This is a genomic window from Pseudarthrobacter sp. W1I19 (assembly GCF_030817835.1).
Taxonomy (GTDB): domain Bacteria; phylum Actinomycetota; class Actinomycetes; order Actinomycetales; family Micrococcaceae; genus Arthrobacter.
Window position 1 is genome coordinate 1255905 of sequence record NZ_JAUSZR010000001.1, and the last position, 57671, is coordinate 1313575.

A 57671-nucleotide genomic window follows, 5' to 3' on the forward strand; every position below is an offset into this window, starting at 1 on the left:
CGGTGCGCTCGAAGACGAGGTCAACAGTCCCGCCGTGACCGGCCGGATGCAGGAGCTGTACAAGGCACCCATCCAGCCCGACCTGATTACGTCGCGCCTGGCTGAGATGCGGGCCGCCGGCGTGACCGTGGCCGGCTCCCTCACCCCGCAGCGCACCCAGGAGCACTACAAGACCGTCCTGGCCGCCGGCGTCGACATCTTTGTGATCCGCGGCACCACGGTGTCCGCCGAGCACGTGTCCAAGGACCACGCGCCGCTGAACCTCAAACAGTTCATCTACGAACTGGACGTCCCCGTGATCGTGGGCGGCGCGGCCGGGTACACCCCTGCCCTGCACCTCATGCGCACCGGCGCAGCCGGCGTCCTGGTGGGCTTCGGCGGCGGCGCCACCACCACCACCCGCCGCGCCCTTGGCATCCACTCGCCCATGGCATCGGCCATTTCCGACGTCGCAGCGGCCCGCCGCGATTACATGGACGAATCAGGCGGGCGGTACGTGCACGTGATCGCCGACGGCGGCATGGGCACCTCCGGCGACATCGTCAAGGCGATTGCCATGGGAGCCGATGCCGTGATGCTGGGCAGCGCGCTGGCCCGCGCGGAAGAAGCTCCCGGCAAGGGCTGGCACTGGGGCCAGGAGGCACACCACCTGGAACTGCCCCGCGGCGACCGCGTCAACGTCGGAACGGTCGGACGCCTTGAAGAGGTCCTCTTCGGACCCGGCCACCACACCAACGGAACAGCTAACCTCATCGGTGCCCTTCGCCGCTCCATGGCAACCACCGGTTATTCGGACCTGAAGGAATTCCAGCGCGTCGACGTCGTCGTTTCCCCCTACTCCGGGAACTGACGGAGGGGGCAGCAGGCCGATCCGTGCCTGCCCTGCCCAAGCGTGCCGCGACAAAGTAGTGTGGTTCCACGACCGGGACAAGCGGCACTGGAGGCGTTCAATGAGGAGTTTTCCGGACAACGGCGGAGCCTTGGGACCTGCGGCCAGGGAAGCTGCGATCGACCGGCTGAGGGCGACGGCGGACCCCGGCCGGGAGCTGGACATCCTCATTGTTGGCGGCGGCATCGTGGGCACGGGAGCTGCCCTGGATGCCGTCACCCGTGGGCTGGACGTGGGCATCGTCGAGGCGAGCGACTGGGCGGCGGGAACCTCCTCCCGGTCCTCCAAGCTCATCCACGGTGGACTGCGTTACCTGGAAATGCTTGACTTCGCGCTCGTCAAGGAGGCGCTGCAGGAGCGCGGACTGCTGCTCTCCGAGCTCGCGCCACACCTGGCCCGGCCCGTGCCCTTCCTGTATCCGCTGACTAAACCCTTCCTCGAACGGCCCTACGTTGGCGCCGGAATTGCCCTGTACGACGCCATGTCGGTCTCCAGTGGCCACAGCAGGGGAGTACCGTTCCACAAGCACCTCACCAGACGGGGAACGCTGCGCGCGGCCCCAAGCCTGAAGGACGACGCCTTTGTGGGATCCATCCGGTACTACGACGGCCAGGTGGATGACGCGAAATACGTCGCCAACCTGGTGCGGACGGCCGCCTACTACGGCGCCCACGCCGTAAACCAGATGGCAGTGGTGGACTTCCTGCGCGAAGGCGAACGGGTGGTAGGCGCCAAGGTGGTCAACCATGAGGACGGGACGCAGTTCAAGATCCGGGCCAAGCAGGTCATCAATGCCACCGGCGTCTGGACCGACGAAACCCAGGCCATGGTCACCGAGCGCGGCCAGCTGAAGGTCCGTGCCTCCAAAGGAATCCACCTGGTGGTTCCCCGCGACCGTTTCCAGTCCACCGTGGGCCTGATCCTGCGCACCGAGAAGTCCGTGCTGTTCGTCATCCCCTGGGGCCGGCACTGGATTATTGGCACCACGGACACGGACTGGCACCTGGACAAAGCCCATCCCGCCGCTTCCAGCAAGGACATCGACTACATCCTGGAGCACGTCAACAAGGTCCTCAAGCGGCCGCTGACCCGCGAAGACGTGGAAGGGGTCTACGCCGGCCTGCGCCCGCTGCTGGCCGGGGAAAACGACTCCACCGCCAAGCTGTCCCGCGAGCATGTTGTGGCACACCCTGTTCCCGGCCTGGTGGTGGTAGCCGGCGGCAAATGGACCACCTACCGGGTGATGGCCAAGGATGCAGTGGACGAGGCCACCCGGACCATGGACGAACGGGTCCCGCCAAGCTGCACGGAAACCATCCCGCTGCTGGGCGCGAGCGGCTTCAAAGCGGCCTGGAACCGGCGGAACCGCACAGCGGAGGAATCCGGCGTGCACGTTGCCCGGATAGAACACCTGCTCAACCGCTACGGGTCCATGACCCCCGAGGTGCTGGCCATCATCAAGGAAAACCCGGCCCTCGCCGAACCGATCCCCGGCGCGGACGACTACCTGCAGGCCGAAGCGGTCTACGCCGCCACGCACGAAGGCGCCCGCCACGTCCACGACGTCCTCACACGGCGGACCCGGATTTCGATCGAGGCGTGGGACCGCGGTGTGGCAGCCGTTCCCGTAGTGGCTAAACTGATGGGTGACGTCCTTGGCTGGAGCGAGGCCCAACGCGAAAACGAGATCAGGCACTACATCGCACGGGTGGAGGCGGAACGCCTGAGCCAGCAACAGCCGGACGACGAATCCGCAGACGCCGCCCGGCTGGGCGTGGAAGATATCGTGCCCTTGCGCTGAAGGGCCCGCGGCACCAGCTCCTGACTGAAGGGATACGCCTTGGCGGAACCACTTGACCGGTACGATGCCGATCTCACCACCCCCGACATGGTCATCCTGGAGCTTGAGGCAAAAGACAAGGCGGACGCCGCCACCCAGCTTGCGGAACGGCTCTTCGCCGCCGGCCGGGTGTCGGACCTGCCCGGGTTCCTTGAGCATGTCAACGCCCGGGAGCACCAGCTGGCCACCGGGCTTCCCGGCGGCATCGGCTTGCCCCATGCCCGCAGCGAATACGTCTCCCGCACCTCGATCGCCGTGGGCATTGCCAGGTACGGCCATGCCCTGGACTTCGGCGCCGCGGACGGCCCGGCCACGGTGATCCTGTTGATCGCCACCCCGGCCAGTTCTTTCTCGGACCACCTCGAAGTCCTGGCCACCCTGGCCCGTTCGCTGTCCAAGGAGTCCTTCCGCGAATCGCTCCGGCGTGCCTATGACGCCGAAGTCATTTCGGAGCTCATCAATTCCAGCCTGGTGTTTTTCGACCACTGACTCCCCGGCCGGGCCACCAGGCGTTTAGTTGTTCTACAGCGGGACGAAGTACGGTTAAGACGTGTGGAAAACTGCCCTCAAGCCCCGATGGATCGCAGGCTTTGTCTTTGCGATCGTGATATCCGGGGTCTTCGTGCTGCTCAGCCAATGGCAGTTCGGACGCTCCACCCAGCCGGAAGCGCCCGTCAACCCGGCCACCGAGCAGGTGCAGCCCCTCACCCAGACGCTGGAGCCCGGCGACTTTTTCCACGGGACCGACGCCGACCAGATGGTCAGTGCGCAGGGCACCTACGATCCCGCCAAACAGGTCCTGGTGCCGGGCCGGCTGCACGACGGCAAGACCGGCTACTGGGTAGTCTCCGCCTTCGCCGTCTCCGGCGCTCCCACCCTGAGCGGCGTGGGCGCCTCACCGCAGACGTGGATCCCGGTGGCCCGGGGATGGGTGGCCGATCCCGCTGATGCCGGCGACCCGCCGTCGGGCACTATTGAACTCACAGGGCGGCTCCTGCCGTCCGAGGCGCCCTTGGCCGGCACGGCAGCAGCACCCGGGCAGGCCACCGCGGTGTCCGTGGCTGAACTGATCAATTACTGGGAAGTGAGCAGCTATCCCGGCTTCGTAGCGGCCACCGCCGAGGTGGCCAACGGCGTGGATGCCAGTGCCGCAGCCGTGCGGGGAGACCTCCTTCCCCTTGAGATCGGGCCCCAGCCGCCCGCCCAGAAAATCAACTGGCTCAACCTTTTCTACTCCCTTGAGTGGGTTGTGTTCGCCGGCTTCGCACTCTTCATCTGGTGGCGGCTGGTCAAAGACGACTACCACCGGGACCTCGAAGAAGCCCTCGACGAAGCCGAGGACCATCCACCGGCCGGGCAAAACCAGCACCAGCAACCTGATAAGAACCAGCAAAAGGTACAGCCATGATCGATCCGAAGCCGGCCAACCCCGCCTCTGCCAGCGGCATCAACACAGGCACCAACACCAGTGGCAAGGCGGGCGGCAAGAAGCGCCGTTTCGGCGGCACTGAGGCGCAGATCCGGTCCGCCCTGAAGTTCTACAAGGTGCTGGCCTACCTGACGGGCACCATGCTCCTGCTGCTGTGCGCCGAGCTCATTGCGAGGTACGGGTTCGGGCAGTACCTGTTCGCCGGCGGCACGAACGCCGTCACGGGCCAGCCGTTCGGCTTCGGGTTCGCGGACGCGGAACCCCAAGGCGTGCTGGGCGGCGTTAATCTGTCCGTGACGGTCCTGATCGTGCATGGCTGGATGTACGTGGTGTACCTGATCTCCAACTTCCGGCTGTGGTCCTTGATGCGCTGGCCGTTCCTGAAGCTGGTCCTGCTGGCACTGGGCGGCGTTATCCCGTTCCTGTCCTTCATCGTGGAGAAGAAGTTCCATGCCGAGGTGGAAGCCGAACTCGCGGCCCACCCGCAGGCACCCCAGCGGTACTGATGGCCGCCGGCCGCCGCCATGGCCGCGGCGGTCGGTTGAGGGGAGTGGTGCGTCACAGCGCGGCTTCTCAAGGTGCGCGGGCGCAACGGCGCCAAGTAGGCTAGTACGGTGACTACTCCCACTGCATCCCAGACTTCCCAGAAGCCGGTGCTGGTTGTTGACTACGGTGCCCAGTACGCGCAGCTGATTGCCCGCCGCGTCCGGGAAGCAAATGTGTATTCGGAAGTGGTTCCGCATACCTATACAACCGAGCAGCTCCTCGCCAAGAACCCCGCCGCCATCATCCTTTCCGGCGGCCCCTCCAGCGTCTACGCTGATGGCGCCCCGAGCGTCGGAGCAGACCTGTTCGAAGCCGGTGTTCCCGTTTTTGGCATCTGCTACGGCTTCCAGGCCATGGCCAACGCCCTGGGCGGCAAGGTGGACAAGACCGGGCTGCGTGAGTACGGCTCCACGGAAACCACCATCCTTGGCGAGGGACGTTCCGTCCTTGAGGGCATGCCACAGCACCAGAAGACCTGGATGAGCCACGGCGACTCCGTCCACGAGGCGCCGGAGGGGTTTGAAGTACTGGCGACGACGGCGGGAGCCGAAGTGGCTGCCTTCGCGAATGAGGAGAAGGGCCTCTTCGGTGTCCAGTGGCACCCCGAGGTCAAGCACTCCGCCTACGGCCAGCAGGTCCTGGAAAACTTCCTCTTCAAGGGCGCCGGGATCGAACCCAACTGGACCACGGGCAACATCCTCGAGGAGCAGGTGGAGCGGATCCGCAAGCAGATCGGCGATGCCCGGGTCATCTGCGGCCTCTCCGGCGGCGTGGACTCCGCGGTTGCTGCAGCCCTTGTCCAGCGCGCCGTTGGTGACCAGCTCACCTGCGTATTCGTGGACCACGGCCTGCTTCGCGAAGGTGAAGCCGAGCAGGTGGAACGCGACTTTGTTGCCGCCACCGGCGTGAAGCTCTACGTTGCAAACGAGCAGGAACGCTTCCTGTCCGCACTGGCCGGTGTCAGCGATCCGGAAACCAAACGCAAGATCATCGGCCGCGAGTTCATCCGCGCCTTTGAGGAAGCGGAACTGGCCATCATCGCCGAGGCGGCCGCACACGGCGAGAAAATCAAATTCCTGGTCCAGGGCACCCTGTACCCGGACGTCGTCGAATCCGGCGGCGGCGAAGGTGCAGCGAACATCAAGAGCCACCACAACGTGGGCGGGCTCCCCGAGGACCTGCAGTTCGAGCTCGTGGAACCGTTGCGCGCCCTCTTCAAGGACGAGGTCCGCGCAGTCGGTGCCCAGTTGGGCCTGCCCCAGGAAATCGTTGGCCGCCAGCCCTTCCCGGGTCCCGGACTCGGTATCCGCATCGTTGGCGAAGTCAACAAAGAGCGGCTTGACCTGCTGCGCAAGGCCGATGCGATCGCCCGTGCCGAGCTCACCGCAGCCGGACTGGACAACGAAGTCTGGCAGATGCCGGTTGTCCTCCTGGCCGACGTCCGCAGCGTCGGTGTCATGGGTGATGGACGTACGTACGGACACCCCATCGTCCTCCGTCCGGTCTCCTCCGAGGACGCCATGACGGCGGACTGGTCACGGCTGCCGTACGAACTCCTCGCAAGGATCTCCAACCGCATCACCAATGAGGTGGAAGGCGTCAACCGCGTGGTGCTCGATGTCACCAGCAAGCCGCCGGGAACCATCGAGTGGGAGTAGCAGCATGAGTGGCCGGCCTCTGGTGAAGAGGCCGGCCACTGCTGTTTCTTCCCCGAAATCCTCGCCCAATTTAGCCCGCCCCAGTGTTGCGGTCGCTCAGTCCGGCGCCGGAGCGGCTACTCTCGAATCTATGCCGGTATGGTCCAGGGCGTCACGCGCAAGCGCAGAAAAGAAGGCAGTAGTGTCAGTTGGTCAAGGCCACCCGGAGGGCTCGGAGGAGCTCCGTAAATGGCTGTCCGGGCTTAAACCCGTCACCGGGGCGGACACCATGCTGCGCTTCACCAAGACGCCCGAAGGGTCAATCGACCTGACCCATGCACACCCGTCCGGCCTGGCCCAGCTCATGGCAGGGCGCCGGACCCGGCTCTCCACCCTCATCCGGGACCGCCAGCAGTACGTGGTGGCAGCCCGGGCGTCCCGTAATATCCGGTCCAAGATCTTTGAGCTTGCCAACGACCGCGGCATCGACGCCGGATACCTCTCGGCGGGCACGGTGGTGTGGACCTCCGCAGTAGGCGGCAAGCCGCAGCGCATCTCGGCGCCGGTGATGCTCACGGCGATTTCGCTTACCGTCCGTCCGGGCGAGGACGACTACGAGCTGCAGCTCACCGAGCAGGCCCACATCAATCCCGCCCTGGTGCGGCATCTGAAGAACATCCACGGCATCGTCTTTGACGTCAACGCCGTCACCCGGCTCGCCTACAGCACGGCCCGGTTCGATCCGCAGCCCGTCCTGGACCGCCTGGCGGCGCTGATCAGGCCCATCCATGGGGCCGAGGCCCAGCACAACCTGCTGGTGTCCACGTTCGCGGACCTTTCCGGAAACCTGGACGATCCGTGGATCAACGACTCCAACCCCCTCGTATCCGCCCTCGCCACTGCGGCCGGCGGCGAAGTAGTGGACGTCGAGGAGCCGGATCCATCACGGTTCCCGCCACTGGACAGCAGGCACCCGCAGGACGAGATGCTCCTGCTCGATGCCGACGTCGACCAGCAGTACGTCATCGACGCTGCCCGTGCCGGCGATTCGATGGTGGTCAGCAGCCCTCCCGGAACAGGCCAGACACAAACTGCCATCAACACCATCGGTGCCCTCGTGGATGCCGGGAAGACCGTGCTGGTGGTGGGCGACCGGCGGGCCAGCCTCAACGAGGTGTCCGGCCAGCTGGAGGCCCTGGGGCTTGAATCCATCCTGTTCCAGCTGTCCGGGAACGTTACTCCGCAGCAGCTGAAGGGACAGCTGGTCCGGGCCATTGTCCGGAACGAGAAATCCCTCGAACCCCAGCTGGGGAACCTGCACAACACCCTGACCGAGCACCGCCATGCCCTGATGGACCATGTGGCGTCGCTGCACAACGTGCGCCAGCGCTGGGGCTGCTCGCCGTACCAGGCCATGCAGTCACTGGCTGAGCTCACATCTATCCACCCGTCACCGGCCACTACTGTCCGCCTGAAGCGAAGCGTCCTGGACAGCATCCGGGACCGGGACGAGCTGGCCGGGCGGCTCCGCCGGGCGGCGGAGCTGGGAAGCTTCAGCAAGGCGTCCACCACCAGCCCCTGGTATGGTGCGCGGCTGCTCACCCGCAAGGAGACAGAAGAGGCGCAGGACCTGGTCCGGTCCGTTGAAAAGAGCCTTCCCGCGCTGCGTGAGCGGATGAACGCAGTGGCCGAGCACGCCGAGATCCGGCTGGGTGAGTCCTTTGCTGAATGGGGAGAGCAGCTCGAGCTCCTGATGGCTGTGCGTGGAAGCCTGGACAAGTTCACCCCGGACATTTTCGACCGGCCCGTCACGGACCTGATCTCCGCCACCGCGCCCTCAGCCTGGCGCCGCGAGCGGGGCATCGAAATGACCGCCATGCAGCGTTCGCGCCTGCGCAGGGTTGCCAAGGAATACGTCAGGCCGGGCGTGCATATCGCCGACCTGCACAGCTCGCTTGTGCTGGTTCAGGAACAGCGCTCGCTCTGGGCAGGCTACGCCACCACCCAGCGGCACCCCGCGGTTCCTTCCGGGCTCGCGGAAATCAGTACCATGTATCGTGCCCTGGACCGCGAGCTGGCCCAGTTGGGCGAAGCGCTGCGGCACACCAGTGCCGGGGGCGACCTGTCCGCCGTCCGGTACGCGGAGCTCATGGAGCGGCTCGAGCGGCTGGTCGCGGATACCGATACGCTCAAGACCCTGCCCGAACGCACCCTCCTGATAGAGAACATGCGCGAGCACGGGCTCGGGGAGCTCCTGGCTGACCTCGCGGAGCGCGAGGTGCCGGCCCATTCAGTGGCGGCAGAACTTGAACTGGCCTGGTGGCAATCGGCGCTTGAGGCCATGATCAGCGGCGACGACTACCTGGCGATGTCCGACGGTGACGCCCTGCGGCAGCTTGAGGCCGAATACAGGTTGGCGGACAACGCCCATATCGCCAGCGGCGCTGCACGGCTTCGCTGGGACCTTGCCGAGCGGTGGCGGGCCGCTATTGCCGCCCACCCCCGCCAGGCCGATCTCCTCAAGAGCCTGCTCAAGGACGGCAGGGTATCCCTGCCGGCACTGACTGCGCAGGCCCCGGACCTCATCGGCACCCTGGTACCGGTCTGGTCCGTCAGCCCCTACCTGATGACGGGCCTTCTGCCAGCGGAACAGCACTTCGACGCTGTGGTGATCCTCGATTCCGAGGCGACCTCGCTCCAGGCCGTCCTTCCGTCCATCGCCCGCGCCCGCCAGGTCATAGCCTTCGGCGACGCCATGATCGCCAGCCCGCGGACCTTCACCGTGGGCGTGGAGCGGCTGGCGGCGGGGGAGACGGCCCACCAGCGGGTGGAGAGTGCTTTCAAGGCATTGTCCGCGGTGCTTCCTGTGTGGCGGCTTAACTTTGTGTACCGCGCGGTGGACGAGGACCTGGTCCTTCAGCTGAGCAAGAACTTTTACGACGGCGGCCTTCGCCGGCTGCCCGAGGGCCAGTCCGCAACGGGCCTGGACCGGGCGCTGCTGGTGGAGTACCTGCCGGACGGGACCGGACTGCCCAGCGCCGACCATGAGGGTGTGGAGTCGGTGGTGGCCGAGGTTAACCGCGTGGTGCAACTGGTTTTCGAACACGCACGCACCCGTCCCCGCACGTCACTGGCTGTGGTCACCGCCAGCCTCCGCCACGCGGCGAGGATCGGCGAGTCCATCCGGCTGCAGCTGCCCAACCATCCGGGCCTGGCAGGATTCTTCGGCGCCGGACCTGAATCGTTCCGGGTGGTTGACCTGGAACGCGCCCAGGGCCTGGTGCGCGACCACGTCATTTTCTCGCCGGGCTTCGGCCGCACCCCGCACGGGCGCGCGCTGCACAATTTCGGTCCACTCTCCGCCGAAGGGGGCCGGGAGAAGTTTGCCCTGGCCATGACCCGTGCCCGCCGGTCCCTGCACGTGCTGACGTGCTTCCGGCCTGAGGACCTGGACCACACCCGGCTGACGCACGGCGCGGTGGACCTGTACTCGCTGCTGGACCGTGAGATTTCGGGCAACACTGACCTCGGAACTCCCGCGTCGCGCGCTGCTGCCAGCGAGCAGGCACTGGGCGCAGATCCTTTGGTGGCTGACCTCGGCGACAGGCTGCGGGCACGCGGAGCCCGGGTTTGGCACCAGTACGACGGTGCCATTGACGTGGTGGCTGCCGCCGATCCGCTGGGCACCATGGGCCAGGAGGACAAGGATCTGCCGTGGCCGGTGGCCATTGAGTCCGACGGCACGGAACAGTACCGGACCATGAGCGTGCGGGAACGGAGCCGGTTGCGGCCGCAGCTGCTGGAGCGGCTGGGGTGGCGGTACATGCCGCTGTGGACCATCGAGGTGTTCACCGATCCGTCCGCTTGTGCAGACCGTATTGCCGGCTATCTGGGCCTGGAGCGGGTTGTGCTGCCGGGCCGGGCAGATACGTCAATTGGGTTCCTTGACGACGACGTGGACCAGGCGCTCAACGGCATCCAGGCCGGGGAGCAGCGGTCCCGGCGCAGTGCCGGCCTGGGCCAGAACGTGCCCGGCGGGGACCAGGGCCGCCAGCAGGCCAAACATCAGGACAACAAGGAGGCGGTCGCCGTGGCCACCGAAGACAAGAACAATAACCCTTCGCAGGAGCCGTCCGTCGCGGCCGGCACTGCGCCGGAGGACGGCGAAGTCCAGGGGCAGGATCAAGGCCAGAACCAGGAGCAAGACCAGAACAGGGAGCAAGACCAGGACCAGATGCGGAGCCGGGGGAAGGGCAAAGACCAGGCCGGTGGCGGTGTCCTGCCCACGAAGGCCGCCGAAGATGACCCCCGCCGCTGGGGCGACGCAGACGAGGACCACGATGCCTGGCTGAAGGAACAGAAGCCCCCGCACTGGGGCTGAGAGCCGGGCCCGGCATCCGCCGCAGCCCGCTTTCCTTCGCACCACCGCTGTACTTCGGGGCACCGCTGTCCTTTGCCGCACCGGTTGAAACATCCCTGGCCGGCGCTTCTTTCGTTACGGTCCCACCAGGACAAAGAAGAGTTTGCCCTGTGTTGAGGCGCCGGCCAGCCGCGCCGCCTGCTCGGCACTTGCCGCAACAACAATCAGGCCGTCCGTTTCGGCCGTGCCCAGCCACTGCCCGCTCTGGCCGCCCTTGCCGGACGTCCAGAGAACGGGAACAGCCGTTGCCAGGACTTCTGACGCCGCCTGCTGGTCAAAGCCGTTGGCAGCCGTCAGGACCACATTGACCAGCTGCCCGGGAGAGACGAGCTGGATGGAGGACGGGTCCGCCATTCGAAGGGGCACGGCGGCTGAACCCGGAGGTGTTCCGGCCAGCAGCCCCGGCCCCAGCAGCTGGGCGTCTGTCAGCAGCTGGCCCTTGCGGAGCGGAGCTGCCAACTGCTTGCCGGCCAGTTCATTTTCCTGGTCCAGGAAACCCGCAGCCATCATGTCCGGCGGGACCCGTACGTGCGCCAGGTCGGCCGGCGCCAGCGCCGAGCCGGCGGGGAGGTCCCTCGCGGCAGCAAGTCCTGTGACGGTGTGAACGGGTGCGGGGGTTAGTTGATGGACGCTGATCGCGGCAGCTGCGCACAACAGCAGGGCGATGGCCAGCCGGCGGTTCCGGCTCAGCCAGCCGCCAAGACGGAGAGTCGACGGCCGCCGGCCGGAGCCGCGGGGATTGCGGGTGCCACGTGGATAGCGGGAACCGCTCGCGTCGGGACAGAAAAGTTTTGCAGGCATGCGCCAACGCTAAAGCCGGCCGGACTGCCCGTGACAGGCGCAAGGCGCCTTATGTGGACAAACCGGCCGGCCGGCGTCGAACGGTGCTGTTCAGATGGCCTTAACTGGCCGCTGCAGCCGGAGCGGAAGCGGCGGGTGCCGCAGCCGGAGCCGGCGCTGAAGAGGCCGGAGCGGCGGCAGAGACCGTGCTGCCCTTGGAGTCGCGGGAGTCTGTGCGGTAAAAACCGGATCCCTTGAAAACGACACCTACGCTGTTGAACTTTTTGCGCAGCGTCCCCTGGCACTCGGGGCACGAGGTCAGAGTGCTGTCCGAAAACGACTGGACGATGTCGAAGGCATGGCCGCAATCCTTGCAGGCGTACGCATACGTTGGCACTGGTGCTCCTCCTCTTGGGCAAAACGAGAGGTCCCGTGCTGCCCGGCCGGATGGTCCGTCCGTTAGCAGTCGCAGGGCCTGAGTGCCAATTCTATCATCCCCGCAGAACCAGGGGAGTTGGATTCAGCCGTGACCGTTGAGCACCCGGATTCCTGATGGCGACAGGATGGCCGGGACCGGACGGTCGAACTCCTCCTCCGGAATCTGCCCCGCGGGAAGCAGTTCCTCGTCGTACACAACGGCCGCCAACGGGATATTCTTCCCGGCGGTGGCCAAATGGCCCAGGAACTTGTCGTAGTAGCCGCCGCCTTGTCCGATCCTGTTGCCCGCTGCGTCCACGGCCGTCGCCGGGATAAAGAGCGCGGCAGCCGTTCCCGCCACGTCCGGCCCGTGCCGCTCACCCCTGGGCTCAAGGATGGGAGCGAACCGGCTCTGCTCGAAACCCGCGGCAGGGTCCCAGAAGACCCAGGCCAGTTCCCGTCCCGGCTCGCAGACCGGGAGCAGGACGCTGTGGCCGTTGTTGTACAGCGCGTTGATCAGCGGAAGCGTTGGGGGCTCCACGCCAACCCCAAAGTACACGCAGAGCGTGGCCGGGGCTCCACCGGTCAGGGCATCGGCCCAGGCTGCGCCATGGCGTGCCAGGGCAGCACCTGCCGCCTCAAGCTGCTGCGGGGTCAGCGTGGCCCGCCGCTGGCGGTGTGCCGTGCGGATTCTGTTCTTGACGGCCCTGGCGTCCTCCAACATGTGCATTCCTCCATCACTCGCCGCTAGGGCGGATTTCGCCGCGGCCGCGCACCCGGCGGCCCTTCAACAATTATTGATTGCTTGACGCTGACGTTAGATTAGTCGGGTGACTACCAGTAACCCCAGAGTTCGCAAAGCCGTCATACCCGCAGCCGGACTCGGCACAAGGTTCCTGCCTGCCACCAAGGCCATGCCCAAGGAAATGCTTCCCGTCGTGGACAAGCCGGCCATCCAGTATGTGGTTGAAGAAGCCGTGCACGTGGGCCTCAACGACGTCCTGATGATTACCGGACGGAACAAGCGTGCCCTGGAAGACCACTTCGACCGCGTTCCATCGCTGGAGTCCACGCTCGAGGGCAAAGGCGACGCCGAAAAACTGGCCTCCGTACAGGCCGCCAGCAACCTCGGCGATATCCACTATGTCCGCCAGGGCGACCCCCATGGCCTGGGACATGCTGTCCTCCGCGCCAGGCAGCATGTGGGCAATGAAGCCTTCGCTGTCCTCCTGGGCGATGACCTCATCGATGCCCGCGACGAACTGCTCAGCACCATGATCGACGTGCAGGCCAAAACGGGCGGCTCCGTCGTGGCCCTCATTGAGGTGGAACCCTCACAGATCAGCGCCTATGGCTGCGCCGACATCGAGGAGATCGATGGCGAGGGCTATGTCCGCATCAACAGGCTGGTGGAAAAGCCTGCCGCCGGGGAAGCGCCGTCCAACCTGGCCATCATTGGCCGCTACGTGCTCCACCCTGCCGTTTTTGACGTGCTGGAACGTACCGGTCCTGGCCGCGGCGGCGAAATCCAGCTCACCGATGCCCTGCAGGAACTCGCGTCCGGAGAGGGCGACGGGCAGGGCGTCTACGGTGTGGTGTTCCGGGGACGCCGCTACGACACCGGTGACAAACTGAGCTACCTGAAGGCCTGTGTCCAACTGGCCATTGACAGCGACGACCTTGGCCCCGGCCTGCGGGAATGGCTGCCGGGCTTCACCGCCGGACTCTCCAAGTAGCACAATGCGCGCCGGCCCCATCTGGCCCGTCACCCTGGAGTGCGGCGACCTGGTCCTGAGGCCCATCAGGTACCGGGACAAAAAAGAGTGGACAGAAGTCCGTGCCCGCAACAGCGAATGGCTGGCGCCGTGGGAGGCCTCGAACCCGGATCCGGCCGGAGGGCTGCCGGACTACCGGCAGATGGTGCGTTCCCTCAACGCCCAGGCCGCCCAGGCCACCGCGCTTCCCTTTGTGATTACCGAACGCGTCCCGGCAGTCCGGAATCCCGTGATCGTGGGCCAGTTAACTGTCTCTTCGATCGTCTGGGGTTCAGCCATGATGGCCACGCTCGGTTACTGGGTGGACCGGGCCCGGGCGGGGCGCGGGATAGCGCCCACCGCCGTGGCGCTGGTGACAGACCACTGCTTCAGGAACCTGGGCCTGCACCGGATGGAGATCAACATCCGCCCGGAGAACGGGCCCAGCCTTCGGGTGGTGGAGAAGCTCGGATTCCGGGATGAGGGATACCGGCCCCGCTATCTGCACATCAACGGCGAGTGGGCCGACCACCGGTCATTTGCCCTGACCTCAGAAGAGGTCCCGGAAGGGCTGCTGAACCGGTGGCTGGGTTCCCGGGCTTCATAAATCCAATGATTTGCCAGCCGCGCCACGACACACCGTGGCCAATGCGGCTGCAGCCCCCGTATTGCTCATACGGTTTTGAGTGTGGACTTCCCCCTTAGCAGCTCCGTGATCCTTGTGGTTGCCGTTGTGCTCTGGATTGTATGGGTTGCCCCCTACGTCCTCCGGAACCGCCGGCACCAGTTCCAGCCCGCCGGCGACTTCCTGGCAGACACTCCTGCCGAGGACGTGCCGGACCCGCGAGCGGGTCTGGTTTTGAAGGTTGCCGCCCAGCAGGAGAAAGCCATGGACACCAGGAAGAGCACCGGATCCGCAACGGCAGCAGGCAGCACCGCCACAACAGGCCATTTCAAGATCCGGTACGGCCGCACGGCAATTGCCCTGGCAGGGCTGCTTTCCCTGCTGACCGCCTTCGTCTCCGCCGTCCTGCTGGCATTCGGGCTGGGAAGTCCCGTGCTTCCCTTGAGCTGCGCCGCCCTGGCCGTGGCGTCCGTGGTCCTGCTCCGCAGGCTCGCGGTCCGTGACCGGAAGGCCAAGGTCAACGCTGCCTTTCGCTCCGCCATGGCGGCACCGGCCGTGAGGCCCGCGGCCGTCCAGGTCCCGCCGAAGCCCGAAGCCGCGCCGGTGCGCAGTGAAAGCCCCCTTTTTGACGCCGAGGCCGACCGGCCGGTGATCAAGCCGCTGACTGCCATGGAACTTCGCGAGGCAGCACTCGCCGTCGCCGTGGCAGCTGGTGACACGAGTGCCGTGCAGGCGGCACCGAGCACCACCTGGGACCCGGTGGAGGTGCCCAAGCCGGTTTATGTCGAGGCGGCCAAGGCCGAACGCCCGGCTCCGGAACCCCTTGAGCTGCCTGAGGCGCCCAAGGCCACCGGCAAGCCGTCCCTCAAGCAGGGTGCGGCCGGCGTCCCCGCTACACCGGCCCCCGAGGCCCAGCAGCTCACCAAGGCACAGAGCGCCCTCAGCAATCTCGACGACGTCCTGCAGCGCCGCCGCGCCTGACTCTTTGGAAAGGCGGCCGGGCATCCGGCCGCCTTTTGCATGCCAGTTGGCATTGGCGGCGGAAAATTTGTAGCCTAGGGTCACCGGTGCCGCACAGCAGCTGCAAGGCGGCTCGTCCCGGGGTTATAGCTCAGTTGGTAGAGCGCTTCGTTCGCATCGAAGAGGTCAGGGGTTCGAATCCCCTTAGCTCCACATAATCTCCCACGGTCAATCTTTGTTGGCCTGCGCCGTCAGCCGGCCACTGTGTCTCCGTGACGATGGGCGACCTTCCAGCCATCGTCTTCCCGGCGGTAAACCTGGGTAGCCCGCAGGACATAGCTGCGCGGCTCGCCATCCACTGAGGCGGAGGTGTGTTCCAGGCCCGCCGTGTACGCCATGTCGCCCGCGACGTCGTATGAGACCAGCTCGAAACGGTAGGAAGTGCAGTTCGAGAACTGCTTGGCAAGGCTTGCGAACAATTCATCCAGTTCCTGCTGGCCTGTTGCGTTGCGCCAGGCGCCCAGGACACTCACGGGTTCATTGCGGGACCAGAGGCCCCGCCGTGGGCCCGCGTCGCCGTTGTGAATAGCCAGCTCCGCCTGGTACAGGGAGGTCCTCACCCAGTCCAGGAAATCACTGCGATCGCTCATGCCTTAGTATGCTCCCGGCGCCGCGGCTGTCGCGAGGGGCCCAGGGGCTCCGGTTAGTGGCCTGCCCAGGCTTCCCTGGATAAATGAGGCGTCTCCCGGCTGGCGACCCTTCCTTGAGGCCTGTGCCGGGCGCATCTTGATGGTCCAGCGCGGCTCCTTCTTTAGTTCGACAAGAGGCCATCATGGTCGTCAGGAAATTCAGTGCCCGGGAGCGGCGAAGAGCAGTTTCGGACCGGCCGTCCCGCCTTCGCCGCCCGCGACCTGTGGCATTACTCGTGGTGGGCCTTCTGGCAGGAGTCCTCTCCGGTTGCACTTACGAGGATCCTGACGCGGCGCCATCCATTACCGCAACGTCCAGCCAACCTGAACCGACGTCGCTGACCTGTCCGGAAAGGGACAGAGGTGACTGCCTGGGCCCCCTCGATCCGGGCACTTACTCAACCACCGCCTTCGAACCGCCATTGACCTATACCGTCCCGGCAGGCTGGGCCAACGGAGAGGACCTGCCAGGAAATGTGCTGTTGAGCCGGCTGGACGATCTCCAGGGTGGCGTATGGGGTGGCAGCTACGTAGGTGCCTACCAGAATGTCCGGGCACCCGAGCTCTGCAGGGAATATCCAGAGCCAGGGATCGGCACCAGCTCCAAGGAACTTACCGAGTGGTACCGGACGGTACCGGGCCTCGAAATCATGCGGGAGGCTCCGGCGTCGGTGGGTGGCTTGTCCGGGATCGCACTCGACTTCCGGGTGAGTGACGAGTGGAGAAGCGCATGCCCTATCGGTGGAGTCATCCATGCGGTCCCGGTGATCATCGGCGGCGGTGTTTCATACCTGCATCACGTGGTCGGTGCCCCGATCGAAATGCGCCTCTTCCTGCTCGACTGGAGGGGAGGAAACGTCGCGGTGGAGGTGACCGCCGTGAGCGAGCAGCACAGCCTCACCGACTATCTTGGGGAAGCCGGGGCAGCGTCAGTGGTCGGATCCTTCAGGTTCAGGCCATAAAGGAGCGCGGCGGGCGGGCAGGCGGTCCCTAGAGCCAGCCCTTCCTCTTGAAGATGGCGTACATGACGGCTGCCGTTGCCGCCATTAGAACGATGGCCATCGGATAGCCCAGCGTCCAGTGCAGTTCGGGCATGTGGTCGAAGTTCATGCCGTAGACACCGGCAACGAATGACGGCGCGAAGAAGATGGCGGCCCAGGATGAGATCTTCTTGACCTGTTCGTTCTGTTCGGCGCTTGCCTCGTTCTGCCGGTTGGCCGTGAGCGTGCCGTCCAGGGTCAGGGCGTTCTGCAGCAGGTCCCGGAAGGAGTCTGCCCGGGAGATGACCCGCTCCACATGGTCCTCCACGTCGCGAAGGCTGTGCCGCAGGTCGCTCTCAACATCGTATTTTTCGAAGCCGCGTTTGAGCTGGTGCATCATGTCCGGCAGTGGGTGGATGGCGCGCTGGAACTGGATAACCTCCCGCGCGAGTTCATAGATGCGCCGCGACACCGCAGTGTCCCCGCTGAAAAGCTGATCCTCGATTTCGTCAATGTCGTTCTCAAGCCCGGCCACCACCGGGCCGTAGTCATCCACCACCCGGTCCAGCAGGGCATACAGTACGGCCTCGGGGCCATGCCGCAGCAAGTCCGGCCGGCCTTCCAACCGCTGCCGCACCCGCGCCACACCCCCGGTCTCCGCGTGCCGGACTGTGACCACGAAATTCTTGCCCGTGAAGATATGCAACTCGCCGAACTCCACCGTTTCGGTGGCGTCCAGGTACCGGGCGGGCCGAAGCACCGTGAACAGATTGTCCTCGTACCGCTCAAGCTTGGGACGCTGGTGCGCGGAGATGGCATCCTCAACGGCAAGCGCGTGCAACCCGAACTCCGCGGCCACCGCCGCCATTTCCTCAGCTGTGGGCCGGTACAGGCCAATCCAGGCCATGCCGCCATGCTCCGCCAGCGTCTCGAAGGTCTGTTCCAGGCTCTCAGGCTCAGCGTGGCGGACGCCGTTGACGTACACGGCGTTGTCAATGATCGTCATTGTCAAAATCCTAGCCGTCCGCCCCTTCACCGCCCGTCCGCGACGACTTGGCCTGGCCGTGTTGGCCGGCCGTGGACGCCTTGGCCAGTCCGCTGATCAATGGTTCAGTCCGGTACGGGATATGCGTGTGCAACGCCAGGACCGTTTCGGTCCGGATGACGCCTTTGATCCTGAGCACCTGCCGCAGTGCTGCTTGAAGGTTATGGGTATCGGTGGCCACCACACGGCACCACACGTCGCCCCGCCCCGAAATTTCATGCACTTCAAGGACCTGTGGAATCATCCGCAGGGCACCCACCACCCCGTCCAGCTCACGGTGGGACACTTCGATGGTCACAAAGGCAACCACGTCGTACCCCACAGCCTCGAGGTCCACTTCCCGGCCGCCGGACCGCAGCACCCCCGCCCTGAGCAGCCGCCGGACGCGCGACTGGGCCGTGTTCCGGGCAACACCAAGGGAATCGCTCAGTTCCGCGATCTGGATCCTGGGATCCCTGATGAGCTCCAGGAGGATTTTCAGGTCGGTGGAGTCCAGGTTGTTCAAATGATCACTCTCCGTCATACCAGCGCAGTTATTTTGACGATCCTGCTCAATTCTGGCAGTCATCTCCGCCCAATAGGGCAATCCTGCCCCACTCTGGAGCTACCACTATCCATCCGCGCCGGGCTCCCACAAGGACCACCTGCCGCGGCAGCAGCAAAGGCGGCACCATGACGGTCTTCAGCGAGCTCCGGATGCGTCCGGCACCGGCCACCACCGCAGGCTGGGACGCGTCCACCACGGCGCGCCTGGTGCTGGCCGGCGCCGTCATCTTTACGCTCCTGGTGGGTGCCAACCTGGCCACGCCGCTGTATCCGGTGCTGCAGGTGCAGCTGGGGCTTTCCCCGCTCGATGTTTCGGCAGCATTCACAAGCTACGTCCTGGCGCTGGTGGCCGTGCTTATGCTGGCCGGTCACTGGTCGGACCATATCGGCCGCAGGGCCGCCCTCATCCTGGCTGTTCTTGCCGGCCTTGCCGGCGGCTGGCTGTTCGCCGGAGCACACACCCTCGCTGCGCTGTGCGCTGCGCGGGCGCTCCAGGGCACCGCGGTGGCCCTGGCGACCGGCGCCAGCGCCGCAGCCCTGCGTGAGCTGCTTCCCGCCCGGCCGGAGTGGGCATCCCGCTTCACCCTGCTGGCGTCAGCCGGGGGAGTGGCCGCGGGCCCGGTCATCGGCGGGCTGCTGTCCCTTCTTCCCGGGGCCACCTCGACCCCCTATTACATTCATTCCGCTGTCCTCGCCGTGCTCCTGGTCCCGCTGTACCTGCTTCGGGCCCGCCCCGCCATCGCGCCTTCGGCAGGACCGAGGCCGCTGCAGCTGCTCGCACCGCGGCGTCCGTGCGTCACGCGGGAGGCGCGGGACGCCTTCTGGCTCGCCTCCGGCGTCGGCTTCCTCAGCTTCGCTGTCTTCGGGTTCTGCCTCTCGCTGGCTCCGGGCTACTTCGCCCGGATCCTGGCGATCGATAGCCGCCCGGTGATCGGTGTCCTGGCCTGCCTGACGCTGGCCGCATCGGCGCTGACGCAGCTGGTGAGCGTTCGGGGCCGCTTTGTAGTGCCAGGCGGGCTGGCGGTCCTGGGCGCTTCTGTCCTGCTGCTCGGCGCGGCAGGGGCCTGGAACAATGCGGCACTGCTGGTGGCGGCAAGCCTTGCCGCCGGCGTGGGACAAGGACTCGCTTTCCGCACCGTTTTCAACGATGTGGCCGGCCGTCTGGAGCCGGCCCGGCAGGCCCAGACCATCAGCTCGCTGTACGTCATCACCTACCTGGGCAGCGCCGTCCCGGTGCTGGGGCTCGGCTGGGCCTCGGGCGTCTTCGGCCTGGAACAGTCCGTTGCGGGCTTCGTGCTGGTATGCGCCGCGGCAGCCTTCATCATGGCAGCCCTCACGCTGCGCCAGGCTGTGCGCAGCCGTATGTCGAGAAGCTAGCGCGGCGCCGGGGCCGGCGCTGCACGACTATTCCGGCAGCGGCCCGTGGTTGCCCTGGATATGTTCGAACACCAGCGTGGTTTCCGTGTGCCCCACCACGGGGTCGGTGGCCAGGTTGTCCAGCACCCAGTCCCGCAGGTCCTCGGTGGTGGCCACGGCGATGTGCAGCAGATAATCCACCGAACCTGACGTGTGGAACGTGGACAGCACCGCCGGGAGCTGCGGGACACGGGCCGTGAAGCGGTCGATCTGGTCGCGGTCATGTGCCCGGAGCCGTACGGCAACCAGGGCCTGCACTGATCTGCCGATGGAGGAGAGGTTGAGCTTCGCCTCATAGCCCTGCACGATGCCCCGCTCCGAAAGGGCCCGGGTCCGCATCAGTGCAGTAGAAGGCGCTATGCCCACCAGTTCCGCCAGCTGTTTGTTGGAGATCCTTGCGTCCGCCACCAGGGCTGCCAGCAGGCGTTCGTCAATGGCATCCAGGGGCTCCAGGTGCACTCCCGGCCTGACATTCCTGGCATTTGTGCTCACGACGGCTCCTCACAGTGTTCCTGCGTTTATCCTAGACGCCCGGCGGCGGCGTTCAGGCGGCGGCGCCTTTGCGAGGTACTGCTTCCCTGGGATGGACGACGGCGACAGTCACCGCTGTGAGGCAGGCAAGGACCATCACTGCGGCTGCCAGGGCGTTCCAGCCGCAGGACTGGAAGAGCAGGCCTCCGGCCCAGCCGATGATGCTGGACCCGAGGTAGTACGCAAGGTTGTACAGCGATGCCGCCTGGGCCCGGCCGGTGCTGGCAATGGCGCCCGTCCAGCCGGCACCGATGCTGTGGGCCGCAAAAAAGCCGCCGGTGAAAACCACCAGCCCGGCGAGGATCAGTACCAGTGACGGGGCCAGGGTCAAGGCGAGGCCCGCCGTCGAAAGGGCAAGCCCGGTGAGCAGTACGGTGCGGCGCCCGAACCGCAGGGTCAGGCCTGCTGCCCAGCGGGACGTGAAGGTCCCGGAGAGGTAGGCCAGGAACATGAGGCTGACCACGGTGGCGGGCAGGCCAAAGGGCGCACCGGAAAGACGGAACCCCAGATAGTTGTACACCGCCACAAACCCGCCCATCATCAGGAAGGCCTGGATGTAGAGCGCGAGCAGGCGGATGTTTCGAACGTGCCTGCCGAGGGTGCGGGCCGCGCCGCGGAACCCTGCAGCCTTGGCGGCGGTAAACCCCCGTGCCCGAGGGACAAGCACCAGGAAAGCGACCGCGGCGAGCGTTGCGAGGACGGACACGGCCAGGGCCGCGGCGCGCCACCCCCACAGCTCACCGGCAGGGCCGGCCACCAGCCGTCCGGCGAGACCGCCCAGCGTGGTGCCGGCAACGTAGCTTCCCGCGGCGAGTGCGGCGTGCGCCTTGGTGACCTCCTCGTTGAGGTAGGCAATGGCGATGGCCGGGATTCCGCCCAGTGCCATGCCCTCGAGGAGCCGCAGGCCCAGGAGCAACGGGAAGCTGGTGGCCAGGGGAACCAGCAGGCCCAGGACGGTGGCCATCGAGATGCCCCAGGCCATCGCCTTGACCCTGCCAATCCGGTCTGCCAGGAAGGACCAGGGGATCACCGTGACCGCCAGCCCGACGGTGGCCAGCGAAATGGTCAGTGCTGCCTCGGCAGCGGTGACTTTCAGGTCCGAGGCAAGGATCGGCAGGACAGCCTGGGTGGAATAAAGCTGGGCGAACGTTGCCACCCCGGCGAAGGCGAGGCCGAGGATGATCCGGCCATACGCCCGGGAACCCTTAGCATGCCCGTTCCAGCCCGGACCGGGAGCCTGGGAGCCGGGATGGGAGACACTGCGCTGCATCCGGCAAGCGTAGTCCTGGCCGGACTGACCCTTCCAATGCATCTTTTATGCAAGACTCATAGCAATTTCGGAACGATAAGACCTGCGAGGGCAGCGGCCAGGAGGCCCAGATGGACACCGATCACACACAACTGGTGCAGCTTCTTCCGCTCCTGCCGTTGCTGGCGGAGCTGGGCCGGACGCAGCACGTCACGGAAACCGCCGAACTTCTCGGAGTACCCCAGTCCACGGTGAGCAGGGCACTGTCACGGGCCAGCGCCGTCGTCGGAACGGAACTGCTGGTCAAAGACGGCAGGGGAGTCCGCCTCACACCCGCAGCCCGCTCCCTGTTGCCCTACATCGAGCGGGCGCTGGCGGAGTTCCAGGCCGGCCTGGACCTGGTCCGCAACGAATCTGACGTTGTCCGCGGCCGGATCTCACTGTCCTTCCAGCACACCTTCGGCGAGTCCACCCTGCCGCTCCTCATCAGCACCTTCCGAAGCCGCCACCCCGGCGCTGTCTTCACGCTGACCCAGGGAGCGCGGGATACCTGCCTGGCCGAGCTCGCCGCCGGTGAATCCGACCTCGCACTGACCGCGCCCGTGGCCGCCGAAGGCCGGAACCTGTTGTCAGCCCTGCTCTACCGTGAGCCCCTGCGCCTGGTGGTCCATCACAACCACGCGCTCGCCGGGCGCACCATTGCCTCCGTCACCGACATCCGTTCCGACCCGTTCGTGGCGCTCGGCCCCGGCTATGGAATGCGCTCGCTCACTGATGCCTTGTTCCGGGAAGCCGGATTCAGGCCGCGGATAGCCTTCGAAAGCCAGGACACCCACACCGTCCGGGGCCTCGTTTCGGCCGGGCTCGGCGTCAGCATCCTGCCGCCCGGCGGGGATGCCCCCGGAAGGGACATAAGCGCAGAGACAGGCAACCTGGGTTGGGTTGAAGTGCCCCTCGACTCCGCGCTGGCTTTCCGCGACGTGGGCTTGAGCTGGCGGCAGCGCAACCGGGACATGGAACCGCTGGCAGCCCGGTTGTTCCGCGAAATGGTCATCACCGACGGGCCCGGGCTCCTGGCCGGTCTGGTCAAACGGCGCTCCCGGCTGCCTGGCGCCGGGCCACGCGGCCACGACCAGTAATCTTGTGGCGTGACCAATACCGAAAACCCCAACGCCCTGCCTTCCCAGCCGACCGCTCCTCCACTGAATGCGCCACGTGGTGTGGTGATCGGCCTGGACATCGGCGGGACCAAGACCCGGGGTGTCCGGTTCGAGGATGGGGTTCCAGTCATGGACGAGTCCGTTGGCAGTTCGAACGTGCAGAACGTCACCCGTGATGAGGCGGCGCACAACCTTGCCAGCCTGTTCGCGCGGATCGGCAGCGGCGATGTGTCCCACGTGTATGCCGGGTCCGGAGGTATTGACACCGCGGAAGATGCCGCGGCCCTCGCAGCGCTCATTGAACCCCACGTCCCCGGAGCACAGGTTACCGTGGTGCATGATTCGCGCCTGCTGCTCGCCGCCGGCCACGCCAGCACCGGAGTGGCCGTGATCGCCGGGACGGGTTCGGCGGCGTGGGGCCGTAACGCCGACGGCGGCGAGGCCAGGGCAGGCGGCTGGGGTTACCTCCTGGGGGATGAAGGCAGCGGGTACTGGCTGGGACGCGAGGCCGTGCGGCACAGCCTGCGGCGGATGAACCAGGGCCTTCCGGTGGACCAGCTCACGGCCGCCCTGCTGCAGTCCTGCGGTGTGGACCACCCCAACAAGCTGATTGCGCTGTTCCACTCCCCGGACACCGGCAGGCGGTTCTGGGCGCAGCAGGCGCGGCCCGTGGTGGAAGCCGCGGCCGCCGGCCATTCCGCAAGCCAGGACATGCTGGATCAGGCAGGTAAGGACCTGGCCGCCCTGGCGCTGCAGGTGTTGCAGCAGCTGGGCCTCCAGGGCCCGGTGATCCTGGGCAGCGGACTGGGGATGAACGTGGTGCCCCTGCAGGAGGCCTTCCGGCGGCACCTCGCCGAGGCCGGCGTGAGCGATGTCCGGGTCCTGGACCAGGACCCGGTGTTCGGCGTGCCGCAGCTGCTGGCGGAAAAGGCCTGACGGACTCTACACCGCGCGCTTGCGCGGAGTGAGCCGAACGGCGGGCAGCGGCGGAGCGGGGATCCGGCCTGCCTCGGCGCCGGCATCGGGGCCGTGTCCCGGGACGAGCCCGTAGCGGGCTGCCGCAGCTTTGCCGTTGGACATGGCGGCCTGGGCTTCCCACTCATCCCGGGCCTGCTCCACTTCCTCGTGTGTGCGGCCCACAAAGTTCCACCACATCAGCAGCTCCTCCTGTAAGGGCTCCCCGCCGATCAGGAGGAAACGGGTGTCCGGTGACGCCTCAATCCTGAGCTCCCGGCGTCCGATGCCCAGATAGCCCAGCGGTCCCGGCGGGATGTCCTGTCCGTCCACCGCCAGGCCGCCGTCGAGCACCAGGATGCCGTGCTCAAAATGCTCATTCAGCGGAAGTACGCCGCTGCCCGTGCAGGAAACCTCGGCTCCGACAATGGGCGAATACATGGTGGCAGGAGAAACCACCCCGCCCAGTTCCCCCACCATCACAGTGGCGGTAAAACCCTCACCGGCCAGGACAGGAAGGTCCCGGTGCTGCTCAAACGCCGGCTGCCGGTGCCGCTGCCCATCAGGAAGGGCCACCCACAGCTGGAGTCCGCGCTGCACCGGCAGCACGCCGTCGGACGGGAGCACGGCGAATTCCGAATGCGAGACCCCATGCCCGGCTGTCATGATGTTCAGCTCGCCCGGACGGACCACCACGTCGCTGCCCACGCTGTCCCGGTGCCGGATGGTGCCGGCGAGCGGCCATGTCACGGTCTGCAGCCCTATGTGCGGGTGCGGAAGCACGGACATGGCGGTGCGGTCGGGGCCGAAACTGTCCAGGAAACACCACGCCCCGATGGTGGGCAGGCCGCGCTGGGGAAGCGTCCGCTGCACATTCATGGCCCGTACGCCGCCGAGCGGCACTTCACGCTCCGGCCATAGCTGCAAACACGGTCCGGAACTTCCTTCCGGGCTCGCCGGCGGGCAGACTTCCTGCTGGGGGGATACTTCCAAATTGGTCACCTCCCCACTCTAAGCCGGGCGGACATCCTGTGGTACGCCCGGCCCTCAGCCGGAAGCTGCGCCGTGCGAGGAGGCCCATCCGCCGGTGCAGCAGCCCCGAATGATTACAGTAGGGATTCCTTTGCCGGAAATGGGGCGCGATGCAGGTGTTGACCAGTCCGGTTTGGGCTACCGTAACTAACAGCGTGCCGTGACAAATTTGCGTTGCTTTTTCGAAGCCGTCCAACAGAACAGGTAAGTCCGCACCATGGACCAGGCCATGATCGAGTTTAAGAGCGTCACCAAGCAGTACCAGGGCGGGCAGCCGGCCGTGGACCGGCTCACCATGTCCATCAGCCCGGGTTCCATCACCGTGTTTGTGGGGCCCTCGGGCTGCGGGAAAACCACTTCGCTGCGCATGATCAACCGTATGGTGGAGCCCACGTCAGGTGTTATCACCGTTGGCGGCAAGGACGTCACCTCCGTGCCGGCGCCCGAACTGCGCCGCTCCATGGGATACGTCATGCAGTCCTCCGGCCTCCTGCCGCACCGCTCGGTGCTGGACAACATCGCCACGGTGCCCAGGCTCAACGGGGTCTCCAGGTCCGAGGCACGCAAGCGGGCGGAAGAGCTGCTCGACGTCGTTGGCCTGGCCAGCACCCTGGGCAAGCGCTACCCCTCGCAGCTCTCCGGCGGCCAGCAGCAGCGCGTGGGCGTGGCCCGCGCACTGGCGGCTGATCCGCCGGTCCTTCTGATGGATGAACCCTTCAGCGCGGTGGACCCTGTGGTCCGGGACGAACTGCAGCAGGAACTCCTTCGGCTGCAAAAGGACCTGGCCAAAACCATCGTTTTTGTCACCCACGACATCGATGAGGCCACCGTCCTGGGCGACAAGGTGGCCGTCTTTGCCACCGGTGGAAAGCTGGCGCAATACGCCACAGCGGAGGAGATCCTGCGGGCTCCGGCGAACGATTTCGTGGCCTCCTTCGTGGGACGCGACCGGGGCTTCCGCCACTTGGGATTCACAGGGTCCGACGGCGTGGCGGTGCACCAGGTGCCTACGGTGCTCCGCTCACCCGGTGGCGCATTTGAATCCGGGCCGGGCCGCGGCTGGCAGCTGGTGGTCGATGAGGCCGGGCGTCCGCTGGGGTGGACCGGGCCGGGTTCCGGCACGGGAATCATTCCCGGCGGGTCCCTTTTCAAGCCGGGGGAGAGCCTGCGCCGCGCGCTGGATGCGGCCCTGTCCTCGCCGTCGGGCCTGGGCGTTGCCGTGGATCCCGAAGGCAGGGTGCTCGGCGTCGTCAGGGGCGGTGAAGTCCTGGCCCTCATCGAAGAGGCGCGCCAGGTCAGGCAGGCTGCCCTCTGATGGACTGGTTCCTGGCAAACAGCGGCATGGTCCTGGAACGGGCCGGCCAGCATATGGTGCTCGCCCTGGTGCCCATGGTCCTGGGACTGGCGATTTCCATTCCGCTGGCGCAACTGGCGCGCCGCCACCAGGTGCTCCGCTCGGTGGTGCTCACAGCCTCCTCGCTGCTCTACACCATTCCTTCGCTGGCCCTTTTTATCATCCTGCCCACCATCCTCGGCACACGGATCCTTGATCCCCTCAATGTGGTGGTGGCCCTGACCATTTACGCCGTGGCGCTTCTTGTCCGCGCAGCCCTGGACGCCTTCGACTCCGTGGATCAGGACGTCAGCCAGGCCGCCGTTGCCATGGGCTACAAACCCCTCGCCCGGTTCCTGCAGGTGGACCTGCCCCTGTCACTGCCAGTGATGTTCGCCGGGCTCCGGGTGGTGTCTGTCAGCAACATCTCCCTGGTCAGCGTGGCGGCACTGCTGGGCGTGGGCAACCTGGGCATGCTCTTTACCGACGGACTGCAGCGGGATTTTGTGACCGAAGTGGTGGTGGGAATCGTCGCCATCCTGGTCCTGGCGCTGCTCATGGACGCCGTCCTGGTCCTGCTCGAACGGATCCTCACCCCGTGGGAGAGGGCCGGGAAACCGGGCCACCGGCAGCCGCTGGCGCCTGACGCCACTGATGGAGCCTGGCTGTTGGCCGAGCCGAAAACCGGAGGGGGAAACGCGTGAGCAATGTCTTCACGGATACCTTCGCCTGGCTGGCGGACCCCCTGAACTGGACCGGCAGCGCCGGCATTCCTGCACGGCTGGGCGAACACCTGCAGTACACGGGACTCGTGATGCTGATCGCTTCGGCCATCGCCCTTCCGGTGGGCCTGTATGTGGGCCATACCGGCAGGGGCAGGGTGGCCGTCGTCGCCATCGCCGGCGCCCTTCGTGCCCTGCCCACGCTCGGCCTGTTGACACTGTTTGTGCTGCTGGCCGGAATCGGGTTGATGCCGCCCGTCTGGGCGCTGGTGATCCTCACCGTACCGCCGCTCCTGGCCGGCACTTACGCCGGGATTTCCAACGTGGACCGCAACGTGGTGGACGCTGCCCGTGCCATGGGGATGACCGAACTGCAGGTCCTGTTCCGGGCTGAACTGCCCAACGCGCTGACGGTGATGTTCGGCGGCTTCCGGACCGGTGTGCTGCAGGTTATTGCCACCGTTTCCGTGGTGGCGTACATCAACCTGGGCGGCCTGGGGCGCTACCTGTTCGACGGACTGGTCCTCAGCGACTTTCCGCGGATGCTGGGAGGCTCACTGCTCATCGCCGTCCTGGCCATCGCCGTCGATCTTGTCCTGTCCCTGTTCCAGAGAGTGTTCCTGACACCAGGGCCCTCACAGAAGTCCCACCGCGGCCATGAGGCCGCGGTCGATCGCACAGACCCCGTCCTGGCGGAGGCTGTGGCACAAGGAGGTAAATCATGAAAGAAAGCCGACTACAGGGCCTTGGCAGGCGCACATTCGGCGGGCTGGCCGCCGGAGTTGGCCTGGCCGTGGTGCTCTCCGCCTGCGGGGGATCGTCCGATCCGCTCAGCAAGGCCCCGGCCAGCAGTGGGACTGCGTCCGGTGGCGCCACCTCGCTGGTGATTGGTTCCGCCGACTTCCCCGAAAGCCAGATCATTGCCGAACTGTACGCCGGGGCACTGAACGCGGGCGGTGTCAAGGCCACCACGAAACCGAACATCGGGTCCCGGGAGGTCTACTTCAAGGCTGTCCAGGACGGTTCGGTGGACGTGGTTCCGGATTACACCGGCAACCTGCTGCTGCACGTGGACAAGGAAGCGACCGAAGTATCCGCGGACGAGATCGCCAAGGCCCTGACGGACAAGCTGCCCGACGGCCTGGCCGTCCTTGACGCAGCCAAGGCCGAAAACAAGGACGCGATGGTGGTCACCAAGGCGACCGCCGAGAAGTACCAGCTGAAGTCCATCGAGGACCTGGCGAAGGTGTGCAGCGAGATCGTGGTGGGCGCCCCTGCCACGTTCGCCGAGCGCGCCTACGGCCTGCCCGGACTGAAAAAGAACTACAACTGCGAGCCCAAGAAGCTCGAGCCTTTCAGCGACGGCGGCGGTCCGGTGACGCTCAAGGCCCTGTTGGAGGACCAGGTACAGGTGGCCGACATCTACACCACCACGCCGTCCATCGCCGACAACGACCTTGTGGTCCTGGAGGACCCGGAGAACAACTTCATCGCCCAGCAGGTCGTCCCGCTGTACAACAAAGCCAAGATGACGGACAAGGCGAAGGACGCGATCAACTCGGTGTCCAGGATCCTCACCACCGATGACCTGATCAACCTCAACCGGGCCGTCAGTGGCAGCCAGAAGCAGGGCGCCAAGGAAGCTGCTGAAGCCTGGCTCAAGGACAAGGGCATCGTCAAGTAGGAATCATCGCGTGCTTTGCCGGTACGACGGCGGCTGACGGACTTCGCGGGTCCGGCAGCCGCCGTCGTGCTTCCTTTTGGGGCTGGCTGCCAATGCGGTGCCGCCGGGTGCGGCTCTCCGGCGTGTGTGGCTGAGGTCTCACTGGAAGTACATCCCTGCTGTGGCATATTTGATGAATGGCAGAATTCAAGCAGTCCACGAAGCTTCACAACGTCCTTTACGACATCCGTGGACCGATTCTCCAGGCGGCCCAGCAGATGGAGGCGGAGGGCCACAGAATCCTGAAGCTGAACATTGGCAATCCCGCACCCTTCGGCTTCGAGGCACCGGACGCCATCCTCGTGGACATGATCCGCCACCTCCCGCACGCCCAGGGTTACAGCGACTCCCGGGGCATTTTCTCCGCGCGCACCGCCGTCTCGCAGTACTACCAGACCCGCGGGATCCAGAACATCCACGTCGATGACATCTACCTGGGCAACGGGGTGAGCGAACTCATCACCATGTCCCTGATGGCCCTGCTCGATGACGGCGACGAAGTCCTCATCCCCACGCCGGACTACCCGCTGTGGACGGCATCAGTGGCGCTCGCCAGCGGCAAGCCCGTGCATTATCTCTGCGACGAGGAATCCGGCTGGCAGCCTGACCTTGAGGACATGGAAGCCAAGATCACCCCGCGCACCAAGGGGATTGTGGTCATCAACCCGAACAACCCCACCGGTGCCGTTTATCCGGAAGAGACGCTGCGTAAGATCGTGGCTTTGGCCGAGAAACACGGCCTGGTCGTCTTCGCCGACGAGATCTACGAAAAGATCCTCTACGAGGACGCCGTGCACGTGAACCTGGCCGGTCTCACCGGGGACCACGTCCTTTGCCTCACCTTCAGCGGCCTGTCCAAGGCCTACCGGGTGTGCGGCTACCGTGCCGGCTGGATGGCCATCTCCGGTCCCAAAAAGGATGCGGCGGACTACCTGGAGGGCATCAGCCTGCTGGCAAACATGCGCCTGTGTGCCAATGTCCCCGCCCAGCATGCCATCCAGACCGCGCTCGGCGGCTACCAGAGCATCAACGATCTGATCCTGCCTGGCGGACGGTTGCTGGAGCAGCGTAATAAGGCCTACGACATGCTCAACGCCATTCCGGGTGTCAGCACCCAGCAGGCCAGGGGCGCCCTCTACCTCTTCCCCCGGCTGGACCCGGAGGTCTACCACATCAGGGACGACGAGAAGTTTGTCCTGGACCTCCTTCGGGAGCAGAAGATCCTGGTCTCACACGGCCGGGCCTTCAACTGGGTGCGTCCGGACCACTTCCGCATGGTCACGCTGCCCAACGTCAAGGACATTGAAGAGGCCGTGGGGCGGATGGGGGACTTCCTAAGCAGGTACCAGGGGAACTAGCCTGTGCTTCACGGGCGCTTCGGACCCGTGAACCTTCGCGGAAAGGATTCCCCATGGCCGGCGTCGTCCAGTTTGATCAGCACCCCTCCGAGACCCTTCGGGCGGGGGAGGGGTTTTCGCTCGACGACGTGGATCCGGATTCCACCCCCGGCTACAGGGGCGGCAAACAGGACGGCAAGGCGCTCCTGGCTGACCTGGACGATGAGCTGACGGAGCTGCAGGAAAAGCTCTTCGCAGAGTCCCGTTTCGGCGGCCGCAAGCGGATCCTGCTGATCCTGCAGGCGATGGATACCGCGGGCAAGGGCGGAATCGTCAACCACGTCATGGCGGCGATGGACCCCCAGGGCGTGCAGTTCAAGGCGTTCAAGGCGCCCACGGACCAGGAAAAGTCCTACGACTTCCTGTGGCGCATCGAGAAGGAAGTGCCGGCCGCCGGTATGGTGGGCGTTTTTGACCGTTCCCATTATGAAGACGTCCTGATTCACCGCGTTCATGACTGGGCCACGCCGGATGAGATCAAGCGCAGGTACGTGGCCATCAACGAGTTCGAGGCACGGCTGACGGACTCGGGCACCAAGGTGGTCAAGGTGATGCTGCACATCAGCGGGGACGAGCAGAAGGCAAGGCTGCTGGCCAGGCTGGACAACCCCGCGAAGCACTGGAAATACAACCGCGGCGACCTCGACGAACGGGCCCTCTGGCAGGACTACATGGATGCCTACCAGGCCGCCATCGACGCGACGAGCACCGCGGACGCACCGTGGCATGTGGTCCCGGCCAACAAGAAGTGGTACGCGCGCATCGCCGTTCAGCAGCTTCTGCTGGGAGCGCTGTCCAGCTTGAACCTTGAGTGGCCCAAGGCGGAGTTCGACGTCGACGCCGAGCGGGAGCTGATCCTCCAGTCCTGACGTTTGGACCGGCTGGCTGGCCTTCCATCCGCTGGCGCTACATTGGCTGGCGCTACATTGGCTGGCGCTACATTGGCTGGTCGCGGGCGGCGGCCAGCCGTTTCCGTGCACCTTCCAGCCATTCCTCGCAGCGCGCGGCCAACGCCTCGCCCCGCTCCCAGAGTGCGAGGGATTCCTCCAGGCTGGCACCTCCGGCTTCCAGCCTCCCCACCACAGCGATGAGCTGCTCACGGGCTTCCTCGTAGCTCAGTGCTGCGACGTCGTTTGCTGGCGTGGGCTCAGTCATTGGGTTCTCCGGTTTCGGGTTGGGGCTGATGAAGTGCTCCCGCGGACTCAAGCGTCCCCGTGGACGTCGCGCCGAAGCGGCCTTCCGCCACACGCACGGACAACTGTGTTCCCGCCGGAGCCTCCGCCGGGCGGCGCACCACAGCATGCCCTGCACTGCTGCGGCCGGCCGCCTGCGGATTGGCGAGTTCGACGACGGCGTACCCCCGGTCGAGCGTTTTCTGCGGCGAGAGGGCGCGCACCTGGGCTTTCAGGTGTTCCAGCTGGTCCGCGGCACGGACCACGGTGGAACTCACCGCGGCGGAGGACCTGCGGAGCAGCCTTTCAATCTCTTCGGAACGATCCGTTACCAGGCGTTCGGGCGCTGCCAGCACTGGCCGTGAGTGCAGCGACGCCAGGCGGTCCGCTTCCCGGTCCACCAGGCGCTCCATGCAACGGCGCAGCTGTTCCCTGGCCTGGCGCACCCCGGCCAGCTCTTCGGAAACTTCCGGCACGATCCGCTTGGCCGCGTCCGTGGGGGTGGAGGCGCGGAGGTCGGCGACGTCGTCGAGCAGCGGCCGGTCCGCTTCATGGCCAATCGCGCTCACCACCGGGGTGGCGGCAGCAGCCACGGCCCGGACCAGTTCCTCGCTGTTGAATGGCAGGAGGTCTTCAAGTGCGCCTCCGCCACGGGCGATGACAATAACGTCCACCTCCGGGCGGCCGTCCAGGTCGCGGAGTGCACGGATCACCTGGGCCACCGCGGTGTTGCCTTGGACGGCCACCTCCCGGATCTCGAATTCGACGGCGGGCCAGCGCAGGGCGGCGTTCCGGAGGATGTCCTTCTTCGCATCCGAGTCCCTGCCGGTGATCAAACCGATACGGTGCGGCAGCAGGGGGAGCGGCTTCTTGCGGGAGTCGGCGAAAAGACCTTCGGCGGAGAGCGCCTGGCGGAGCCGCTCAATCCGGGCCAGGAGATCACCCAGGCCCACCGGCCGGATGTCCCGGACCAGCATGTTAAGCCGGCCGGTCTTCAGCCAGAACTCAGGCTTCAGCAGGGCCACCACCCGGGACCCGCGTTCCAGGGGCAGGTTCTGGCGCTCCAGCACCTTGGTCCAAACGGAAGCGGGGAGGGAAACTTCGGCATCGACATCGCGCAGGGTGAGGTAGGCGTTAGTGCCGCGCCGGTTCAGTTCAATGACCTGCCCTTCCACCCAGGCTGACGGCGTCCGGTCGATGTGGGCTTTCAGTTTCTGCGACAGCAACTGGAGGGGCCAAGGGTTGTCCGGGCTGGTTTCCGCTGCCGTCGCAGGAAGGGTGGTGGGCCCGGACACTTGCGGACCGGGCACGGGAAGCGAGGCCTGTTCAGACATGCGGGCTCCCTTGCGGGGCTGGAGCTGAGGGCATGGGGTCCTTCGTCTGTTGTGCGGCGGTCATTCAACCATATCCATAAGCTCTACCATCCGGGACGGACAGTATCCGGCCACCAGGCCCGCCTAGGATGGGTTGACCGCCATCGACCCGAAGGATCTGCTGTGCGCACTTTCGTTTCCGCCCTCGCCACCCTGCTGGCCATACTGCTTGCCGCGGTGGCGGTTCCTGCCATCTGGCTGGACCGCAACATCGTCCAGGAGCAGGGCTTTGTGGAACTGGCTGCCCCGCTGGGGAGGGACTCGGAGTTCCAGCAGGGCCTCGCCGCGGCGGCGGTCGGAACCATCGATACCAGCTCTGTCCCCGGCTTTCTCTCCGACCTGGTCCGACCGGCGCTTGAGGATGCCGCCGCGTCAATGACAGGTCTCCCCGGATACCCGGCGGCCTGGGAAGAAACGCTGCGCAGGAGCCACCGGCTCAGTTTTGCCGAACCGCAGGCTGGAACCGCGGAATCGGCGTCGGCCTCATCCCTCACACTGGATGTGGCGCCGCTGGTTGCGCTGGGGGCTGAAGAAATCTCGCGCACCACCCGGCTCCCTCTCGACCCTCCGGACCAGACCCTGGTTAATGTGGGACAGCCCCAGCAGAAGGAATGGACAGAGCGGTTGCGCACCTATGCACCTGCCGGCTACCTGCTGGCCGGGGGAGCGGTGGTGGCCTTGCTTCTGGCACTGGTAGCAGCGCGCCGCCGATGGACTGTACTGGTCTGTGCCGGAGTGGCTGCACTGGTTTTGTCCGCGGCCTGGACAGTGGGCTCGCAGCTGGGCTCGGCCGCCGTGCTGGCCACGGACAGCGGCAGCGAGGTGGCCAACATGTTTAGGGACGGCTTTGTTCCTGCTGCCGCCGAGGACTTCGGGGGCTGGACGTTGGCCACGGCAATCACGGGCGGCGTGCTGCTGGTGGTGGGCATTGTGGCCGGGTTCATACCGCGGAAGCGGGCACGGGCAACCCGGTAGCATGGAGTAATGACCCCCTCAGCTGTTTCCCTTTCGATGCCCACCATTCCGCGTCGGCGCCGCTCTCCTGAGGAAGTAGCTGCTGCAGCCCCCGTATCCGGAACCAAGAAGGTGCTGCTCGCTGCTCCTCGTGGATACTGCGCCGGCGTTGACCGTGCCGTTATTGCCGTTGAGAAGGCCTTGGAACACTACGGCCCTCCGGTGTACGTTCGCAAGCAGATTGTGCACAACGTCCATGTGGTGAGCTCGCTGGAGGAAAAGGGCGCCATCTTCGTCGACGAAACGGATGAGGTGCCCGAAGGCGCCCTGGTGATTTTTTCAGCGCACGGTGTCTCGCCCGCTGTGGTCCAGTCCGCCGAAGACCGCGGCCTGCGCACCATCGATGCCACCTGCCCGCTGGTCACCAAGGTCCACAAGGAAGCCGTCCGGTTCGCCAAGGACGATTTCGACATCCTGCTGATCGGCCACGACGGCCACGAGGAAGTCGAAGGAACGGCCGGCGAGGCTCCGGAACATATCCAGATCATCAACGGCCCGCACGAAGTGGACAAGGTGCAGGTCCGGGACCCGGAGAAGGTTATCTGGCTTTCCCAGACCACCCTCAGCGTTGACGAGACCATGGAAACCGTCCGCCTGTTGAAGGACCGGTTTCCCACGCTGCAGGATCCCCCCAGCGACGACATTTGCTACGCCACCACCAACCGGCAGGTGGCCATCAAGAAGATCTCGCCGCAGGCGGACCTGGTGATCGTGGTGGGCTCGGCTAACTCGTCCAACTCCGTGCGGCTGGTGGAGGTGGCCCTCGAATACGGGGCGAAAGCCTCCTACCGGGTTGACTTTGCCAATGAAGTTGATGAGGCCTGGTTTGAAGGCGTGGCCACCGTTGGCGTCACGTCCGGCGCGTCCGTACCGGAAGTACTGGTGCAGGACGTCCTGCGGCTGCTGGCAGATTACGGCTATGGCACTGTGGAGGAAGTGGTCACGGCCGAAGAAGACCTCCTCTTCTCATTACCCAAGGAGCTCCGGGCAACGCTGAAGCAGGCTGGCGACGTCAGCCGCGCCCTGGGTGGCCGCAAGTCCCGCAGCTGACATCGGCAGCTGACCCTCGGCTATAAGATATGGGAGTTCGGGCCTGGCAGCTGTTGCTGCCAGGCCCGATCCTATTTCTGAGCGCTTCTCAGGCGGCCTCGTCCTCGCTTTGGAGTTCCGGGGCAGCCACTGCCCGCGGCGTCACCTCCACAACAGGCGGCGTGACCAGGCCGGATTCCTCCAGGGTGTTGAGCTTGCGTGCGGTGGGAAGGACGCGGGCTTCCAGCGTGCCCACCATCGAGTTGTAACGGTCCACGGAGGTCTTCAGCGAAGACCCGAGCTTGGTGACGTTCTCGCCCAGGGTACCCATCCGGTCGTACAACTGCCGGGCCAAATCGAACAGTTCGCGCGCACTGTCCGTGAGGACGTCCTGCCGCCAGGTGAAGGCAACAGATTTCAGCACAGCCAGCAGGGTGCTGGGGGAGGCAAGGACCACGTTCCGGGACAATGCATGATCCAGGAGTTCCGCGTCGGCGGTCAGTGCGGCCGCGAGGATGGATTCGGCCGGGATAAAGCAGATCACCAGCTCCGGCGAGTTGCCGGGTATGTCCCAGTACTTCTTATTGCCCAATGCGTCCACGTGGGCCCGCAACGCCTTGGAATGCGCGGCCAGGAGCATCTGCTGTGAGCGGTGGCCGGTGGCGGAAACGGTCCCGGACGGGCCTGGCCTGGAATCATGTGCTCCGAGTTCCTGGGCCTCAAGGTATGCGGACAACGGGACCTTGGCGTCAACCACCAACTGCTTTTCGCCGGGGAGCTGGACCACCAGGTCGGGGCGTACGGATGACTCATTGCCGGTGCTGTGGACCTGTTCGATGAAGTCCACATGGCGCAGCATTCCGGCGGCTTCCACCACGCGGCGCAGCTGGACTTCGCCCCACTGGCCACGGGCACTGTTGGACCGCAGTGCAGATTCCAGGGCGTGCGTGGACCGGATCAGTTGCTCGTCCGAGAGGCGCGCTTCCTGGAGTTGCTGGGCGAGCTGGCCGTACTGTTCCAGCCGGTCCCGTTCCAGCAGGGCCACCTGCTGCTGCACTGCCGTCAGTTTCTCCGCCACGGGCGCAAGGGCACGCAGCACATTGCCGTCCTGGGACCGCGATTCGCCCAGCTCCCGGTTCTGTGCCGCCAAAAGGCGACGTTCGGCGTCGGCCGCCGCGAACTGCGCGCTGACTTCCGAAAGCCGGGACGAGACGGCGTCGAAGTCCTCCTCCACTGCGCGGCTGTTTTTCCGCAGCGCAAACCAGGTGGCCGCGGCGCCCGCCAGGGCGCCCAGTAACAGCATGAACAAAGCCAGAATCAACGCGAAAGCATCCATGTGCCCACTGTCGCACGGGGCTGTGACATTTTGCCGAAGCGACATTTCCGGCTGCCCCAGGCGAACCGGCAGGATGTCCGCTGCGGGTAGAATCAATGCTCGTGGCTCTTACTATTGGCATCGTCGGACTGCCCAACGTCGGCAAATCAACCCTCTTCAACGCACTGACCCGCAATCAGGTGCTGGCAGCGAACTACCCGTTCGCCACCATCGAGCCCAACGTAGGCGTCGTCAGCCTGCCGGATCCGCGGCTCCAGCAGCTCGGCGAACTCTTCGGCTCCCAACGCGTCCTGCCCGCAGCCGTGTCCTTTGTGGACATCGCAGGCATCGTCAAGGGCGCCAGCGAGGGCGAAGGCCTCGGAAACCAGTTCCTGGCGAACATCCGCGAAGCGGAAGCCATCGCCCAGGTGGTGCGTGTTTTCGACGACCCCGACGTCATCCACGTTGACGGCAAGGTGGATCCGCGCTCGGACATGGAGACCATCAACACCGAACTGATCCTCGCGGACCTGCAAACCATCGAAAAAGCCATTCCGCGCATCGAAAAAGAAGTCAAGATCAAGAAGCGCGAAGCCGCAGAGCTGAACGCCATCCTGGCCGCGCAGAAGGTGCTTGAGCGCGGCGACACCATTTTCTCCTCCATCAAGAGCGACAAGCTGGAGATGGAACACCTCAAAGAGCTCAGCCTGCTGACGGCCAAGCCTTTTATCTACGTCTTCAACGCCGACGAGGGAATCCTCGGCAGCCCGGAGAAGCAGGAAGAACTGCGCGCCCTCGTTGCCCCGGCCGACTGCATCTTCCTCGATGCCAAGCTTGAGGCCGACCTTGTGGAACTGGACGAGGAAGAAGCCCGCGAAATGCTGGAGATGAACGGCCAGGACGAATCCGGGCTGGACCAGCTGGCGAGGGTCGGCTTTCACACCCTGGGACTCCAGACCTACCTCACCGCCGGTCCCAAGGAAGCCCGCGCCTGGACAATCCACCGCGGCGACACCGCTCCCCAGGCTGCCGGTGTCATCCACAGCGACTTCCAGCGCGGATTCATCAAGGCCGAGGTGGTCTCCTTTGATGACCTCATCGAAGCCGGGTCCATGGCCGAGGCCAAATCGCGGGGCAAGGTCAGGATCGAAGGCAAGGAATATGTGATGGCCGACGGCGACGTAGTTGAATTTAGATTTAATGTGTAGTTTCTGACCTTCCTGAGGCCTTTTGCGATAGCCGCTAAAGAACGCTGTTCTTGGCGGCTATCGCACTTTCGGGCCGCCCAGTCAAAGTGAAGCCGTCAGCATTTTGTCGCACAAGGAAGAGGCTTGGTGTAATCCTGAGGCGACCGAGCCCTTCCCTCGAAAGTTTGGCGCAGTGTTTTTTGGAGACCCCTAATCCTTCCCAGATTCGACTAGGGTTCTTTGCAGCTGGGCCGATGCGTGGCGTGGAGTGGCCATCCATAGAGCGCCAGTTGTACCGCTACGGCCGCAATAACCTCGTCGCCGCAGCCAAGAACGACCAGCGGGACAACGCCCGCTGCGGCCGTAAAGGAACCGCAGCATTAGCTGGCCACAAAGAAGCCCTTCCCGGTGACCCGGGAAGGGCTTCTTTGGCACTGGCTTACACCGCCACAGGCGTAGTGTCAGGGGCCCCGCCAAGCGGATCGGTGCGTCCTAGTAGTTGCTGTAGGTCAGCTTCACTTTGCCGTCCTCCGGGCTGACACTGGCGCTCATGGACACGGAGGTTGTATCCGTTGCGGGCTTCCAGTCAGCTGTTCCGAAACCGTATGAGTTGTCCTTCTCATAGGTGACGGTGGCTTTCCCGGGAGTCTGCGTACGGACACGCCAGGGGGAAGAGCCGTACGGATCCTTGCTCATGGTGAACGTGGGCTTCGTGGTGAGTGTCCAGTGGAAGTTCCGTGAATAGCGCGAGGAAGTGTAGTTGTTGAGCGGGCAGTTGGCGGGTTGCGCCTCGGTGGACTTCACACATTCGGCAAGATAAGCGTCGATCTCTGCCATGGCTTCGGACTTGAGGGCATCAGAGGCGTCAACCTTGAGGCTGGCGGTCGGTGGTGCCTGGGCGGCCCCGATGGTCACCAGCGCCGTCGACTTCGGAGCGGTCAAATACTTTTCCGAGGACGGCAGTTCCACGGTGTATTCACCAGGCAAAGCGGGGTAGTTCAGGCTGGATGAACCGGAAAGGCTGCCGGCGAAGTCAACGTTGAGCTCCTGACCGTTGATCAGGACGGTCTTCACCGGGGTGTCCGAGGTGATGCGCAGACTCTGAAGAGGTGTCGACTCCATGGTCCAGTGGTCGTCCAACAGCTCGGGGTTGGACTTACGGAGGCTGAACGTCGTCTGCTGCTTACGGCCGTCCTGATGCAGGTCAGCCACTACCGTGGCGTTGCCGTCGGAGACCTTCGTCGATACGATGTCGAACCCGTCAATGCGCTTGCCCGCCTTGGCATAAACCTCGTCGGAAAGCAGGACCCTTTGATCGTTGGCCAGGCCGGGATCGGCCAGAGCCATCGCCTTGGAAGCCTCGCCGTTCTGAAGCGCCTGGAGGTAGCTGTTCACGGCCTTATCGGGACCGTTGTTGCCCTTGATGATGTTGACGGCGATGACTCCACCAACAACCAGGACGACAACGAGACCAGCAGATCCCAGGATGAGTCCAAGCTTGCGCTTCGTGTGGGCAGACATCGGCTCCCGCGGCGCCAGCGCAGGATGATCTCCAGGGGCTGCATACCCGGTTGGAACAGCAGCAGACGCAGTCGAAGCCGGTGCCGCTGCGGTCGGCTGGGCAGGAGCGATCCTGTAAGCCAAGGCCAGGGGCACGTACCTGCTCAACTGAGGCGCGACATAGCGTGCTGAAGCTTCTGTTGCACCGCCCCAGAGCATCAGGAAGAACGGAGTCCACCACGCCAGCGTCATGCTGCCGGCGCCCGACGCCAGTGACCCGGCGTCGAAAGTGCCGGTCACGCTGCTGAGCCACGTCATCAGCGTCCCGGCAACGAGGAATGCGGCAGGGAGCATAGCCCAGTCAGTGATCTTGTTGCTGACCACCGGTCCTCTGCGCAGGTACCAGAACACGGAAGCCACCACGATTGAAATCAGCGCCAGGAGGAGCAGCAACCAGCCGGCCCAACCCGGGATGCCGTACTGGGCGAGGGCATTTCCGAAACCAAAGCTGATGTCTGAACCTGAAGAATTCGCCGATGAAGCCACTGAGGAGCCGAAATTCCAGGTGCGGGTGACAGCGCTCAGGTGGCCCAGGCCAAACATGAAGAAGCCTGCCGTGGGTGCCCACAAGGGCGACGAGAGCGTGGCCTGCCACCCGGACTCGATTCCCAGAGCGAGTACAACAACCGGAATGGCAATCGCCAGAAAAACGCCGTAGTGCACGGCCACGGTTTCAAGGGCCCGGCGAACTGCCGCGCGTACCCCGACCCCGGCATCCAAACCACGCCGCACCGATGCCCGCCCCGCCAAAGTCGCGAGCGTTCCGATAACCAGCGCAAACAGGAATGAACCGAACGTCACTGCCCCGACCGGGCTGATCCTCACGCTCGGTACCGGCAACGATATGGAGAAAATCGCCCCGACGATGTTGACCAGGAGAGCGAAGACCAGACCTGTTATTGCTGCCTCGATCCAGATTCCGGCTGTAGTTTGGGCTGCGGACCGTTTGGCGGCGTAACGCCCGCCCAGGAACAGCACCGCGATCGACACAGCCGTCAGCAGCAAGGGAACGGCGAAGAAGGAGGCCGATCCGTGCACGTTTCCCATGAACGGGATAGTCGCGTCGATGCTCGAACCGAGCGCACCAAGCTGGCTCATGACGACCAGCTGGATGGCCAGCTGGCCCACCAGGGACCACGGCGACGGCATCGCGTCACCACTGGGGAGCACGGAATTTGACGGTATTTCGGTGTTGCCACCGTTGCTGGCGCTGATACCGATCAATGCCAGAATCAGAAAGAGGAGCGCGGTGATCAGAACCGCCACATAAGAAATGGCCCCGACCAGGGCCCCGGGAATCAAAGTTTTGTAGTCGAAAGACTTCAGAAGGCTGGTGCTGGATGCCGGTGCAGCGCCCGACCCAGGTTCTATATGGGCATGGTCCCCTGCGCTGCCAGTGATCCGCCTGCCAGGCGCCTCATTGGTTGGTCCGGATGACCCGGTCTGCGGGTAATGCGGTTCAGTCACAACAAATTCCCCCTAATTGGTTTTTCACTTCTCATCGTGCCACGGGCTAATTCTTGTTACGCGCACGTCTCATACATTGCGGAATTTCGGCAGCATCTGCCCTTTATCGACGAAGGTTGCGGAAATCCCAACAACAACTCAGACAGCAGCGGCAGCAATTCCTTGGCTGCCGGCGCAGCACCACGGCCACGGCGCTTGCCGGCGGCCGCCGCGCCGGCCTTGCGTTCCACCGTCTCGTAGACGATGTAGAGACCCTCGCGGTTCAGGTGCCTGGAGTAGCTCGAATCCAGGTACAGCGTCTCGTGGGGTAGCGCACTCGGGAGGGGAGTCAGTCGAGACGCACGCGATGGAGCCCTGTTTAAATGCGCTGGGCTTGGTAATCGAGCATGCCGGGCGCCAAAACCATGAACAGTGTGTCGCAGCCTGCAAGCATCAATCGGTGGGCCCGTTTTCGGGTCCGTTCGCAGCGGTCTTCCTGGTCACCCGCGCTTGCGCTGGATGCCAGAGAGTCCGAAGACTCCGGCTGAGCATGATGAAGTGGTGCGCCCGCCCCTCCTGCATTTCCTCGCCTTACTCGTCATTCCGCTCGCAACTGCTCTTAGCTATTTCTTGGTTCCCGGAACCTCCTTCGCCTAGAAGGGGGACGATCGCAGTGCCGGGGTTGCTCTCGATCAACTACGTGATTCACTACATGGGGCCCGTGCAGGAAAAAGAAGCGCGGCGAACAGACGACCGGTAGGCTTGAGGCCGACAGCGAGGAAGTGGTCCGGAAATTGTCAGGTGCGGCAGAGGTTACCCGGTTACGCAACGTGGTGGAATTCCGCTTCAACGTCTAGGTGTTTCGCCACGATAGTGGCGGGTACATAAGATACGTTCGCTTCAATTGCTGGTGGGTTCGCCGGGGACCTTATCCTGACTACAGGGGCGTACTCCCGGCGCTTCCGGCTGGACCGCCCGGGCAAAGTAAACAAGGAGGCGGCATGCCGGTCAGGCGTCTGATGCAGTTCATCACCGCGGCGGCAGCGTCTGCGCTGGTGCTTTCGGGCTGCTCAGGCGGCGGAGGCACCACCCCGGTTGTGGCGGGGGAGTCCAAGCGCGGCGGCAGTGTCACCGTTGCCGAAGTCAACGCGTTCTCGTCGTTTAATCCCTACAGCGCCGACGGCAACACCGACATCAACTCCAAGATCGGCTCGATTACGCACTCGGGCTTCTACTACCTCGATGATGCGTCCAAAGTGGTGCGGAACGAAAAGTTCGGGCGGTTCGAGAAGGTTTCCGACAATCCCCTAAAGGTGAAATACACCGTCAACGAGGGCGTGAAATGGTCCGACGGCGAGGCGATCGATTCGGGTGACCTCCTGCTGGCCTGGGCTGCGGGTTCAGGCTACTTCAACGATGCCGATCCCATGGCCGGAACAGGAACCACGTACTTCTCCATCGCCTCCGACACCAGCGGGCTGGCAGGAACCGTCCTCCCCGAGCTCGGGGAGGATGGGCGCTCCATGACCCTGGAGTATGCCGTGCCGTACGCGGACTGGGAGGTGGCGTTCGACGTCGGCCTGCCGGCCCATGTGGTGGCCGCAAAAAGCGGCCTGAACGATGAGGAAGACCTCATCGACCTGATCAAGGATTCACCCCGCGGGGACGTCGGGAAACCCGTGCCCAACACCGCGCTGAAGCGGGTCAGTGACTTCTGGAACTCCGGGTTCGATACCAAGTCACTGCCCGCAGACCCTTCGGTCTACCTCTCAAGCGGGCCCTACATCGTCCGGGACATTGTCCCGGAGTCGTCCATGAAGCTGGTCCGCAACCGGGACTACACCTGGGGCCAGGAGCCCTGGCTGGATGAGATCAGCATCCGGTTTACCGGAGCTTTGCCTGCCGCCGTGGATGCCTTGCGGAACGGTCAGGCGGACATCATCTCGCCTCAGCCTTCGGCCGAAACGGACAGCCTTTTCGCGGGCCTCGCCGAGCAGGGGAACACGGTGGACCGTTACAGCCAATCCGGCTATGACCACCTGGACCTGAATTTTTCCGGACCCTTTGCCGACGAGGACGTCCGGAAGGCATTCCTCAAGGCAGTGCCGCGCCAGGCCATAGTTGATGCCGTCGTCGGCGGCCTCCTGCCTGACCCGAAGCCCCTTGACTCGCACGTGTTCCTGCCAGGACAGCCCAAGTACGCCGACACCGTAAAAAACAACGGCTCCGTCGACTATGCGGAGGTGGACATCGATGCAGCGAAGGCGCTCCTGGATGGTGAAACCCCTACCGTCCGCATCCTGTACAACCGCGACAACCCCAACCGGGCCAAGGCTTTTGCCCTGATTCGCGATTCCGCAGCGCTGGCAGGCTTCCAGGTGGTGGACGCCGGACAGGGCAGCGCCGACTGGGCGAAGGCTTTGGGAGGCGGCAGCTACGACGCTGCATTGCTCGGCTGGATCGGCACCGGGGTGGGCGTCAGCCGCGTTCCCCAGATCTTCCGCACCGGTGCTGGCAGCAACTTCAATGGATTTTCCGACGGCGAAGCGGACAAGGCGATGGAACAGCTCGCCGGCACCACCGACCTTGCCAAACAGGACGAACTGCTGGCCGAAGTTGACAAGCAGGTGTGGGGGAACGCCTACGGGCTGCCGCTTTACCAGACCGTAGGCACCACCGCTTACAGTGCCCGCGTTGCCGGCGTGAAGCCAAGCGCAGGACCGCTGGGGGTTTGGTGGAACGTCTGGGACTGGCGCCTCACCAAGAGCCCGTAACCGCTTTCGCCGCCGTCGTGGCGCGCTTCACACTTTCGATTCGCCGATAATCGTACCGGCGAGTAGCATGTGACTTGCACAACTTCCGTTGACCAGCTAGATCCTTGGAACGGCCCGGTCACGGTTTGGCAACGGAGTACCAGCATCTGGACTTCGTGCAGTTAGGCTACTCGTATATGTAGGTTGCGTCACAGTTCAACGCTGGGTCTCGCCTGCGGGGAAGCACAAAGATTCCCCTCGTTTCTCCCACAACTCATAGGAGGCGGAATGCGTTTTACGCGCACTTCCAAAGCACTGGGCATCGTGGCTATCGCCGCGCTTGCCCTGACCGGCTGCGGCGCTGGAGGCGGCAGCACTGAAGGAGCCAGCGATTCCGCTGGCGATCCGAACAAGGTGATTACGGCGTACAACAGTGAGCCCCAGAATCCCTTGCTTCCGGCGAATACCAACGAAACAAACGGCGGACGCGTTGTCGAGATGCTTTTTGAAGGCCTTCGGACGTACGACGCCAACGGCAAGCCGGTGAACGCCCTGGCGGAATCCATTGAATCGGCAGATGCCCAGAACTGGACTATCAAGGTCAAGCAGGGCACCAAATTTACCAACGGCGAAGAGATCACCGCCAAGACCTTCGTGGATTCCTGGAACTTCGCTGCGAACTCCAAGAATCTGCAGAACAACGGATTCTTCTTCGAATCGATCGAAGGATACGAGGACGTATCCGCAGTAACCTCCGAGAAGTCGGCTGACGGCAAGACCACCACCACGCCCGCGCCCACCGCGGATACCATGTCTGGTCTCGAAGCCAAGGATGACTCCACCATCACGGTGAAGCTCGCCCAGCCTGAGGCTGACTGGTCACTGCGTCTCGGGTACTCCGCCTTCTTCCCGCTGCCCTCCGCTGCGCTTGCCGATCCGAAAACTTACGGGGAAAACCCGGTGGGCAATGGACCGTACAAGTTCGAGAAAGAAGGAGCGTGGGTCCACGACCAGTCCATCTCGCTCGTAAAGAACGCCGACTACAGCGGGCCGCGCGCAGCTAAGAACGGTGGTATAACGTTCAAGTTCTACACCGATCCGGCCCCTGCCTACACCGACCTGCAGGCCGATAACCTCGACATCACTGATGTGCTGCCGTCGAATGCCACTAAGACGTACGTCAGCGATTTTCAGGACCGCAACGCCTCCAAGCCGGTGGCGACAAACGGCACCTTGAACATCCCGCCGTACAACCCGAACTTCCAGGGTGAAGCCGGCAAGCTCCGCCGCCAGGCCCTCTCCTACGCCATCAACCGCGAGGAAATTACCAAGGTGGTTTTCAGCGGAACGCGTACTCCGGCTAAGGCCTTCGCGCCACCGGTTATTGACGGCTTCAAAGAAGGCCTCAAGGGCAGCGAAGTCCTGAAGTTCGACCCCGCGAAGGCCAAGGATCTGTGGGCGCAGGCTGAGAAGATCCAGCGGTACGACAACTCCAAGCCGCTCCAGATTGCCTCCAACACCGACGGTGGCCATAAGGAATGGATCGACGCGGTGGCGAACGGTTTCAAAAACAACCTCGACATCCAGGCCGAAATCCAGCCGTTTGCCAAGTTTGCCGAAGTCCTCGATCTGCGCAAGTCCCAGTCGCTCCCCGGACTGACCCGCGCGGGCTGGCAGGGCGACTACCCGTCCCTCTACAACTTCCTGGGACCCGTCTGGGCCACGAATGCTTCCTCGAACTACGAGAAGTACTCCAACCCAGAGTTCGACAAGCTGCTCAAGGAAGGCCTCGCAGCCAAGAGCACGGAAGAGGCCAACGACAAGTTCAACCAGGCACAGGAAGTCCTCTTCGAGGACCTTCCGGGCCTGCCGCTCTGGGATTATGCGAAGCCGATTGTGTGGAGCAATAACGTCATCAAGGCCGAGACCGGCTGGAACGGCGCCATCCGCTATTTCGATATCACCGCAAAGTAGTTCCAGATCTAACTTGCCGCCAGGCAGATGGGGGCCCGGTCAGCGCCGGGCCCCCATTGGCTTGCATGGCAGGAAGGCACCAATGAACCTGTTTTCTTCCCATCCCGAAGGGCGGTGATCCCGTGCTCCGCTTTATCTTGCGCCGGCTCCTTCAAGTGATCCCGGTCTTCATCGGCACCACCCTTTTGGTCTATTACATGGTGTTCGCCCTTCCCGGTGACCCCATTGCAGCGCTGTTCGGAGACCGCCAGCCGCCCCAGGCCGTCATCGATACACTCCGCAGCCAATACCACCTCGACGAACCCTTCTGGGTCCAGTACGGACTGTTCCTGAAGAACCTCTTTACCTTCAACCTGGGCAACGACTTCACTGGGCAGCCGATTGCAGCCACTCTGGGCCGGGTCTTCCCCGTGACGGCAATGCTCGCCATTGAAGCCTTGGCCATCCAGGCCATTTTCGGTGTGGCCTTCGGCGTTTTCGCCGGCCTGCGTCGCGGCGGTTGGTTCGACTCCACCGTCCTGGTGGCCTCCCTGGTGGTAATCGCCGTCCCCACTTTCGTGCTGGGCTTCGTTTTCCAGCTCGTCTTCGGTGTCCGGCTTGGATGGGCTAAGCCCACGGTTGGCGCCAGCGCCGACTGGGGCAGCCTGCTTCTCCCGGCGGTAGTCCTGGGCCTGGTCTCGTTCGCCTATGTGCTTCGCCTGACCCGCACCTCGGTCAGCGAAAACATGAACGCTGACTATGTCCGGACCGCCACCGCCAAGGGCCTTTCACGGCCCCGGGTGGTTCTGGCGCACATCCTCCGCAACTCGCTGATCCCGGTGGTGACCTACCTTGGTGCCAACTTGGGCGGCCTGATGGGCGGTGCCATCGTCACTGAGGGCATCTTCAACGTTCCGGGCGTCGGCAACAAGCTCTACCAGGCGGTCCTCCGCACCGAAGGACCCACCATCGTTTCCATCGTCAGCGTGCTGGTGCTGGTGTTCGTGGTGGCCAACCTGCTTGTTGATCTCCTGTATGCCTGGCTTGACCCGAGGATCCGCTATGACCAGTAATAAAAGCCACTTTGTGGCGCCCATCGAGGAAACCCCGCTCTTGGCCACGGACGCCGTCAAGACCGACCAGGCCCCGCTCAGCCTGTGGGCAGGCGCCTGGCGCAAGCTCCGCCGTCGTCCGTTATTCATCATTTCGGCGTTGCTCATCCTGGCACTGACTGTGGTTGCGCTGTTCCCCGGCCTCTTCACATCCGTTGCCCCCAACGAGGGCTGCGAACTGGCCAACTCCGAAGGAGGCCCCACAGCGGGGCACCCCTTCGGCTTCACTTTCCAGGGCTGCGACATCTACTCAAGGGTTATTCACGGCACCCAGGCCTCGCTGTCAGTGGGCCTGCTGTCCGTCCTGTGCGTCCTGGTCATTGGCGTCACCTTCGGTGCCCTTGCCGGCTACTACGGCGGCTGGATTGACGCTCTGCTCGCCCGTCTGGGCGACATTTTCTTCGCCCTGCCGCTGATCCTGGGCGCACTGGTCATTACCCAGCTGCCCTTTTTCCGCGAGAACAAGAGCGTATGGACAGTAGTCCTTGTCATCTCGCTCCTGGCATGGCCGCAGATGGCCCGCATCACCCGCGGCGCCGTCATTGAGGTGCGCAATGCGGATTTCGTTACGGCAGCCCAGGCTTTGGGCGTCTCCAGGTTCAGCGCACTGGTCCGGCATGTGTTGCCAAACGCCCTCGCTCCGATCATTGTCCTGGCCACCCTGGAACTCGGCGTCTTCATTGTCGCCGAGGCAACGCTGTCCTTCCTGGGGATCGGCCTGCCTCAAAGCATCATGTCCTGGGGCAACGATATCGCCGGCGCACAGGCATCGATCCGAACCAAACCGGAAATCATGCTGTATCCGGCCGCGGCTCTTTCCATCACGGTATTGAGCTTCATCATGCTGGGCGACGCGGTACGTGACGCCCTTGATCCGAAGAGCCGCCAGCGATGAGAGACAAAGAGATGACCACTCCAGAAATACGCATCGCGGAGGCCGGCACCACGGGGACCAGGCCGCTGCTGGAGATCCGCGACCTCGCCATCACCTTCAAGACCAGCGGCGGGGAAGTCCAGGCGGTCCGCGATGCGCACCTGACCATCATGCCCGGCGAGACAGTGGCCATTGTGGGGGAGTCCGGCTCCGGCAAGTCCACCACTGCGCTGGCGGCGATCGGCCTGCTCCCTTCCAACGGCCGTGTTTCCGGCGGCCAGATCCTGCTCGACGGCGAAGATATCGCCCACGCCACCGAGCACCGGATGATTGAACTGCGCGGCAACAGCATCGGCATGGTGCCGCAGGACCCGATGTCCAACCTGAACCCGGTGTGGAAGATCGGCTACCAGGTACGCGAAACGCTCCGCGCAAATGGCCAGCCCAGCGGTCCGGATGATGTTGCCAAGGTACTCGCCGAGGCCGGCCTGCCGGACGCCCACCGGCGCGCCAAGCAGTACCCCCACGAGTTCTCCGGCGGCATGCGGCAGCGGGCCCTGATCGCCATCGGGCTCTCCTGCCAGCCCCGGCTGCTGATCGCGGACGAGCCCACCTCGGCCCTCGATGTCACGGTGCAGCGGCAGATCCTGGACCACTTGGACACCATGACTACCGACCTGGGCACCTCGGTGCTGCTCATTACCCATGACCTGGGGCTGGCAGCCGAACGGGCCGACAAGGTAGTGGTGATGTACCAGGGCCGCGTGGTGGAGGCAGGACCTTCCCTGGAACTGCTGCAGAATCCGCAGCATCCCTACACCAGGAGGCTCGTGGAGTCCGCACCATCCCTGGCCAGCCGAAGGATCCAGGCTGCCAAGGAACAGGGCGTGGAGGCCGCGGACCTGCTCGCCCCGGCAGCCGAGCCGGCAGCGGCGGACAACGTCCTGCAGATCCAGGACCTGCGGAAGGTGTACAAGCTCCGCCAGGGACTGGGTAAATCATCGGACTTCGCGGCCGTGGACGGCGTCAGCTTCGATGTGAAACGGGGAACCACCACGGCGATCGTGGGGGAGTCGGGGTCCGGGAAGTCTACTGTGGCCAAGATGGTCCTCCAGCTGGAGAAGCCCACCGAAGGCAGGATCCTGTTCGACGGCGTGGACACGTCAGTCCTCAAGCCCGCAGACCTGTTCAAGTTCCGGCGGCGGGTACAGCCCATCTTCCAGGATCCCTACGGTTCCCTGGACCCGATGTACAACATCTTCCGGACTATCGAAGAACCGTTGCGGGTCCATAAGATCGGCAACAAGGAGAGCCGTGAGAAGAAGGTCCGGGAACTGCTGGACCAGGTGGCACTGCCGCAATCGGCCATGCAGCGGTACCCGAACGAACTCTCGGGCGGCCAGCGGCAGCGTGTTGCCATTGCCCGTGCGCTTGCCCTTGACCCGGAAGTCATCATCTGTGACGAAGCGGTGTCCGCCCTGGACGTGCTGGTCCAGGCACAGGTGCTGAACCTGCTGGCAGACCTCCAGGCCAACCTGGGGCTGACGTACCTCTTCATCACCCATGACCTTGCTGTGGTCCGGCAGATTGCCGACCATGTCTGTGTGATGGAAAAGGGACGCCTTGTGGAGACCGGCTCTACGGACGAGGTCTTCGAATCGCCCGGGCAGGACTACACGAAGGCGCTGCTCAACGCCATCCCCGGTGCGAAGCTGATGCTTCCGCCGGAAGTCGCTTAGTCGCCTTTCGTCTCCTTAAACGTGTGGAGCCGGAGCCTGTTGGCTCCGGCTCCACACGTTTAAACCCTGTCAGTCCTGGAAGGAATCGGTCCCGCTTCCGGCCGCCAAAGCCGGCGCCTGCTCCACGATCAGCTTCCGCTCCAAACGCAGGTCCCGGAGCCGGCGCTCCAGCAGGACCCCCAGTGCGCGGCGGCCGTTGGGATTCATATGCACTGAGTCCGCGAGGTCCTTGGCCAGGCCGTACCTGGTGAGCCAGTCGCCCACGGAAACAAAGGGGAGGTTGTGTGCGGCGGCTACCGAGCCCAGCAGCGTATCAACCTCCGTCCGGCGCCCGCCCCCGTTGCCTTCGCCGCGGGCCAGCGTCCCAATCATCGCAATGCGGGTTCCCGGGTAGCGGGTCCTGAGCTCAGCGATCAAACGCTCTGCGTTGCCGGTGATCCGGCTGTCCGATGCTCCGGTTGTAGCATCGTTGCCGCCGCCCTGGATAACGATGAGCGCCGGTGTACCGGAAGGCAGGAGCCAGTCACCCCGCAGGAGGGCATCAATGTAGTTGCCCGTTTTTCCGTTGGCGGACACGAACCCGGTGCCGCCACGCCCGCAGTAGTACACCTGGTACCCCGCGGCCTCCAGGCCTTGGCGGGGCCAGCCATCCGCTGGTTCCGATTGAGAGTCCCCAATCAGGAGAACCGTCCTGCTGATGTTGGGGACCACGGCTTCAAGCCGCCCATTAGCCGGATTGAGGATTCGTGAACCGGCCGCAGCCTTATTTGTTGCGGCAGTCCCGGGCTGCCCCGCAGCGGCGGCCTGCACTTGGGAAGAGGCAGAAGACCCGGCCGGCATTCCGCAGCCGGACAAGGCAAGAAGGCTGGACACCACGATCACGGCGGCGGCTCCGGACGCCGCAGAGCGGGTCCGGGCCTGGGCTTTTCGCATGTGGTGTCTTTCGGGCTTGCATGGAGTGTCAGAGCAATCATGTGGCATGGAGGCAGGTTTGGCCAGTGATTTTGGTCACTGATTTTCGCTGGCCTCGTTGGCGCAGGGCGGCTGCCGGGCCTGCAGGCGGTGGAAAATTTAGGCCTATTAATGCCGCAGACGCTAGACTGGGGGAAGCAGCCCTGTGCAAAGGGCCTGATCCGTCGTGCGTTCCAGTTGGAAATGTCGCGATACAACAGCTGACTTTCACCACTGAATCGAGCCTTTACGCATGTCTGAAACCACCACCAACACCGCGGTAGCCACTGCATCGCGCAGTGACCTGCGCAACGTCGCGATCGTGGCCCACGTTGACCACGGCAAGACCACCCTGGTCGACGCCATGCTCAAGCAGACCCACTCCTTTGCCGAGCATAACCACCTCGAAGACCGCGTGATGGACTCCGGTGACCTGGAACGCGAAAAGGGCATCACCATCCTGGCCAAGAACACCACCGTGGCCTACAACGGCCCGTCCTCCAAGGGCGAGACCATCACGATTAACGTTATCGACACCCCCGGCCACGCCGACTTCGGCGGCGAGGTGGAGCGCGGCCTGTCCATGGTCGACGGCGTCGTCCTCCTCGTTGATGCTTCTGAAGGCCCGCTGCCGCAGACCCGCTTCGTGCTGCGTAAGGCCCTCGCCGCGCACCTGCCGGTGATCCTGCTGGTCAACAAGACCGACCGCCCCGACGCTCGGATCGACGAAGTCGTGCACGAGTCCATGGACCTGCTCCTGGGCCTCGCCTCCGACCTCGCGGACGAGGTTCCGGACCTCGACCTGGACAAGATCCTCAACGTCCCGGTCGTATACGCCGCAGCCAAGGTTGGCCGCGCCTCCCTCGAGCAGCCTGCCAACGGCGCCGCCCCGGAGAACGAAGACCTGGAGCCGCTGTTCCAGACCATTATCGAGCACATCCCGGCCCCGACTTACAACCCGGAGGGTGTCCTGCAGGCGCACGTCACCAACCTGGACGCTTCCCCGTTCCTCGGCCGCCTCGCCTTGCTCCGTATCTACAACGGCACCCTGCGCAAGGGCCAGACCGTGGCTTGGGCACGGGCCAACGGTGAGCTCAAGAACGTCAAGATCACGGAACTGCTTGCCACCAAGGCTCTGGAGCGCGTCCCGGCTGAGTCCGCCGGCCCGGGCGAGATCGTCGCCGTCGCCGGCATCGAGGAAATCACCATTGGTGAAACCCTGACCGATGCCGAGAACCCGCAGCCGCTGCCGCTGATCACCGTGGACGATCCCGCGATCTCCATGACCATCGGTATCAATACTTCCCCGCTGGCCGGCAAGGTCAAGGGTGCCAAGGTTACCGCGCGCCAGGTGAAGGACCGCCTGGACAAGGAGCTGATCGGTAACGTCTCCATCAAGGTGCTCCCCACCGAGCGTCCTGACGCCTGGGAAGTCCAGGGCCGCGGCGAGCTCGCCCTGGCCATCCTTGTGGAGCAGATGCGCCGCGAAGGCTTCGAACTGACCGTGGGCAAGCCGCAGGTCGTCACCAAGACCATCGACGGCAAGATCCACGAGCCGATGGAACACATGACCATCGACGTACCCGAAGAGTACCTCGGCGCCGTCACCCAGCTGATGGCAGCCCGCAAGGGCCGCATGACCAACATGGCCAACCACGGCACGGGATGGTGCCGCATGGAATTCATCGTTCCCGCCCGTGGCCTGATCGGCTTCCGCACCAAGTTCCTCACGGACACCCGCGGTGCCGGCATCGCGGCCTCCATCTCCGAGGGCTACGAGCCCTGGGCCGGCCCCATCGAGTACCGCACCAACGGCTCCATGGTCGCTGACCGCGCCGGCGTGGTGACCCCGTTCGCCATGATCAACCTGCAGGAGCGCGGTTCCTTCTTCGTCAAGCCCACCTCCGAGGTCTACGAGGGCATGATTGTTGGCGAGAACTCCCGCGCCGACGACATGGACGTCAACATCACGAAGGAAAAGAAGCTCACCAACATGCGTGCCGCTTCCTCGGACACCTTCGAGAACCTGACCCCGCCGCGTGACCTCACCCTCGAAGAGTCGCTCGAATTCGCCCGCGAAGACGAGTGCGTCGAGGTAACCCCGGAGGCCATCCGCATCCGCAAGGTAATCCTGGACACCAACGAGCGTGCAAAGGCCAACCGCGCCCGCGCCAAGGCCTAGCAAACACCGTAGTTCCAAAGAAAGCCACCGGCACCCGCCGGTGGCTTTCTTCGTACCGCGGTGCGCAGTGAACCCCGGTTCGCTGCGCAGGGGCAGTCCCTGCGCACTGAGACCCGGCTCAGGCGCGGGGCCTCCGCCGCTCCGGCGCCGGCGGAACCTCCTTGGCTGCCACAACAACCTCAAGGGGGATCACGACGTCGGCCTGCCGGGTGCGGATGGTGCACGCACCGGCGTCGCACGCTACCAGGTGCCCCAGTGCGTCCGTGAGCCCGCCCTCGACGCGGTACCGCACAACTACGCGTGTTCCGGAAGCGGCGGCGCGGAGGAACCCGGCGGGGGAGGGGGCAGGTAGACTCACCACTTCATACTAAATGGCTTCACACAAGGAGCCCGGCTAGGTTCGCAGTAACGGGCTGGGAGATAATAGGCTCAGATGTCAAGAGTCCGGCCAGGTTGCCGGACGCAAGAGCCGGCGGGACGCCGGAACCAACGTGGAGAGGCAAGGGACGTGACGTACGTAATCGCGCAGCCGTGTGTAGATGTCAAGGACAAGGCATGTATCGAAGAATGCCCGGTCGACTGCATCTATGAGGGTGAGCGTTCGCTGTACATCCATCCGGACGAATGCGTCGACTGCGGAGCCTGCGAACCGGTATGCCCGGTGGAGGCCATCTACTACGAGGACGACACCCCGGACGAGTGGGCCGACTACTACAAGGCCAACGTTGAGTTCTTCGACGACCTCGGCTCACCGGGCGGCGCCGCGAAGATCGGCAACACCGGCAAGGACCACCCGATGATCGCCGCACTGCCCCCGCAGAACCAAGACCACTGACGCAGGCTGGAACGGTGACCGCAGCTGTGAATACGTTTGGCCTTGACCTGCCCGACTACCCGTGGGAGGCCATGGCGCCGTATCTCGCGAAGGCCTCGGAGCATCCCGGGGGAGCCGTCAACCTGTCCATTGGTACTCCGGTGGATCCCACGCCGGCGCTGATCCAGGACGCCCTGAAGGCCGCCGCCGACGCCCCCGGTTACCCCACGGTACACGGCACGCCTGCCCTGCGGGAAGCCGTTGCCGGATGGTTCGAACGCCGCCGCGGTGTGGCCGGACTGGACCCCCGCAACATCATGCCCACTGTGGGCTCGAAGGAACTCGTGGCCTGGCTCCCGCTCCTGCTCGGGCTCAAGCCGGGCGACGTCGTCGTACGCCCGAAGGTTGCCTACCCCACGTACGATATCGGCGCAACGCTCGCCGGCGTCACCTCGGTGGCCACGGACAACCTGGACGAGCTCGATGACGCCACCCGCTCGCGTGTCCGGCTGATCTGGGTCAATTCCCCCGGAAACCCCACGGGCAGCGTCCGCGGCGTCGAATCCCTGAAGGCGCTCGTGGAGCAGGCCCGGGAACTGGGCGCCGTGGTGGCGTCCGACGAATGCTACGCGGAGCTGGGCTGGGGCGACTGGGATGTCCAGCGCGGCGGCCAGCCTGTCCCAAGCATCCTGGACCCGCGGGTGGCCGGCGGATCCCACCAGGGCCTGCTCGCCGTGTACTCGCTGAGCAAGCAGTCCAACGTGGCCGGCTACCGGGCAGCATTTGTGGCCGGCGATCCGGACCTGATGCCCAACCTCGTCAACAGCCGCAAGCACGCGGGCATGATCGTGCCCTACCCGGTGCAGGAAGCCATGAGGGTGGCGCTGGCCGACGACGTGCATGTTGAGGCCCAGAAGGACCTGTACCGCGGCCGCCGGGAACGGTTGGTTCCGGCGCTGCTGGATTTCGGGCTGGAGATCAAGGAATCCGACGCCGGCCTCTACCTTTGGTCGACGGCGGGAGAGAGTACCTGGGACACGGTAGCCCGGCTGGCGGAGCGCGGCATCGTGGTGGGTCCCGGCGTCTTCTACGGTGAGGCGGGCAACGGCTACGTCCGTGTGGCCCTCACCGGAACAGACGAAAGGATCGACGCCGCCGTGGCCCGGCTGGCTTCGGCGCCGTAACCAGCGCGGCTGCCGCAGCTGGTGCAGGTCCGTAACAATGGTGTGACTCCGGACACATCCGATGCAGTTTAGGGCCTTTTGGAACGTCGCGGATTAGTGGCACCCGCCAAGGAGCGGGTACTTTTTAAGTGACTATCAATGGTGGCTTTCTACAAGAAGGCAGCCCGGGTGTTGGAACCTGTCTTCTCAGGCTTCGTGCGCGGCTCACCTGATGTTGGATCAAGCTTTCGACAGAGGCCCAGACGCCTCATGAAGGGGACTCCATGACTGAGACCAACAATGCTGCGACCCTGCTCCATGCAGGAGGCGAGCTTAAGCTGCCGCGCATCCAGGTTGTTGAAGGGAACGAAGGCTACGACGTTTCCAAACTGCTGAAGCAGACGGGCGCAGTCACCTTTGACCCCGGCTTCATGAACACAGCAGCCACAACCTCGGCTATCACCTACATCGACGGCGATGCTGGCATCCTGCGCTACCGCGGATACCCCATCGAACAGCTGGCGCAGCACTCCAGCTTCCTCGAGGTGTCCTACCTGCTTATTTACGGCAACCTGCCCACTCCCACGGAGCTGGACGAATTCGACCAGAAGATCCGCCGGCACACCCTGCTGCACGAGGAACTCAAAGGCTTCTTCGGCGGCTTCCCGCGGGACGCGCACCCCATGCCTGTCCTGTCCTCGGCCGTTTCGGCGCTGTCCACGTTCTACCAGGACTCGCTGGACCCGTTCAACGCCGAGCAGGTGGAAGTTTCCACCATCCGCCTCATGGCCAAGCTTCCGGTTATCGCGGCCTACGCCCACAAGAAGTCCATCGGCCAGCCAATGCTGTACCCGGACAACTCGCACAACCTCGTGGAGAACTTCCTGCGCCTCAGCTTCGGGCTTCCGGCAGAGCAGTACGAGGTGGACCCGATCGTGGCAAAGGCACTGGACCTGCTCCTCATCCTGCACGCGGACCACGAGCAGAACTGCTCCACCTCCACGGTCCGCCTGGTGGGTTCCTCCAACGCCAACCTGTTCGCATCCGTCTCCGCAGGCATCAACGCCCTCTTCGGCCCGGCCCACGGCGGCGCCAACGAGGCGGTACTGAAGATGCTCCGCCAGATCCAGGCCGAGGGCACCAAGCCCGAGGACTACATGGAGAAGGTCAAGAATAAGGAAGACGGCGTCCGCCTCATGGGCTTCGGGCACCGCGTCTACAAGAACTACGATCCGCGCGCCAAGATCGTCAAGGCCACGGCCCACGAGATCCTTAGCAAGCTCGGCGGCAACGACGAACTGCTGGACATCGCCCTGCGCCTGGAAGAGAAGGCGCTTAACGATGATTACTTCATCCAGCGCAAGCTCTACCCGAACGTGGACTTCTACACCGGCCTCATCTACAAGGCCATGGGCTTCCCGGAGAAGATGTTCACTGTGCTCTTCGCCATCGGCCGCCTCCCCGGCTGGATTGCCCAGTGGCGCGAAATGATCAGCGACCCGAACACCAAGATCGGCCGCCCGCGCCAGCTCTACATCGGCGAGCCGGAGCGGGACTACCCCGCCCGCTGATCTCTGCTGGCCCCATACGACGGCGGCCGCCCACCTCATCGAGGTGGGCGGCCGTTCGTTGTTAATCACCAGGCTAGGAGTTGTATCCCTGGGGGTTGTTTTTTTGCCAGCGCCAGTGGTCTTCGCACATCTGGTCGATGGTTTTGGTGGTGGACCAGCTGAGGTCGGCGAGGGCTGAGGTGGCGTCGGCCCAGAAGGCAGGCAGGTCGCCGGCGCGGCGGGCGGTGATCTCGTAGGGGATGGGCTTGCCAACGGCTTTTTCGAAGGAGCGCAGGACCTCCAGGACTGACGAGCCGGTGCCGGAGCCGAGGTTCCAGCGGAACACCCCGGTGCGGTCGGTGATGTGGTTCAGGGCGGCGAGGTGGCCTTCGGCGAGGTCCACGACGTGGATGTAGTCGCGCAGGCAGGTCCCGTCCGGGGTGTCGTAGTCGCCACCGAAGACCATGAGCTTCTCTCGCCGGCCCACCGCGACCTGGGCGATGAAGGGGACCAGATTGTTGGGGATGCCTTGGGGGTCTTCGCCAATCCGCCCGGAGGGGTGGGCCCCGACGGGGTTAAAGTAGCGCAGCAGGGCGATGTGCCAGCGGGTGTCGGCAGCCCCGAGGTCGGAGAGGATGTCCTCGATCTGTTCCTTGGTGCGGCCGTAGGGGTTGTTGGCGCCGATCTCCATTTTCTCGACGTAGGGGACGGGGTTGTGTTCGCCGTAGACGGTGGCGGAGGAGCTGAAGACGATGGAGCGGACATTGTGCCGGTCCATGGCCCGGATCAGGTTCAGGGTTCCGACGAGGTTGTTGTAGTAGTAGCTCAGGGGTTCGCGGACGGATTCGCCAACTGCCTTGAGCCCGGCGAAGTGGATCACGGCATCGACATTGTTCTCGGCGAAAACCTTCTCGACGGCGGCCTCGTCCACGAGGTCCACGTGGTGGAACTGTGCTGTTTTGCCGGTGAGCTCTGCGACCCGGCGGAGGGACTCCTCGCTGGAGTTGACCAGGTTGTCGATGACCAGCACGTCATGGCCGGCTTCCTGCAGGGACAAAACAGTGTGGGAACCGATGTACCCGGTGCCCCCTGTAACCAGAATTTTCATGCTCTCAACGCTATCCCAAGTGTCACCTGTGGCGCCGGTTGGGGCCAACTTCCGGGCAGGATGACGGTGCTTTACGGGCCGACCGGCGGACAGGCCTGCGATGAGGGCACAGGTGTGCTAAATAGGAGGAGTGCCTAAAATCGTTCACGCCGGAGCCCGGCGCCAGGAAGTGGTGGAAGCAGTTTGGCGGATCATCGCCGTCGACGGATTGGAAAGGGCTTCGCTGCGGGAAGTGGCAGACGAGGCTGGGCTCGCGGTCGGTTCCGTGCGGCATTACTTTGCCGGTAGCGATGAACTGCTGGCCTTCTCCTTCGCGACCGTTATAGACAGCATCGTGGCCAGGCTGCAGGACGCATTGCCTGGAGTGCAGGACCACCCGCCCGCAAGTGCGGAAGGACGCACCGCCGTTTTAACACTGCTGGGCGAACTCCTGCCGCTGGACGAACAGCGGGCCGTGGAGGCGTGCGTCTGGATGGCATTCCGCAATGCCGCCAGGATCAAGCCTTTCCTGTCCGCAGAGGCGGACCGCAGCCATCGCGAGGTGGCCGCCGTCATGGGCAGCGTGATCACCGTGCTGCTGCCCGGGAAATCCGAAGAGGTGATGGTGGTGGAGGCGGAGAGGCTCCTTGCCACACTGGACGGCCTGTGCATGCATACCCTCCTGCAGCCCGGCTGGATGACTGCCCGGATGTGCACCGATGTCCTGGAGCGGCACCTTGACGGGTTGGCACGGTGAATTTCATTAACGTCGGCAACTCAGGGGAATAGACTGATAGCCGGGGGCGCGACACCGGATCACCAGACCCGGCAGGAGCGCGCCAGGGAAGGACCTCGGATGCAGCAAAAGACCGGTTCCGGGTGGCAGATCACCACCGACACGTCCGGACCGATGATGATCGCCCTGTATATCCGCGATGCCGCCGGACTCGACGGCGCTGGCCACCCGGCGCTTTCCCATGCAGCTCCCAAGATCCGTCATGCCGATCATTCCCACCTGACTGCCGACGTCGGGGGCTTCAGCGGGCTCAAGACAGAATGGGAGGCGTGGTGGGAGCAGTTGCTGAAGGCACATCCGCAGACGTCGCCGGAACTTTCCCCGCCCGATTTCGAGGCCTTCGGCAATTCGCCCGCCCTGCAGCGGGTACTCCAGGCGCATTTCGGCTCGGCCCTGACCTGGGCGCGGGAACGCAGGAGCGAGTATGCCGAGCTTGAAGCTGAAAGGGCCGCCAATGGTGCAGACCAGCTGTTGGAGGACATGGTGGATGACCGGCTGATGGAAGTGGGCCGCAACGCCCGCGACTT

General features: G+C 64.8%; 50 protein-coding genes and 1 tRNA gene (2 of these 51 cut by a window edge). 35 read left to right on the plus strand and 16 right to left on the minus strand.

Features of this window, described 5'->3' with window-relative positions:
- The 7 genes from QF038_RS05910 to QF038_RS05940 form a co-directional block, all read left to right on the plus strand.
- Positions 1-850, plus strand: the 3' portion of a protein-coding gene (locus QF038_RS05910; RefSeq protein ID WP_307609313.1) for a GuaB3 family IMP dehydrogenase-related protein. Its footprint begins 287 nt before the window's first position; 850 of the gene's 1137 nt are visible here — the last part of the coding sequence; its start codon lies off the left edge, out of view; its stop codon occupies positions 848-850.
- Between the two features lie 100 nt (positions 851-950).
- Positions 951-2690 (plus strand): glycerol-3-phosphate dehydrogenase/oxidase, encoded by a 1740-nt coding sequence (locus QF038_RS05915; protein WP_307609314.1) that lies wholly within the window; start codon positions 951-953, stop codon positions 2688-2690.
- A 39-nt stretch (positions 2691-2729) separates the two neighbouring features.
- Positions 2730-3218, plus strand: coding sequence for a PTS sugar transporter subunit IIA (locus QF038_RS05920; RefSeq protein ID WP_307609315.1), 489 nt, complete (start codon positions 2730-2732; stop codon positions 3216-3218).
- Positions 3219-3279: 61 nt separating this feature from the next.
- Positions 3280-4137: an SURF1 family protein gene (locus QF038_RS05925; protein WP_307609316.1), complete on the plus strand. Its 858-nt coding sequence runs from the start codon at positions 3280-3282 to the stop codon at positions 4135-4137.
- Positions 4134-4664 carry a DUF3817 domain-containing protein gene (locus tag QF038_RS05930; RefSeq protein WP_307609317.1) on the plus strand — a complete coding sequence of 177 codons (531 nt, stop codon included), beginning with the start codon at positions 4134-4136 and terminating at the stop codon, positions 4662-4664. Before QF038_RS05925 ends, QF038_RS05930 begins: the two co-directional genes overlap by 4 nt.
- Positions 4665-4772: 108 nt before the next feature.
- Complete coding sequence (gene guaA / locus QF038_RS05935) at positions 4773-6362, plus strand: glutamine-hydrolyzing GMP synthase (RefSeq protein ID WP_307609318.1); 1590 nt, start codon at positions 4773-4775, stop codon at positions 6360-6362.
- Positions 6363-6492: 130 nt separating this feature from the next.
- Positions 6493-10722, plus strand: coding sequence for a DUF4011 domain-containing protein (locus QF038_RS05940; protein WP_307609319.1), 4230 nt, complete (start codon positions 6493-6495; stop codon positions 10720-10722).
- A gap of 114 nt (positions 10723-10836) precedes the next feature.
- Here QF038_RS05940 and cpaB read toward each other — a convergent pair whose 3' ends face one another.
- The 3 genes from cpaB to QF038_RS05955 form a co-directional block, all read right to left on the minus strand.
- Positions 10837-11562, minus strand: coding sequence for a Flp pilus assembly protein CpaB (gene cpaB / locus QF038_RS05945; protein WP_307609320.1), 726 nt, complete (start codon positions 11560-11562; stop codon positions 10837-10839).
- Between the two features lie 100 nt (positions 11563-11662).
- Positions 11663-11938: an FmdB family zinc ribbon protein gene (locus tag QF038_RS05950; protein ID WP_307609321.1), complete on the minus strand. Its 276-nt coding sequence runs from the start codon at positions 11936-11938 to the stop codon at positions 11663-11665.
- 123 nt (positions 11939-12061) lie between these two features.
- Positions 12062-12682 carry a 5-formyltetrahydrofolate cyclo-ligase gene (locus QF038_RS05955; protein WP_307609322.1) on the minus strand — a complete coding sequence of 207 codons (621 nt, stop codon included), beginning with the start codon at positions 12680-12682 and terminating at the stop codon, positions 12062-12064.
- Positions 12683-12788: 106 nt separating this feature from the next.
- Between QF038_RS05955 and galU the strand changes: the two genes are divergently transcribed.
- The 4 genes from galU (at position 12789) to QF038_RS05975 (ending at position 15510) form a co-directional block, all read left to right on the plus strand.
- Entirely contained in the window at positions 12789-13694 is a 906-nt protein-coding gene (galU, locus tag QF038_RS05960; protein WP_307609323.1) for a UTP--glucose-1-phosphate uridylyltransferase GalU, read from the plus strand.
- Positions 13695-13698: 4 nt separating this feature from the next.
- Positions 13699-14319 carry a GNAT family N-acetyltransferase gene (locus QF038_RS05965; RefSeq protein WP_307609324.1) on the plus strand — a complete coding sequence of 207 codons (621 nt, stop codon included), beginning with the start codon at positions 13699-13701 and terminating at the stop codon, positions 14317-14319.
- Between the two features lie 81 nt (positions 14320-14400).
- A complete protein-coding gene (locus QF038_RS05970; RefSeq protein WP_307609325.1) occupies positions 14401-15318 on the plus strand; it encodes a hypothetical protein in 918 nt (305 codons plus the stop codon).
- 119 nt (positions 15319-15437) lie between these two features.
- Positions 15438-15510, plus strand: a tRNA-Ala gene (locus tag QF038_RS05975).
- Positions 15511-15548: 38 nt separating this feature from the next.
- Here QF038_RS05975 and QF038_RS05980 read toward each other — a convergent pair.
- Positions 15549-15947 (minus strand): nuclear transport factor 2 family protein, encoded by a 399-nt coding sequence (locus QF038_RS05980; RefSeq protein ID WP_307609326.1) that lies wholly within the window; start codon positions 15945-15947, stop codon positions 15549-15551.
- A 182-nt stretch (positions 15948-16129) separates the two neighbouring features.
- Between QF038_RS05980 and QF038_RS05985 the strand changes: the two genes are divergently transcribed.
- A complete protein-coding gene (locus tag QF038_RS05985) occupies positions 16130-16948 on the plus strand; it encodes a hypothetical protein (RefSeq protein WP_307609327.1) in 819 nt (272 codons plus the stop codon).
- 28 nt (positions 16949-16976) lie between these two features.
- Here the strand turns inward: QF038_RS05985 and corA are convergent, their stop codons facing one another.
- Together corA and QF038_RS05995 are read right to left on the minus strand one after the other, a co-directional pair.
- Complete coding sequence (gene corA, locus QF038_RS05990; RefSeq protein ID WP_307609328.1) at positions 16977-17972, minus strand: magnesium/cobalt transporter CorA; 996 nt, start codon at positions 17970-17972, stop codon at positions 16977-16979.
- A 10-nt stretch (positions 17973-17982) separates the two neighbouring features.
- The gene (locus tag QF038_RS05995; protein ID WP_307609329.1) at positions 17983-18534 is read right to left on the minus strand and encodes an Lrp/AsnC family transcriptional regulator; all 552 of its coding nucleotides are present in this window, start codon (positions 18532-18534) and stop codon (positions 17983-17985) included.
- A gap of 149 nt (positions 18535-18683) precedes the next feature.
- Between QF038_RS05995 and QF038_RS06000 the strand changes: the two genes are divergently transcribed.
- Entirely contained in the window at positions 18684-19934 is a 1251-nt protein-coding gene (locus QF038_RS06000; protein WP_307609330.1) for an MFS transporter, read from the plus strand.
- Positions 19935-19961: 27 nt separating this feature from the next.
- On the opposite strand, the gene QF038_RS06005 is transcribed toward QF038_RS06000, so the two are convergent.
- Positions 19962-20465, minus strand: coding sequence for an Lrp/AsnC family transcriptional regulator (locus QF038_RS06005; protein WP_091415270.1), 504 nt, complete (start codon positions 20463-20465; stop codon positions 19962-19964).
- A gap of 52 nt (positions 20466-20517) precedes the next feature.
- A complete protein-coding gene (locus QF038_RS06010) occupies positions 20518-21774 on the minus strand; it encodes an MFS transporter (protein ID WP_307609331.1) in 1257 nt (418 codons plus the stop codon).
- 110 nt (positions 21775-21884) lie between these two features.
- Here QF038_RS06010 and QF038_RS06015 point away from each other — a divergent pair, with 110 nt between their 5' ends.
- Together QF038_RS06015 and QF038_RS06020 are read left to right on the plus strand one after the other, a co-directional pair.
- On the plus strand, positions 21885-22892 hold the full coding sequence (locus QF038_RS06015) for a LysR family transcriptional regulator (protein WP_307609332.1): 1008 nt from the start codon (positions 21885-21887) through the stop codon (positions 22890-22892).
- Between the two features lie 9 nt (positions 22893-22901).
- Complete coding sequence (locus QF038_RS06020) at positions 22902-23849, plus strand: N-acetylglucosamine kinase (RefSeq protein WP_373461524.1); 948 nt, start codon at positions 22902-22904, stop codon at positions 23847-23849.
- 6 nt (positions 23850-23855) lie between these two features.
- Here QF038_RS06020 and QF038_RS06025 read toward each other — a convergent pair whose 3' ends face one another.
- A complete protein-coding gene (locus tag QF038_RS06025) occupies positions 23856-24869 on the minus strand; it encodes a pirin family protein (protein WP_307609333.1) in 1014 nt (337 codons plus the stop codon).
- Positions 24870-25116: 247 nt separating this feature from the next.
- Here QF038_RS06025 and QF038_RS06030 point away from each other — a divergent pair, with 247 nt between their 5' ends.
- The 6 genes from QF038_RS06030 to QF038_RS06055 all read left to right on the plus strand — a co-directional run bounded on the left by QF038_RS06030 (position 25117) and on the right by QF038_RS06055 (position 30943).
- Positions 25117-26214: an ABC transporter ATP-binding protein gene (locus QF038_RS06030; protein WP_307609334.1), complete on the plus strand. Its 1098-nt coding sequence runs from the start codon at positions 25117-25119 to the stop codon at positions 26212-26214.
- Positions 26214-26936 carry an ABC transporter permease gene (locus tag QF038_RS06035; RefSeq protein WP_307609335.1) on the plus strand — a complete coding sequence of 241 codons (723 nt, stop codon included), beginning with the start codon at positions 26214-26216 and terminating at the stop codon, positions 26934-26936. Before QF038_RS06030 ends, QF038_RS06035 begins: the two co-directional genes overlap by 1 nt.
- Entirely contained in the window at positions 26933-27679 is a 747-nt protein-coding gene (locus tag QF038_RS06040) for an ABC transporter permease (protein ID WP_307609336.1), read from the plus strand. Before QF038_RS06035 ends, QF038_RS06040 begins: the two co-directional genes overlap by 4 nt.
- Positions 27676-28638, plus strand: a complete 963-nt coding sequence (locus QF038_RS06045; protein WP_307609337.1) for an ABC transporter substrate-binding protein — start codon at positions 27676-27678, stop codon at positions 28636-28638. Before QF038_RS06040 ends, QF038_RS06045 begins: the two co-directional genes overlap by 4 nt.
- A gap of 176 nt (positions 28639-28814) precedes the next feature.
- Positions 28815-30035: a pyridoxal phosphate-dependent aminotransferase gene (locus QF038_RS06050; RefSeq protein ID WP_307609338.1), complete on the plus strand. Its 1221-nt coding sequence runs from the start codon at positions 28815-28817 to the stop codon at positions 30033-30035.
- 53 nt (positions 30036-30088) lie between these two features.
- Entirely contained in the window at positions 30089-30943 is an 855-nt protein-coding gene (locus tag QF038_RS06055) for a polyphosphate kinase 2 family protein (RefSeq protein ID WP_307609339.1), read from the plus strand.
- A gap of 67 nt (positions 30944-31010) precedes the next feature.
- On the opposite strand, the gene QF038_RS06060 is transcribed toward QF038_RS06055, so the two are convergent.
- Together QF038_RS06060 and xseA are read right to left on the minus strand one after the other, a co-directional pair.
- The gene (locus QF038_RS06060; RefSeq protein WP_307609340.1) at positions 31011-31229 is read right to left on the minus strand and encodes an exodeoxyribonuclease VII small subunit; all 219 of its coding nucleotides are present in this window, start codon (positions 31227-31229) and stop codon (positions 31011-31013) included.
- Positions 31222-32580 (minus strand): exodeoxyribonuclease VII large subunit, encoded by a 1359-nt coding sequence (gene xseA / locus QF038_RS06065; RefSeq protein WP_307609341.1) that lies wholly within the window; start codon positions 32578-32580, stop codon positions 31222-31224. Before xseA ends, QF038_RS06060 begins: the two co-directional genes overlap by 8 nt.
- Before the next feature lie 162 nt (positions 32581-32742).
- On the opposite strand from xseA, the gene QF038_RS06070 reads away from it, so the two are divergent.
- Together QF038_RS06070 and QF038_RS06075 are read left to right on the plus strand one after the other, a co-directional pair.
- Positions 32743-33594 (plus strand): hypothetical protein, encoded by an 852-nt coding sequence (locus QF038_RS06070; protein WP_307609342.1) that lies wholly within the window; start codon positions 32743-32745, stop codon positions 33592-33594.
- A gap of 9 nt (positions 33595-33603) precedes the next feature.
- Positions 33604-34683: a 4-hydroxy-3-methylbut-2-enyl diphosphate reductase gene (locus tag QF038_RS06075; RefSeq protein ID WP_285251348.1), complete on the plus strand. Its 1080-nt coding sequence runs from the start codon at positions 33604-33606 to the stop codon at positions 34681-34683.
- An 88-nt stretch (positions 34684-34771) separates the two neighbouring features.
- On the opposite strand, the gene QF038_RS06080 is transcribed toward QF038_RS06075, so the two are convergent.
- On the minus strand, positions 34772-35998 hold the full coding sequence (locus QF038_RS06080) for a DNA recombination protein RmuC (protein ID WP_307609343.1): 1227 nt from the start codon (positions 35996-35998) through the stop codon (positions 34772-34774).
- Between the two features lie 101 nt (positions 35999-36099).
- Between QF038_RS06080 and ychF the strand changes: the two genes are divergently transcribed.
- The gene (ychF, locus tag QF038_RS06085; protein WP_307609344.1) at positions 36100-37185 is read left to right on the plus strand and encodes a redox-regulated ATPase YchF; all 1086 of its coding nucleotides are present in this window, start codon (positions 36100-36102) and stop codon (positions 37183-37185) included.
- 471 nt (positions 37186-37656) lie between these two features.
- On the opposite strand, the gene QF038_RS06090 is transcribed toward ychF, so the two are convergent.
- The gene (locus tag QF038_RS06090; RefSeq protein WP_307609345.1) at positions 37657-39990 is read right to left on the minus strand and encodes a YrzE family protein; all 2334 of its coding nucleotides are present in this window, start codon (positions 39988-39990) and stop codon (positions 37657-37659) included.
- Between the two features lie 1181 nt (positions 39991-41171).
- On the opposite strand from QF038_RS06090, the gene QF038_RS06095 reads away from it, so the two are divergent.
- The 5 genes from QF038_RS06095 to QF038_RS06115 all read left to right on the plus strand — a co-directional run bounded on the left by QF038_RS06095 (position 41172) and on the right by QF038_RS06115 (position 48601).
- The gene (locus tag QF038_RS06095) at positions 41172-42944 is read left to right on the plus strand and encodes an ABC transporter family substrate-binding protein (RefSeq protein WP_307609346.1); all 1773 of its coding nucleotides are present in this window, start codon (positions 41172-41174) and stop codon (positions 42942-42944) included.
- Between the two features lie 267 nt (positions 42945-43211).
- Complete coding sequence (locus QF038_RS06100) at positions 43212-44897, plus strand: ABC transporter substrate-binding protein (protein ID WP_307609347.1); 1686 nt, start codon at positions 43212-43214, stop codon at positions 44895-44897.
- Between the two features lie 122 nt (positions 44898-45019).
- The gene (locus QF038_RS06105; protein ID WP_307609348.1) at positions 45020-45949 is read left to right on the plus strand and encodes an ABC transporter permease; all 930 of its coding nucleotides are present in this window, start codon (positions 45020-45022) and stop codon (positions 45947-45949) included.
- The gene (locus QF038_RS06110) at positions 45939-46883 is read left to right on the plus strand and encodes an ABC transporter permease (protein ID WP_307609349.1); all 945 of its coding nucleotides are present in this window, start codon (positions 45939-45941) and stop codon (positions 46881-46883) included. The genes QF038_RS06105 and QF038_RS06110 overlap by 11 nt, the downstream gene beginning before the upstream one ends.
- Before the next feature lie 11 nt (positions 46884-46894).
- The gene (locus tag QF038_RS06115) at positions 46895-48601 is read left to right on the plus strand and encodes an ABC transporter ATP-binding protein (RefSeq protein WP_307609350.1); all 1707 of its coding nucleotides are present in this window, start codon (positions 46895-46897) and stop codon (positions 48599-48601) included.
- 69 nt (positions 48602-48670) lie between these two features.
- On the opposite strand, the gene QF038_RS06120 is transcribed toward QF038_RS06115, so the two are convergent.
- Complete coding sequence (locus tag QF038_RS06120) at positions 48671-49534, minus strand: SGNH/GDSL hydrolase family protein (protein ID WP_307609351.1); 864 nt, start codon at positions 49532-49534, stop codon at positions 48671-48673.
- A gap of 271 nt (positions 49535-49805) precedes the next feature.
- Here QF038_RS06120 and typA point away from each other — a divergent pair, with 271 nt between their 5' ends.
- Positions 49806-51734: a translational GTPase TypA gene (typA, locus tag QF038_RS06125; protein WP_307609352.1), complete on the plus strand. Its 1929-nt coding sequence runs from the start codon at positions 49806-49808 to the stop codon at positions 51732-51734.
- A gap of 118 nt (positions 51735-51852) precedes the next feature.
- On the opposite strand, the gene QF038_RS06130 is transcribed toward typA, so the two are convergent.
- Complete coding sequence (locus QF038_RS06130; protein ID WP_307609353.1) at positions 51853-52092, minus strand: hypothetical protein; 240 nt, start codon at positions 52090-52092, stop codon at positions 51853-51855.
- 150 nt (positions 52093-52242) lie between these two features.
- On the opposite strand from QF038_RS06130, the gene fdxA reads away from it, so the two are divergent.
- From fdxA to QF038_RS06145, 3 genes are all read left to right on the plus strand, one after another.
- On the plus strand, positions 52243-52569 hold the full coding sequence (gene fdxA / locus QF038_RS06135) for a ferredoxin (protein WP_009356972.1): 327 nt from the start codon (positions 52243-52245) through the stop codon (positions 52567-52569).
- A 14-nt stretch (positions 52570-52583) separates the two neighbouring features.
- Entirely contained in the window at positions 52584-53732 is a 1149-nt protein-coding gene (gene dapC / locus QF038_RS06140; protein ID WP_307609354.1) for a succinyldiaminopimelate transaminase, read from the plus strand.
- Positions 53733-53995: 263 nt separating this feature from the next.
- The gene (locus tag QF038_RS06145) at positions 53996-55282 is read left to right on the plus strand and encodes a citrate synthase (protein WP_142061562.1); all 1287 of its coding nucleotides are present in this window, start codon (positions 53996-53998) and stop codon (positions 55280-55282) included.
- Between the two features lie 73 nt (positions 55283-55355).
- Here QF038_RS06145 and galE read toward each other — a convergent pair whose 3' ends face one another.
- Entirely contained in the window at positions 55356-56369 is a 1014-nt protein-coding gene (gene galE, locus QF038_RS06150) for a UDP-glucose 4-epimerase GalE (protein ID WP_307609355.1), read from the minus strand.
- A gap of 130 nt (positions 56370-56499) precedes the next feature.
- Here galE and QF038_RS06155 point away from each other — a divergent pair, with 130 nt between their 5' ends.
- Together QF038_RS06155 and QF038_RS06160 are read left to right on the plus strand one after the other, a co-directional pair.
- Positions 56500-57105: a TetR/AcrR family transcriptional regulator gene (locus QF038_RS06155; RefSeq protein ID WP_307609356.1), complete on the plus strand. Its 606-nt coding sequence runs from the start codon at positions 56500-56502 to the stop codon at positions 57103-57105.
- A gap of 99 nt (positions 57106-57204) precedes the next feature.
- Positions 57205-57671, plus strand: partial view of a hypothetical protein gene (locus QF038_RS06160; protein ID WP_307609357.1) — the 5' portion only. The gene runs 145 nt beyond the window's last position; only the first 467 of its 612 coding nucleotides appear in the window; its start codon is at positions 57205-57207; its stop codon lies beyond the right edge, outside the window.

What these genes read in the sequence shown, in the direction of transcription:
- corA (WP_307609328.1), bottom strand. Translation starts at nt 17,972, where the DNA reads ATGACGATCATTGACAACGCCGTGTACGTCAACGGCGTCCGCCACGCT.
- QF038_RS05940 (WP_307609319.1), top strand. Translation starts at nt 6,493, where the DNA reads ATGCCGGTATGGTCCAGGGCGTCACGCGCAAGCGCAGAAAAGAAGGCA.
- xseA (WP_307609341.1), bottom strand. Translation starts at nt 32,580, where the DNA reads ATGTCTGAACAGGCCTCGCTTCCCGTGCCCGGTCCGCAAGTGTCCGGG.
- QF038_RS06060 (WP_307609340.1), bottom strand. Translation starts at nt 31,229, where the DNA reads ATGACTGAGCCCACGCCAGCAAACGACGTCGCAGCACTGAGCTACGAG.
- QF038_RS06030 (WP_307609334.1), top strand. Translation starts at nt 25,117, where the DNA reads ATGGACCAGGCCATGATCGAGTTTAAGAGCGTCACCAAGCAGTACCAG.
- QF038_RS05980 (WP_307609326.1), bottom strand. Translation starts at nt 15,947, where the DNA reads ATGAGCGATCGCAGTGATTTCCTGGACTGGGTGAGGACCTCCCTGTAC.
- QF038_RS06045 (WP_307609337.1), top strand. Translation starts at nt 27,676, where the DNA reads ATGAAAGAAAGCCGACTACAGGGCCTTGGCAGGCGCACATTCGGCGGG.
- QF038_RS06015 (WP_307609332.1), top strand. Translation starts at nt 21,885, where the DNA reads ATGGACACCGATCACACACAACTGGTGCAGCTTCTTCCGCTCCTGCCG.
- QF038_RS05965 (WP_307609324.1), top strand. Translation starts at nt 13,699, where the DNA reads ATGCGCGCCGGCCCCATCTGGCCCGTCACCCTGGAGTGCGGCGACCTG.
- QF038_RS06080 (WP_307609343.1), bottom strand. Translation starts at nt 35,998, where the DNA reads ATGGATGCTTTCGCGTTGATTCTGGCTTTGTTCATGCTGTTACTGGGC.
- QF038_RS05915 (WP_307609314.1), top strand. Translation starts at nt 951, where the DNA reads ATGAGGAGTTTTCCGGACAACGGCGGAGCCTTGGGACCTGCGGCCAGG.
- QF038_RS06055 (WP_307609339.1), top strand. Translation starts at nt 30,089, where the DNA reads ATGGCCGGCGTCGTCCAGTTTGATCAGCACCCCTCCGAGACCCTTCGG.
- typA (WP_307609352.1), top strand. Translation starts at nt 49,806, where the DNA reads ATGTCTGAAACCACCACCAACACCGCGGTAGCCACTGCATCGCGCAGT.
- QF038_RS06010 (WP_307609331.1), bottom strand. Translation starts at nt 21,774, where the DNA reads ATGCAGCGCAGTGTCTCCCATCCCGGCTCCCAGGCTCCCGGTCCGGGC.
- QF038_RS05995 (WP_307609329.1), bottom strand. Translation starts at nt 18,534, where the DNA reads ATGACGGAGAGTGATCATTTGAACAACCTGGACTCCACCGACCTGAAA.
- QF038_RS06075 (WP_285251348.1), top strand. Translation starts at nt 33,604, where the DNA reads ATGACCCCCTCAGCTGTTTCCCTTTCGATGCCCACCATTCCGCGTCGG.
- QF038_RS06095 (WP_307609346.1), top strand. Translation starts at nt 41,172, where the DNA reads ATGCCGGTCAGGCGTCTGATGCAGTTCATCACCGCGGCGGCAGCGTCT.
- QF038_RS06050 (WP_307609338.1), top strand. Translation starts at nt 28,815, where the DNA reads ATGGCAGAATTCAAGCAGTCCACGAAGCTTCACAACGTCCTTTACGAC.
- QF038_RS06145 (WP_142061562.1), top strand. Translation starts at nt 53,996, where the DNA reads ATGACTGAGACCAACAATGCTGCGACCCTGCTCCATGCAGGAGGCGAG.
- cpaB (WP_307609320.1), bottom strand. Translation starts at nt 11,562, where the DNA reads ATGCCTGCAAAACTTTTCTGTCCCGACGCGAGCGGTTCCCGCTATCCA.
- QF038_RS05955 (WP_307609322.1), bottom strand. Translation starts at nt 12,682, where the DNA reads ATGTTGGAGGACGCCAGGGCCGTCAAGAACAGAATCCGCACGGCACAC.
- QF038_RS06035 (WP_307609335.1), top strand. Translation starts at nt 26,214, where the DNA reads ATGGACTGGTTCCTGGCAAACAGCGGCATGGTCCTGGAACGGGCCGGC.
- QF038_RS06115 (WP_307609350.1), top strand. Translation starts at nt 46,895, where the DNA reads ATGACCACTCCAGAAATACGCATCGCGGAGGCCGGCACCACGGGGACC.
- QF038_RS06120 (WP_307609351.1), bottom strand. Translation starts at nt 49,534, where the DNA reads ATGCGAAAAGCCCAGGCCCGGACCCGCTCTGCGGCGTCCGGAGCCGCC.
- QF038_RS05985 (WP_307609327.1), top strand. Translation starts at nt 16,130, where the DNA reads ATGGTCGTCAGGAAATTCAGTGCCCGGGAGCGGCGAAGAGCAGTTTCG.
- QF038_RS06000 (WP_307609330.1), top strand. Translation starts at nt 18,684, where the DNA reads ATGACGGTCTTCAGCGAGCTCCGGATGCGTCCGGCACCGGCCACCACC.
- QF038_RS05930 (WP_307609317.1), top strand. Translation starts at nt 4,134, where the DNA reads ATGATCGATCCGAAGCCGGCCAACCCCGCCTCTGCCAGCGGCATCAAC.
- galE (WP_307609355.1), bottom strand. Translation starts at nt 56,369, where the DNA reads ATGAAAATTCTGGTTACAGGGGGCACCGGGTACATCGGTTCCCACACT.
- QF038_RS06100 (WP_307609347.1), top strand. Translation starts at nt 43,212, where the DNA reads ATGCGTTTTACGCGCACTTCCAAAGCACTGGGCATCGTGGCTATCGCC.
- QF038_RS06110 (WP_307609349.1), top strand. Translation starts at nt 45,939, where the DNA reads ATGACCAGTAATAAAAGCCACTTTGTGGCGCCCATCGAGGAAACCCCG.